The organism is Paenibacillus sp. PAMC 26794, from assembly GCF_000316035.1.
Taxonomy (GTDB): Bacteria; Bacillota; Bacilli; order Paenibacillales; family Paenibacillaceae; genus Paenibacillus.
In genome coordinates this window covers 1-55,037 of sequence record NZ_ANHX01000027.1, presented here as the reverse complement: position 1 = coordinate 55,037, position 55,037 = coordinate 1, and the positions used below count along the sequence as shown (strand labels likewise).

Below are 55,037 nucleotides of genomic sequence, written 5' to 3'. Positions count from 1 at the left end.
AAGACTTAGAGTAATATACACAGATTATAATTTAAAGTACGACCTTGATGAACTTATAGACGCTCAAAAATATTAATGATTATTATGAGAGCTGCCTCATTTCTGAGGTGGCTTTTTATATTCCCATGAAATCATAGTTCTACTATCTAAGTTTGCGAGGGGAATTACCAACATTGTTTTTGAACTGTAAGTACCTACATTTTCTCAAACACGGCAGGTGTCCACACGACAATACAGAATGAGGCATACAATTATCGTGACCTGTGGAAGAGGAGGTGGATCGGGAAATTATGGTGACGATGGAGCCTATTGTAGTTGGAGAGCATGTATTGGTTGGGGTAGAAGTCAAGCTGCCCAAAACAACGTTGTTGACCACTAACACATCAAAAGGATATATCATGTGCGGAGCAACTACCGTATCCCATTTTGGATTAGAGTACGAAACGTACTGGTATACGTCATGGACCCATATGGGACAAGCTTTCATTAGTTTTCATAAGTGTTTGAAAGGACTTGAAAAAAGCTCGAAAAGTTCATTTGTGATTCAATTTTGTGACGTTTGAGAAGTGGGGCAAGCTGTTGTCTGGTATGGATTTATAGTGTGGACTAATCTCTTTTTGTTGTTCTTTCCTCCTTTCCTATTCCTCCCATCTAATTCCCTAGACCCACTCCTTTAGGCATGGTATAATCGTTCCATAATTAGGAAGCGAGGTCTACATATGAGCAATATGAAAAAATGGTTATGGGCGATTATATTTATTTTAGGAGTTCTATCCTCATCTCAATTAGGAAATGATAACCCACTAACGAAACTCTTGTATCTTGTTGCATTTATACTTTTAATAATAAGCTTGTACAAGACATATAAAGTAGATAAAAATCAAGAAAAATTAGAACATGCAGCAGGTAATGTGAGAGTATTAACTATGGAATTAGACAAATTAGATAAAATGTTTGCAGCGAATATTATTAATGAAGAAGAGTATGAGTTAAAAAGAGATAGTCTTAAGAAGCAATATTCAAGTTCAGTCGATACATACATAAATGATAAAGACTGGCGTGCCTAGAGTATAGATCATAATAGTAGAAAATGACCGGATTATGATTATTAAAAAATTGTATCTGAGCTGCCTCATTTCTGAGGTGACTTTTTATATTCCAACTAAGCATATTTCTACTATCTAAGTCTGCGAAGAGAATTAGCAACAATACATTTAAGCTGTAAGTACCTACATTTTCTCAAACCCGGCAGGTGTCCACACGACAATACAGAATGAGGCATACAATTATCGTGACCTGTGGAAGAGGAGGTGGATCGGGAAATTATGGTGACGATGGAGCCTATTGTAGTTGGAGAGCATGTATTGGTTGGGGTAGAAGTCAAGCTACCGAAAACAACGTTGTTGACCATCAACACATCCAAAGGATATATCATGTGCGGAGCACTCGACGTGGGATTACTTAATGAGAAGCTTGGGGATCGCAAAATTATTGCGGCTCGGGCGGTTGGTGTGCGTACACTGGAGCAATTGTTGCATGCACCTATGGAGTCGGTGACAACAGAAGCCGAGGCCATGGGCATTACGGTTGGCATGACGGGTGTAGAGGCTTTGTTGAAAATGATCTAATTACTAACAAAAGGGCTCCCATATGGGAAGCCCTTATTTAGCGTCGTAATGCAGAGCCAGGCACATCGTAGCTCCCACCTCTATACACACGAACGCTTCTCATTAAATTAAGCTTCTTCCTTTGCGAACAAGGCAGCCAGATTTTCTTGGAAAGGTGCGCGAACAACGCCTTTCTCCGTGATAATAGCTGTTACATATTCGTTAGGCGTTACGTCAAATGCTGGATTGTATACTTTAACACCTTGCGGTGCTGTACGTTTACCAAATCCTTCGGTCACTTCCTCCGCAGCACGTTCCTCAATCGGAATAAGATCTCCGGATGGAGTAGATAAGTCGATAGTCGACAATGGGCTTGCTACATAGAACGGAATATTGTGTGCTTTGGCAAGCACGGCTACGCTGTAGGTTCCGATTTTGTTAGCTACGTCACCATTCGCTGCAACACGATCCGTTCCGACGATAACGGCTTGAATCCAGCCTTTGGACATCACCATGCCTGCCATGTTATCACAGAGCAGCGTAACGTCAATGCCGGCTTGCTGTAACTCAAATGCAGTCAGGCGTGCACCCTGAAGTACGGGACGAGTCTCGTCTGCAAATACCTTCAGGTGAATGCCACGTTCCTGTGCGAGATACATTGGAGCAGTTGCCGTACCATATTTCGCAGTAGCCAGTCCACCTGCATTACAGTGAGTGAGTACACCCATACCATCTTCGAACAAAGGCAGTGCATTCTCGCCGATCATGCGGCACACTTCTTCATCTTCCTTCTGGATCAACAGAGCTTCCACTTCAAGAGCATCATTGCCCTCATCTAGGCTCAGGCCGGATTCAACGACCACATTTGCTCTTTGCATCATGCGATCCAGTGCCCAGAACAGGTTCACCGCTGTTGGACGGGAAGTAGCCAGATGAGCACATATGGATTTTACGTGGTCCAACCAACCTTGAATGGTCGTTCCGTCATATGACTTCGCACCCAGTACGACACCAAATGCAGCAGCAATGCCAATCGCTGGAGCACCGCGTACTTTCATGGAGTGGATGGATTCCCATACTTCCTCGGGTGTGTACAACTTCAGCATGAGGATCGTTTCGGGCAGCAGACGCTGGTCAAGCATTTCAAGCTTGTCCTTTTTCCAGATGAGAGAGGACAGAGGCTGATATTTAGGGGTTGTCATGGGTGGTTCCTCCGTTCCTTATGTTAAACCTTAGTAGTAGTAACAGCTGTAGATACAATATCCAGTACTTCACCGATGGTATTCAAGCGACGATTGTTCTTGATCAATGCTTTACCAATGGCCAATGATTTACGCTGAGCATGTTCACGTTCAGTCGCATTTGGAATGGTATCTATATCCGCCACGTGAGCAAGTCCCACGATACGACGAACCATTTTGGCACCTGCAAAGCCAATGGAATCTCTGAACAATTGTTGCACATATAGATCCTGATACCCTGGCGTTTTTGCCATCGGATCAACGAGGTCATTAACCCAGAGGGCACGGAAACGAGATTCGAATTCAGTCCATACATCACGAACCATATTCAGCAAAAGCGTTTCACGCTCCTGCAAAGCAGTCTCATCCTGAATCCATCCTGGCAGGGATGCGTAATTCAAGAGCAGGTTCGCAAGGACTGCACCAACATCGAATCCCATGGGTCCGTAATATGCAAATTCGGGATCGATGACTTTGGTCGATTCAGGTGTAACAAAAATACTGCCTGTATGCAGATCTCCATGAAGCAGTGCCTGCCCAAGTGTCAGGAATTTTTCCCGTAGTAATGCCACTTCAAGGTGAAGCTCTCCATCTGTGCGAAGGGCTTCAGCCTCATCTTCAATGGAAGCATCATAATTATTTTTCTCAGCGATCCGGTAGGGTTCATCAAAGATCAGATCCTCCGTTATTTTGCATTGGTCCGGATTAATGAATCTGCCCTGTTGTTCCTTCTTCAATTGCTGATCCATGCCCAAGTCGGATGTGAAGAACAGCGTTCTTGCCATGAATTCCCCAATATGTTGTGCAAAAAGAGGATAAGAAACACCTTCGATCAGGCCTTTGCGCATGATCACATGATCACTCAGATCTTCCATAACCGTTAGCGCGAGGTCATCATCGTAATGATACACTTCGGGTACCATCCCTGGACACAAACGATACTCTTCCTGAAGAATTTCACGTTCAATTCGGGCACGTACCAGAGAGAGCGGCCATGATTCTCCAACCACTTTCGCATAAGGAAGCGCCTGTTTGATAATGATACTTTTATCGGAGTTCTGATCCGTGATGTGGAAAACCAAATTCAGATTGCCGTCGCCGATCTCGTGACAATCCAGATTTGCATCTGCCGCAAATGGACCCGGTAATGTTTTGGCCAGTTCAATTGCATCCTGGGGGGTAAACGGGCGATATTGGGACAAAGGTGCCACCTCCATATATATGAAGAAACAGGAAAACCCACTTCTTTGCTTGGTATATGTCAGTATATCGGAAATAGCCCGGTTTTTGAACTTTTTTTTGAGACAAGTCAAGTCGATCCTGATTCGAACTTCCGATTCAAGGGTAAAAACAAATAGGCCAGACGGTTGAGAGAACCGCCGTTAACAAGCCTCTCCACTACATGTGGTGACACATTATTAACTCTCTGTTATGCATTGTGGGACAACCTGCTTATCATGGCATGACAGACTAATTTTAAATAAAAGGATGGGATTAATATGGCTACAAAAAACAAAACAGATCAAGCAAAATCGGTGGAACAAGTACTTAATCGTCAGGTAGCTAACCTGAACGTATTGTATGTTAAAATCCATAACTATCACTGGTACGTTAAAGGACCTAACTTCTTCACGTTGCATGTGAAATTCGAAGAGTTCTACAACGAAGTTACAGTACAAATGGATGAAATCGCAGAGCGTATCCTTACGCTGAAAGGTAGCCCAGCGGCTACAATGAAAGAGTATCTGGAGCTTTCCTCTATCCAGGAAGCAGCAGGCGGAGAAGACGCAAAAACAATGGTGCAAAACCTGATCGAGGACTTCGCTACACTTTCGAATGAATATCAGGAAGGTATCGAAGTTGCAGATGCAGCTGAAGATCAACCAACATCCGATATGCTGACAGGCTTTAAGGCTGACCTGGAGAAACACATGTGGATGCTTCGCTCTTTCCTAGGTTAATATAGCCAAGATTTTGCCTAATACAAGTGGGTCTCTTGCGTAAGCTTTCTGATCCCCGATCATGTTGTCAGAAACGCCCTAAGCGTCTATACTGCTGACAAGAACGATTGGGGAGGGGACCGCTTATGTTAGAACCAACGATACCGGCTTTAAAAGAATGGGCTTCTGCAATCAAAGCACTGGAAACGGGTCGCCAGATTATGGTGATGCGCAAAGGTGGGATTGTAGAGGAAACCCGACATTTTGAGCTGAAAAGTCCGGCGTTTTATCTGTATCCGACTTATGAACATCAGCGTAAAGAACTGATTAAGTCCTCGGATCAATCCTATGTTGAAGAATCACTGGCCGAATGGGTGCCTGAAGCTTCGACAATCCGTATTACTGCATATGCCGAAGTAACGCAGGATCTGGAGATACGAGATCAGGAGATGCTGGATCGACTTCTTGACTTTCATATGTGGACAGCGGATTTTGCCGAAGACCGTTTGAAATGGAAACGGAAAGATCCGCTCCATGTATTGATTTTACGTGTGTACCTTTTGAAAGAACCGATGGAAATCCCCGTACTGCCTGAATATAACGGTTGTCGTTCATGGATTTCTATTCCGAATGGTCCGGTGCCGCGCGAAATGACGCCGGTGGTGGATGTTGCGGATTTTGACGAACAGGTACAGAAGATTAACGAGATGCTCAAATTGTAAATGGTAACGTTATTAACAGAGGGACTTGTCCATAATATGGATAAGTCCTTTTTTAAATTAGTGTATAGAAGATGACATAAAAGCTTGAATTGCTGTGATTTTTCTCACTGTGCATTTGTGCGTAAGATGTTTTCTGATTTGATTCAATTCGTCTTTTACTATAGAATCAGAAAGAATAAGGTTTCATGCAAGGGACAGGGTTCTTAGGAAATGACTTGATTATCATTGAGAATCAGTTTAGAATTATTCTAAAGTGTTCTTGCTTTAAGAATCGAGTCCAGGAGAAATTCAGGGGAAGCCCTGTTCAGATATAATAGGCGCTTTTTCGTTTTCGACAACTAACATCAATTTAATCAATGGAGGGAAACAATACACATGGCTACGAATTTCGTCATTGAAGGTCTGAAAGCGACGATCGAAGGTAAGGAAATCCTGAAAGGCATCAACCTGGAAATGAAAGGTGGAGAAATCCACGCAATCATGGGTCCGAACGGAACAGGTAAATCCACTCTGGCTTCTGCATTGATGGGTCACCCGAAATATGAAGTAACAGACGGTACAATTACACTTGATGGTGAAGATGTATTGGATATGGCTGTAGATGAGCGCGCACGTGCAGGTCTCTTCCTGGCTATGCAATACCCAAGTGAAATTGCAGGTGTTACAAACTCCGACTTCTTGCGTAGTGCAATTAACGCACGTCGTGGCGAAGGTAACGAGATTTCTCTGATCAAGTTCATTCGTCAAATGGAAGGTAAAATGAAAGAACTCGACATGAACCCTGAGTTCGCTCATCGTTACCTGAATGAAGGTTTCTCCGGTGGTGAGAAAAAACGTAACGAGATTCTGCAAATGATGCTGCTTGATCCGAAAATCGTAGTACTTGATGAAATTGACTCCGGTCTGGACATCGATGCTCTGAAAATCGTGGCTGACGGTGTGAACGCTATGAAGAGCGAAGATCGTGGCTTCCTGATCATCACTCACTACCAACGTCTGTTGAACTACATTACGCCTGACTATGTTCACGTAATGATGCAAGGTCGTATCGTGAAATCCGGCGGACCTGAATTGGCTCACCGTCTGGAAGCGGAAGGGTATGACTGGGTAAAGGCAGAGCTGGGAATTACAGACGAAACTGTAGGCCAAGAAGCGTAAAGACAAAACGGAGGAGGATTAATCAATGACTACACAAACAATTCTTCCGGTTGAATCTGAAGCGCTTCGCGCCTTGTCGGAAAGCAACAATGAACCCGGCTGGTTGACCGAACAGCGGCTCGAAGCTTTGAAGCTTGCGAGCGGGCTTGCGCTTCCTAAACTGGAAAAACAAAAAATCGAACGCTGGAATGTCAGCGAGTACGGAACATATAAAGCAAGTGAGGCTATTTCTTCTTTGACAGAAGTACCTGCTTCTATCAAAGATCTGGTTCAGGATCAAGCTGAAGGCAGTCTGGTTATCCAGCGCAATTCCGGTACGGTATACTCCAAGGTGTCTGCTGATCTGGTAGCAAAAGGAGTTATCTTCACGGATCTGGCTACAGCGGTTCGCGAACACGGTGATTTGGTAAAACCATATCTGAACACAGCAGTGAAAGCGGATGAGCATTCCCTCGCTGCATTGCATGCGGCACTTTGGAATGGCGGGGTCTTCCTGTATGTTCCGAAAAATGTCGAAATTGAAGTACCACTGCAAGCAGTGTTGCTTACGGATGACGCATCTGCAACGTTTGCACCTCACGTGCTTGTTGTTGTAGAAGCAAACAGTTCAGTAACTTATGTTGATAACTATGTATCTGGCGAATTGTCCGCACCTGTTTTCCATAATGGTGTTGTGGAAGTATTCGCAAAATCTGGTGCTAAAGTACGTTTCGCATCGGTTCATCAACTGAGTGTAAATGTAACTGATGTTTCATTCCGTCGTGCAGTGTTGGAGAATGATGCTTCCATCGAGTGGATTGTAGGCGAAATGAACAATGGCGACACAGCGAGCAACACGATGACCGTGCTGAAAGGCAATGGATCAAGTTCTGATTCCAAAGTCATCGCTGTAGGTTCCGGTTCGCAGAAAATCAACTACACCACAGAAGCTCGTCACTTCGGCAAGAATACACCAAGTCAGATGATTACACGTGCAGTTATGCGTGAAGAAGCTTCTGCAATCATCAACGGGATCACGAAGATTGAGAAAGGCGCTACCAAAGCCGATGGACAGCAGACAGAGAAAGTGTTGATGCTGAGCCCTAAAGCACGTGGAGACGCCAATCCAATCCTTCTTATTGACGAGGATGATGTAACAGCAGGTCACGCGGCTTCTGTTGGTCAAGTCAATGCCGAGCAGATTCATTACTTGATGTCGCGCGGAATTAACCGTACGGATGCCGAACGCCTTATCATCTATGGCTTCCTGGCTCCGGTGGTGGCGGATATTCCTCTGGAAGCACTGCGCACCCAATTGCAGTCCCTGATTGAGAAGAAGCTGGGACAATGAACCCGTCCATTCGCGAGCAGTTCCCGATCCTCCACCAGGAAATTAACGGACATCCGCTCGTATATTTAGATAGTGCTGCAACTTCACAGAAGCCTCATGCTGTGATCGAAGCAGTCAAGCATTATTATGAGTATGAGAACTCCAACGTACACCGCGGTGTTCATACCCTTGGAAGCCGTGCAACTGACGCTTACGAAGGCGCACGTGAGAAGGTAGCCAAGTTTATCAATGCCCGCCGTACACAGGAGATTATCTTTACTCGCGGGACAACGACAGCCCTCAATCTGGTGGCTTCATCGTACGCCCGCGCTAATTGCAAAGAAGGCGATGAAATTGTTATCACGCAAATGGAGCACCATAGTAATCTGATTCCTTGGCAGCAGGTTGCCAAGGAGACAGGTGCAACATTGAAATACATTCCACTTCAGCCTGACGGTCATATTGAATTGGCTGATGTAGAGAAGACGATTACGAACAATACTAAAATTGTAGCAATCGCTTATGTATCCAATGTTATGGGTCTGATCCATCCAGTGAAACAAATTGCTGAAATTGCACATCGTAATGGTGCTGTCATCGTTGTTGATGGCGCACAAAGCACACCTCACATGAAGGTGGACGTTCAGGATCTGGACTGTGATTTCTATGCATTATCTGGTCATAAAATGTGCGGACCAACCGGAATCGGTGCACTCTACGGCAAAAAGGCGCTGCTGGAGTCCATGGAACCCATTGAGTTCGGTGGTGAAATGATTGATGATGTGGGTCTGTACGAATCCAACTGGAAAGAGCTTCCTTGGAAGTTTGAAGGTGGAACCCCAATTATCGCCGGTGCGGTAGGGTTGGGAGCTGCCATTGATTTTCTGGAGCAGATTGGTATGGATGAGATTGCACATCATGAAAGTGTGCTGGCAGCTTATGCAACGGAACGACTGGCCGAAATCGATGGGTTAACCATCTATGGTCCAGCCAAGCGGCATGTGGGTGTCGTTACCTTTAATCTGGGGGATGTTCATCCGCATGATGTGGCAACCGTGCTGGATGCGAGTGGCGTAGCCATTCGTGCCGGACACCATTGCTGTCAACCGCTAATGCGCTGGCTTGAAGTTAGCTCAACAGCTCGCGCCAGCTTCTATCTATATAATAACGAACAAGATGTAGATCGGCTTGTCAGCGCCTTAATCCAGACAAAGGAGTATTTTGGCGATGCAACTTGATGATCTGTACAGACGTGTTATAATGGACCACTACAAAAACCCGCGTAACCGCGGAACATTTGATAATGACGCTGTCACGGTGAATTTGAACAATCCAACGTGCGGCGACCGGATTTCACTGCAAATTTTGCTGAAAGACGGAATCGTTCAGGAAGCCAAATATACGGGTGAAGGCTGCTCCATCAGCATGTCCTCTGCATCGATGATGACGGAGGCTGTCAAAGGCAAAACGATGGAACAGGCACTCGATATCGCTAACCGTTTTTCCTCACTGATGAAAGGTGAGGAAGTCGATTTCGACGATTATGAAGATCTCGAAGCCCTATCCGGTGTGAACAAGTTCCCTGCACGCATCAAATGTGCCACTCTGGCCTGGAATGCATTACGCAAAGGGATTGACGAAGAGAACAAAGTACAATAACGATAGGGAGGTAGAGCAAGATGGCTAAAAAAGCACCAGAAATGGAAGAGTACAAATATGGTTTTCGCGACGAGCACAAATCCATCTTTCAAACCGGTAAAGGTCTGACTGCAGAAGTGGTTACTGAGATTTCCAAGATTAAGAATGAACCGGACTGGATGTTGGAATTCCGTTTGAAATCCTTGAAACAATTCGAAAAGATGCCAATGCCGAAATGGGGCGGAGATCTCGACGGATTGGATTTCAATGAAATTCAGTATTATGTACGTGCTTCTGAAAAACAAGGTAAAACATGGGAGGAAGTTCCTTCCGAAATCAAGGAAACCTTTGATAAATTGGGTATCCCTGAAGCAGAGCAAAAGTTCCTTGCAGGTGTATCGGCTCAGTATGAGTCCGAGGTTGTATACCACAACATGCAAAAGGAATTGGAAGACCAAGGTGTAATCTTCATGGATACGGATACGGCTCTCAGAGAGCATCCGGAAATCCTGCGTGAATATTTTGCAACGATTATTCCGCCAGCAGATAACAAATTTGCTGCATTGAATAGTGCGGTATGGTCCGGAGGAAGCTTCATCTACGTGCCTAAGGGCGTTAAATGTGAAGTGCCTCTGCAAGCCTACTTCCGGATTAACTCCGAGAATATGGGACAATTCGAGCGTACACTCATCATTGCGGACGAAGACAGCTTCGTTCACTATGTAGAGGGCTGTACAGCTCCAATCTACAGCACGAACTCACTGCATAGTGCGGTCGTTGAGATCATCTGTAAGAAAAATGCCCGTGTTCGTTACACAACGATTCAAAACTGGGCACCAAACATCTACAACCTCGTTACGAAACGTGCGGTTGCAGAAGAAAATGCAACAATGGAATGGGTCGATGGTAACATCGGTTCCAAACTGACGATGAAATATCCAGCGGTTGTACTGAAAGGCCGTGGAGCTAAAGGTTCTGTACTCTCCATCGCTGTAGCTGGTAAAAACCAGCATCAGGATGCAGGTGCGAAAATGATTCACTTGGCTCCGGATACAACATCTACGATCGTATCCAAATCCATCAGTAAACATGGTGGTAAAGTAACGTACCGTGGTTTGGCTTCCTTTGGACGTCAAGCTGAGGGCGCGAAATCCAATATCAAGTGTGATACACTCATTCTCGATAATGAGTCCACATCGGATACAATTCCTTACAATGAAATCATGAATGATAACATCATGCTGGAGCATGAAGCTACAGTATCCAAAGTGTCCGAGGATCAGCTCTTCTACCTGATGAGCCGTGGTCTGACTGATGCAGAAGCAACACAGATGATTATCATGGGCTTCATTGAGCCATTCACGAAGGAATTGCCAATGGAATACGCTGTTGAGATGAATAGATTGATCAAGTTCGAAATGGAAGGCTCCATTGGTTAATCCAATGCAGCGCCTTTCGAAGCCGTAAAGCTAAACCTAGCTGCTGATGTTAAGCAGTAGATATAATTTCATGTGATCGAATACCCCCTAGAGCAGACTCTTTAAAAAGTCTCTCTAGGGGGTATTTTTATTCAAAAAATCTGGGGATAACAGCGTTCAGAAGGTTGTTCTGTTATCGGAGTGGCAAGCGAAAATTTAGTTCAATTTGTATATTTACAAATGAATAGACCAGAGTTATTCTTCCACTAACGAATATTACATATATTTGAATAGATTCTAATATGAGGAGGTATATGATGCGAAGAAGTATAGTCAAAAAAGGAGCAGTGTTGGTATTGTCTGCTGTTGTTGCTTTTATGAGCTCTCCGTTATTTTTATCAACGGCAAGTGCAGCAGAAGGTGGAACGGTATCCGGTTCATTCAACGTACTTAGTTACAATGTAGGTGGTCTTCCGGATCTGGTATCCAGTTCCAACCCCAAGGAGTACACCGTTCAGATTTCCCAAAAATTAAATGACTATGACATCATTAATGTACAAGAGGATTTTAATTATCATAATGAGCTGATATCCCAAGTCACTCTGCCGTATTTGACGACAACAAGCGGAATTGCGGGTTTTGGTAGTGGGTTGAACAGTCTGTCCAAATATCCATTCCGTGACTTGAAGCGTATTACCTGGGATAAGCGATCTGGTGTTTTCGACAATGGAAGTGATGAATTGACTCCAAAAGGATTTACAGCAGCTACATATGAGATCACACCTCAGGTGAAATTGGACGTATACAACTTGCATGCGGACGCAGGTAGCGATGATAAATCGCTTGAGGCCAGACGAGATAATATCAGACAACTCTCTAATTACATCAAGGAGCACTCGGACGGGAACGCAGTTATCGTATTTGGGGATACCAATACACGGTACACTCGTGCGGCTGACAATATAGAGCTACTCATGTCTGAGAATGGTTTAAGAGATCCGTGGATCGATTTGATTCGAGGTGGGAGTATTCCCGCTGATGGAGACGCCCTTATGGATGCAAGCAATATAAATGGCCCGAACTATGAAATTGTCGACAAAATTTTGTATCGCGGAAGTAAAGCGTTGTCCCTTAATGCACAGAGCTACCGTTTGGAAAATCAAACGTTTGTTGATCTGAGTGGAAAGCAACTCTCCGATCATTATCCGATTACAGCGGAATTCGTGTACAGCACATCTCCTCAATACCAACTTAGTTCAACGATTGGAGGGTCTGGAGGGACTGGCTTTAATGATCTGAATCAGATTCCCGATGCCAGACCTAGCTCCGTTGTACTCAACTCGGGCAACCGTGTAGACGGCATTTCAACGCTGTACAGGGATGGAACGAACCTGGCACATGGTGGTCAATCGAACATTGCCACACTTACCTTGGCAGACGGAGAGTACTTAACCCAGGCAATAATTGGTCAGGGGACACGAAATGGAGATAAACGGATCTTTTATGTGGAGTTGTCGACCAATCTTGGAAATAAGATTGAAGGCGGACAAAAGACATCGGATCAAATTAAACTTGAGGCACCAGTAGGGTGGTATATAGCCGGATTTTATGGAAGAGCAGGACAGGAGTTGGATCAGCTAGGTGTCATATACAGACCTCTGAATTAGGAGTGAGTAGTGCTTAAAATGAAATAATAATATATACATCTCATAGAGTGTTCATAACGGCATAGCGCGCCGCTTGGAATATGCGTTGGAGAGACCATAAGGTTTTCCCAATGATATTCTGAGCGGTGCTTTTTTGTAATAAAATAATACCAATAGCACAAGCCATTTCATAGATTTAAGCATCTAATGATAGAAAAGGATGTGAGTGTATGAGCTCGAACCCTTTCGAGGGATATCGGATTACAAGTTCATTCGGCTATCGAATTCATCCCATTCATGGTGGACAGACGTTTCATCGCGGAATTGATATCGTGACAGAGCCATGGAATGGCCCCGTCTATGCCTTTATGGAGGGCAGGGTGCGTTTTGCTTCTGAGGGAGTTACGGGCTCTGGATTCGGCGGTTACGGGCTTACAGTAGCACTTCAGGATCATCGAGGCTATTTGCATTGTTATGCGCACCTTTCGCGGATTGCTGTAACCGTTGGACAACGAGTGAAGCGAGGCCAGCTTATCGGAAATCAGGGAAGCACGGGTCAGAGCACGGGTCCGCATGTACATTATGAGATTCGTAAAACAAGTGCACCATCTTACGGGTATACAGCCAGCGAAGATGGTGTGACGGAACCGGGTGCGTATCTACAGGCTGAATACGGAACGGCATCTCAGGAACAGGAGGCTGCGCCGATGACCACTGAGCAGAAGAAAGTGTTTGAAGCCATGCAGAAAACGCTGGAGATTCAAGGGGGATGGATTCAGCAACAGGAGCAATTTTCCAATATGGATTGTCCCGCATGGGCGCAGCAAGCGTTTGATTATTATCGACCGTTTATTATGAACGACAAAGGCAGTTATGAATTTTGGAGATTACTTGTTATCATGTACCGCAAGGAAAAAGGCATCCAGGTTCATTCGGATTCCGACATATAGATCCCTGCAAAGAACAGGGAGTAGCAAAAGGCTGATCCACTCAGGTAGATGCAGGCAGACAACCATTTATCGAATGTTGCCTGTTCGCCCGGTTCATTCCACCGGAAACGTCATATGTTAGGGTATACCTGATGAAGAGGAGGCAATCACATGAGCGAAGTAGGATATGGCTGTGGGGGCAACGTAGGCGGAGTAGGCGGCGTTGGCGGATACAATATGTTCACAAACACTGGTGCAATCTTGGTACTGTTCATTCTGTTGGTTATCATCACAAAAGCATTCTGCGTGTAATCCAGCATGATTGAATCGGAATAGACAAAAGGGAAGCCGATTACGGCTTCCCTTTTGTCATATGCCAACCTATGAGTTGGTTATTCAAGCTACTTCCTGTTTATTGCTTCGTATCCATACTGTGTGCTGTGTACAATGAACAGATATGCTTGTTACACAGTTACTGTACATAGATCTCAACGATAGCAATATCTCTTTCTTTCGCTAAATCAATAAAGGCCGTAGAGGTCTGAACGAGTGGTCGGAAATAATCCGCAGGATTATTCAAGACAATGAGTCCCGTCTGACCCGTGGTGAGCAGAACCCTTTTACCGATAAAATTAGGCAGCATGTGCTTGATCAGTTCCTGCGTTGCTTCAGCATTTAACTGACCAAAGCTGAGGCTGTACAGTTCACACAGAACAGAGATCAGTTCCTGTTTGGTCTGGTACACCCGATTGGTCGTCATGGCGCTATAAACGTCTGCTACAGCCGTTATACGGGCATATGGGTGGATCTCGTCTCCTCGCAGTCCATGAGGATATCCACTTCCATCCTCGCGCTCATGATGCTGAAGTGCGACCGTTGCCAGAATTTCATCCTGCGTGGATTCTTTAATGATATCGTATCCATAGAATGAGTGTTTCTTCATTTCGTCAAATTCTTCCGTGGTCAATTTACCAGGTTTATGTAAGATTTCAGAAGGAATCTTGGACTTGCCGATATCATGAAGATATCCTGCTTTGGCTACCGTTAGACATTCCTCGGGGTTGTAACCCATCCAGCCGGCGATATAAAAAGCGAGCATTCCGACTTGCAAAGAATGGTTGTACGTATAATCGCTATCCCCGTCCAGCATAAGCAACAAGGAGACAACATCTTTTTGTTTTTCCAACTGTTCTGTTAGGGTAAACAAAATCTCATCGACCTGTGTCTCATCAATAAAACCCTTCTCCATCGCTTGTTGAAATAGAGATTCAGTACCTTTGATCGTATCGTTAAACAAGTTAGTTAACAGACGGGTTTGATCGGAAGGTAAGGTTTGTGCATCAGAGTGTAGGTCGGATGTTGTGTGTTCTACATCTGCGTACTCGATTCCATGTTGCAACAGTTTGGATAGATCATCTTCACTGAGGGTGGAACCTTTCATCAGCATGTGGAGACCCGAACTGTTGTATACATCATTTTGTAACAGGTCACCCGGTTTAAGATCAGTAACATGCACTCTCACGTATAAACCACCTTTTCTCGACTAATATCGACACATATGATTATAATAACAAGAAAAAAATGGGTTGACAACGACTTATTTACTATTAACCCACTCTGTCTAAAAAGGTGTAAAGGCTCATTGTTTAGATCTCCATGGGGTTCCATGGTCCTGATTGATGTCCCTTCCATTCAGATCCATCTTCCCAGATTTCCTTTTTCCAGATCGGAACGGTCTGTTTGAGTCTCTCTATGGCGTAACGGCTTGCATCATAACAGTCGTTGCGATGAGGTGAGGAAACGGCAATGACTACACTAATCTCTGCCACATCCACTTTGCCAATTCGGTGACTGATTGCACATAACACACCAGGCCAGCGGTCGGAGATTTCCGTACCAATCGCAGCCATCTGAGAAAGAGCCATCGGCACATAGGCCTCGTATTCAAGATGAACGGTGCGCTGTTCACCGGTCATTTCACGAGTCGTACCTACAAAAGTAAGAGCTGCCCCGTGATTTGGGGTAATCACTAGCGCCGTTGTTGCTTCCACGGACAAGGTGGACTCTGTAATCAGAAATAAGCCATCTTCAGTCCGATGCTCTGGAACGGTAGAGCGAAGCCTTTCATCGGATATATCCGTACCATCACCTCCAGAGACGGGAGGGATCAACGCAAGTTCATCTTCTGAGCTAAGTATAGTATCGGCAGGAGCGTACTGCTGGTTAACTGCCAAAAAGGATGTCCTTATCTGAGAAGATGCCTCTGGGTAGGCCAGACTCAGTTTTTCTTTTAAATCGGCAGCGGTTGGAATGTCTCCGATGTACTCAAACTCCAGAAGGGATGTATTTAAACGTTCTGCAATGCCTGCAAATAGTTGAATTGTCAATTTCATAGATATGACTCACCTCTTTTTGATCTCTAAACCCTTTAAATATATCATAACGACGCGGAAAATGTTATGCTTATCCATTAGAAGAATGAACGTTTATTGAAGAGCAGGGGAGGCGGTGTGATGAGCACCAGGGAGAAGCAAACATTAACGATTCTGCACACCAATGACATTCATAGCCACTTCGGCTCCATGAGCACCATCGCCGCTATGATCAATGAGGAACGTGACCAAGGTGGCAACTTCCTTGTATTGGATATCGGCGATCATATGGACCGGATGGCCGTTGAAACAGAGGGAACACTGGGTACGGCTAATGTTGATGTTATTAACCTGACGGGCTACGATGCCATTACAATCGGTAACAACGAAGGTCTAACCTTTACGCCAGATCAGCTCTCGCAGTCCTACGCTGGACTTCTGTGCCCTGTGGTATGCGGCAATGTTGTGGAGCAAGATACTGGACTTGCTCCAGTGTGGATGAAACCTTCTCTGATTGTGGAGAAAGGTCCATTTCGCGTTGGTCTGCTGGGGGCAACGGCCCCTTTTACCACGTTTTACGAACTGCTCGGATGGGATGTTCTGGACCCTGTGGATTCACTGAGAGCTCAAGTGGAAGCATTACGTGATGAAGTGGATGTGGTGGTTATTCTTTCACATCTGGGGCTTTCGACAGATCGGAGACTGGCAGAGCAGATTACTGGAATTGATGTTATTCTCGGTGGACATACCCATCATGTTCTCGAAGAACCTTTAGTCATTGGTCAGACCGTGCTGGGTGCAGCTGGGAAATTTGGCCAATGGCTTGGGAAAGTGGTTCTGGAACGAACAAGTGTGGGAGAACCTCTCCAACTGGTAAGTAGCGGTTGTATGGCTGCCAAGAGGATATTACTGGATGATCAGGTCGCGCTGGCAATCGCTACGAATCGTACGGAGGCCGAAAGGACACTCAATCAGACGGCAGTGATAACGGATCGGTTGCTGCCTATCACGTATGACCGGGAATCCCCGTTTGCAACCTTGCTTGCACAAGCTGTTCGTCATTTCACGGGGGCACAGCTGTCTCTGGTGAATGCAGGTCAGCTTCTCGGAGAGCTTCCACAAGGTAATATTACAAAAGGAATGTTGCATTCCCTATGTCCATCTCCTATAAATGCTTGTACAATATGCTTGAGTGGAAGTCATATTCGTGAAGCACTTGAGCAGTCCTTGTTGGACGAGTTTTCAGGTAAGCCCATTGTAGGATTTGGTTTTCGTGGTCATATTCTAGGCACGTTATGTATGGACGGAATGCAAGTTCAATACAATCCACATGCGCCAGCCTATGAGAAGATCCAGGCCATATCCATCAATGGGGAGCCTATGGACGAACAATGTGAGTATATCGTTGGAACACTGGACATGTTTACGTTCAATGTGGGGTATCCTCCTCTTGCTCATGGAACCCGTACGCTCTATCATCTTCCGGAATTCATACGCGATTTGCTGGAAACGGAAATAAAACGACCAGGGGCTCTGGACGACAGCCTGCGAGCCCGCTGGCATCAAAGCTAAATTTAAAGTACTTGCCTTCTGCTGAAGCGGCGGCTAGTGGTAATCACATCTACGGAGCGGGAGAGGATAGGCTGTGCGTTTAGTACATATAAACTTATTGCAGCCTGGCATGAAGCTGGGGAAACGTATTTATAGTGAAGAAGGCCTTGTATTACTTAGTGAGGATGTAGAGCTAACCAGTCGATTGATTGGACGCCTTAAGGATCTCGGAGTCGGTTATGTGTATATTAAAGATGCTGCGACAGAGGACATCATCGTTCCTGAAATGTTGCAGGAAGAGACCCGAAGGAAAGCACTGGTCGAGATAAAACAGCAATTTCAGAGCATGTCAGGACTGAAAACCAAAAATCAGATTCCTCATTTCGGTAAAGCGCTTAGTGGTGTGATGAATGCGATTCTGGAAGACATCGGCAGTCAGAAGGAAGCCATGATTATGCTGATGGACATGAACTCCAGTGATTTTGACCTGTATAACCATTCTCTGAATGTATGTGTGTACACGCTGGTTCTTGGTGTCGCTTCGGGTTACACACGCCAGCAATTAATGGAGATTGGTCTGGGCGCTTTGTTGCATGATATCGGCAAAACACAGATTGCACCAGAAATCCTGCATAAACCCTCCAGATTGAGTGACGAGGAATTCAAAATCATTCAGCAGCACACTACATATGGACACCGTATTCTCAAAGACGAACCAGGTATACCGCTTCTATCCGCGCATTGTGCATTGCAGCACCATGAACGAATTGATGGCAGTGGATATCCCTTTGGTTTGAAAGATAAGGAAATTCATGAATATGCCAAATGGATTGCGCTTGCTGATTCGTATGATGCCATGACGACGAATCGGGTGTACAAGCAAGCTTTGCTGCCGCATCAGGCAGTAGAGGTATTGTATACGGGTTCAGGAACCCTCTATGAACAATGGATGCTGGAGAAGTTCAGGGATTGTGTCGCGATATACCCGGTAGGTATTTCAGTCAAGCTCAGTACAGGAGAGGTTGGAGTAGTTGCATCAATTCATTCACGTGTTCCTCAACGTCCGCTTATCCGTGTTCTAAAAGATGCGGACGGCCAGACTTTATCTTCGCCTTATGAGATTAACCTGCTGACAGCTCTGTCTGTGATGATCACAGGTGTAGAGGGTGTGGAGGATACACCTTCAGCGGCTCAAAGTGAACAGGTGGAAAGCTGAACTACTTGAAAGATGATTAGCGCTCATGTCGTAATATCCGGGCCGTTTCGTAATTCGGTCCGGATTGGCCTGAGCGTTTTTTGTCATGTAATGGACAGGGTCTACGTATGCCGGAGCATTCAAAATTGTGCTATGATAAAAGATAACTCCAAAAAGAGAAACACAAGGTATGATGTAAATAAAACTTTTTAGGTTAATAAAAGGAATAAGGTGAAGAACAATGACCATGCTAAACTCAGGATCGGTACAACCGATGCCTTTATCGCCAACGAATGATCCGTGGGATCCGATCGGCTCTCTGCGTACATATGGACGCCATGTGCTGACTAGTGTAGAAATGACGGTGACACATCTGTGCAATATGAGGTGTGAGCATTGTGCCGTGGGAGATATGCTTACGATGCGTGAGGCGCCGGCTCTTCCACTCCCTCTGATGCTGAAACGATTGGATGAAGTGGAGCATCTGCAGACGATTAGTCTGACGGGTGGCGAGCCAAGCTTTAGCCAGAAAACAGTGGATGAGATGATTATCCCGCTGCTCAAATATGCCAAGGAACGTGGAATTCGTACCCAGATCAATTCAAATTTAACGCTGGATATCAGTCGGTATGAGCAACTTTTACCTTATCTGGACGTCATGCATATCTCATTCAACTATTTGAATGCTGACGATTTCCATCAAGTTGGATTTGCAAATAGTGGCAGACCTGTGAAACGTGAAGTAGCGGTGAAGATGTATGAGAAAATGATTGAAAATTCACGCAAACTGAGTGAAGCAGGCATGTTTATCTCTGCGGAGTCGATGATTAACTTCCGTACGCACGACAAGCTGGATGGTATTCACCAATTGATTCGTGAGATGGGCTGTGTCCGTCATGAAGTGCATCCGATGTATAATTCGAACTTTGCTTCGTCACTGCCTGTTTTATCACTGGACCATATGAGAGCAGCGATTCATCGTTTGCTTGATGCGCGTGACAAAGATATGTGGATGCTGTTCGGGACCCTGCCATTCTTCGCGTGCAGTGCAGCAGAGCAGGATCGGGAACTGATCAACCGTTTATACAGCGAACCAAATGTGACGGTGCGTAACGATCCGGACGGACGTAATCGCGTTAACGTCAACATGTTCACGGGTAATGTGTATGTGACGGATTTTGCGGATATCCCGGCGTTTGGCAACATTCGTGATCGTAAACTGGATGAGGTGTTCCATGAATGGTCAGCGGAACATCCGTTGAATCAAACGGTCAATTGCCATTGCGATATTGCATCCTGTTGCGGACCAAATCTGCTAGTGGCAGATATGTATTACAAGGGTGTGGATTTCAAATCGAGAAAGGCAATCACACGTTGATATTCCAGGTGCATTCCTGAAATAGATAGAAAAGGGGAGTTTCAACTTGGATATTCATACCGAATTTCATCTTGGGCAGCTGGTATTTAATCTGGTCTGTGTCTTTTTGCTCGTATTTTTGAATGGTGTCTTTGTCGCAGCAGAGTTTTCCCTTGTGAAAGTAAGGCAGACACGCTTAACTCAATTGCAGAGTGAAGGAAATCGTATGGCTGGTTATGCACTGAAGGTGAATAGTAAACTGGATTCCTATCTATCGGCAACTCAGTTCGGGATTACGCTGACATCACTTGGACTCGGGTGGCTGGGAGAACCGGCCATCTCCGAATTGCTCGTTGAGCCTCTCATGTTTAAGCTCGGTGTAGGAGATACAGGGCTTATTTCGACCGTGTCGGTCATTATCGGTTTTTGTATCATTACGTTTCTGCATATTGTGCTGGGTGAGCTTGCACCTAAATCGTTGGCAATTCAAAAAACAGACGGAGTGGCATTGTTTTTATCTGCGCCCTTGCTGTTGTTCTACAAAATCTTCTTCCCGTTCATCTGGGTACTGAATGTATCGGCCAATGCATTGCTGCGTCTGGCGGGTATCGAACCTGCCAGTGAAGGCGAAGCTCACTCGGAAGATGAACTTCGTATTCTGATGAAGCAGAGTGCCAAAAGTGGTGTCATCGATAAAGATGAGATCAAACTGATGGACAACATCTTTGATTTCTCCGATATGTTGGCACGTGAAGTGATGCTGCCACGTACAGACATGGATTGTCTGTACACGCATATGTCTTTGGAAGAGAACCTGGAGATCATTAATGCAACCAAACATTCCCGGTATCCCGTGGCAGTAGAAGACAAGGATGAGATCATTGGATTTATACACATCACCGATCTGTTGCTGGCTAAACCGGAGCAACAGCATGATCTGGCTTCACTCGTCCGTCCAATCTTAAACGTTCCTGAATCCATGGAAATCAGCCATGTGCTGCGTCTCATGCAGAAGAAACATTCACAGATGACGCTGGTTGTGGATGAATATGGTGGCACAGCTGGATTGTTGACTGCGGAAGAAATTCTGGAAGAGATCGTTGGAGACTTGTATGACGAGTTTGAGGATGAGCGCCCGCATATGGAGCGCAGTGGGGATTCCTTTTCCGTTGATGGTCGTTCGCTTATTGAAGAAGTTCATAAGTGGACCGGAGCCATCATTGAGGATGAAGAAGTGGATACGATCGGCGGATGGTTATTTAAAGAGCTTGGGGGTAATCCAACCAAGGGGAAAACGCAGGAGCTGAATGGGTACGTTTTTGAAGTGGAAGAATCGACTCGCTTGCGAATTACCCGGGTTCGAGTGTACAAGCAATCTGTCCCTCAAGACATGAATTCGGAAGAAAAGCCGGCAGAATAGTTCTCTTTGCAGGAGCAAGATAAGACGAGCAAAAGTATGAAATGACGCAGATTACGAAAATCTGCCAGGATATTAGACCTTTGGAAGTTACCTGAAAGGGGAACGAACCGAAGGTCTTTTTTTATTTTGAAGAAGAATTTGGAGAAATTCTGCATATAGTTGAAACGAATTTCGGATTAACTTGGGGGACAGCGTCATATAGTTATAGAGACGGGAAACTGGAAGGACCTCAGTAATATTCAGTTGCACCAACGATGTATTATAGGAGGCGTTGTTCTGTGAAAGATCCGCAACTTCGTGCTTACGCCCCTTTTGTGGGGCCGTTTGATCCTTGTCCGCCAGTAGAGATTCGGACGTATCTGGTACCTCCGCAATTATTTATTCCATTTCAGCCTATGGGCTGGCCACAGTACAGTCCGGCAGAAGCATTAAGAGTGGGGACGTTATGGCCTGCATTATACAGCCCTTATACACCAGCAAGATCGAAGGGAAGGAAGGTGGATGTGGATGGAACCTGAAGTACCGAAACCCTGTGACCCTAAATACTACGAATTGCTTGAAGAACTTCAGGCGCTGGATTTCGTGTTAGTGGAACTGAATCTGTACCTGGACACCCATCCGGGAGACTTCCAAAGCATTGAGCAGTACAACAAGTTCAGTCAGGAGCGAATGCGGGTAGCCCATGAATTTCAGCAGTTGTATGGACCGTTGATGAACTTTGGTCATGCGTTCTCCAAGTATCCGTGGGAATGGTCTCAGACACCTTGGCCATGGCAAGTGTGACAACAGCAGCTGCCTCGGGTTTCCTTGCAAGACTATAAAGTTCGGGAAGCTCTGGGGGGCTGAAGAAGGGGCATATTTTGATAACGTAGAGGGAGGCGTCTGGCATGTGGGTGTATGAGAAAAAACTGCAATACCCCGTAAGGGTTAGTAAATGTGATCCTCATATGGCGAAATTGCTGGCGGAGCAATACGGGGGAGCGGATGGGGAACTGGCGGCGGCACTGCGGTATTTAAATCAGCGATATACGATTCCGGACAAAATTATCGGGCTATTGACGGACATAGGCACAGAGGAATTCGCGCACCTCGAAATGATCGCTACCATGATCTACAAGCTGACGAAGGACGCTTCGGTGGAACAGTTGCAAGAAGCGGGACTTGGGCCGAACTATGCGCAGCGTGACTCTGCCTTGTTTTATACGAATTCCTCCGGTGTACCCTTTACAGCAGCTTATATCGCTTCAAAGGGTGATCCGATTGCGGATCTGTACGAGGATATTGCAGCAGAGGAGAAAGCCCGGGCTACATATCAATGGTTGATCGACCTGACCGATGACGTGGATCTGCAGGACAGTCTGAAGTTTCTAAGAGAACGCGAGATTGTGCATTCCTTGCGTTTTCGGGAGGCTGTAGAGATCCTGAAAGACGATCGGGAGACAAAGAAGATTTTCTGAACGTTTGGTATAAAAGCAGAAGTCTGGCAGTCCGAAAGGGCTGCTTTTTGCTTTGAGTTAATTGCTATGAGTTAATAAAGGCCGAAGCAGTGTACGTGGTGTATTGAGGATTGCTTTCAAATAAAAAGACGATCCTTTTTGAATTTAAAATAAAAGGGATCGTCCTGGTTATTATTTTGGTGAATAAAGATAATTTTGACGAAGTAAGATCTAATATTCAACCACCATGGCAACATTTTGCCACCCGGCTCCAACGGTCCAGAACAGAACTTTGTCACCACGCTGAATCTGACCGGTTGTAACCGCTCGATGTAATGCGATGAACGGACTGCTGGTTGAAGTATATCCGAACTCATCTCCGATATAGACGGCAATATCATCACCAATGCCGACGTTCTCGGATACAGCCCGAATGTTACTAATGGATAGCTGGGAGAAGCAGGCGGCTCTGATCTCGTCTGGTCCAATCTCGTTACGTGTCAGCAAAGTACGAATGGACTCGGAAGCGGCATCCACACAGATGGAATCATCAAATGGGATGAATTTCACATGAAAGGCACCTGCATCTACACCTGTTTTGCCCAATTTCGCCAAGCCTTCTGCAGGAAAAAGAGAATTACCATACACGCAGGTATCCGTCTGATAGATGGAATCAATGAAACCGACAGCTTGTTCATCCCGCTCTATAATAACCGCCGCTGCTGCATCACCGAAATTGGCGAAGTATACGGGATCATCGGGACTGGCGTGAGGAGCCACGTAATCCGAGCCGATGATTAATGCCCGGCGAATTCGAGGATTGCCCAGCATCTGCCGGCTAACCTGTTCGAAAGCAGCAGTCATGCCTGCACAGTTGGCGTTACTGTCAATACAGATCGTGTGAGAAGCTCCGTTAATCAGGCGATGAATCATCAAGGAATTCGTAGGAAAGATGTATTCTGGCGTTTGGCTTGCATAAGCAATCAGATCAATATCTGCACCGGTGAGTCCGGTTTTTTCCAGTAGATTACTGGCTGCCTCAAAGGCCATGCTTAGTGAATTTTCGTCATCGTTGTCAATTTTATAACGTGTATCACGACCAAGTGCCTGTAACAATCCACGAATATCTACACCTCTTGCATCAAAATGTTCAATATAAAAATCATTGTGCACCTTGGTTGCTGGATGATAGATATCGATATCTACAATACGAATTCCGGCCATCTTCATTCTCCTCTTGAGCGGAAGGGTGAATTTACAGCTTGTCCGCCTGGTTTATTAAGTGGTAACGGTAGATATGATTTCGAGATTGTCCAGCCCAACAGACCGACCAAGTCGGGACAATTGCATTTTTAGAATCGCGTTGTTCTCGAGGGTCAACACGATTTTTTTATATTCATCTTTTTTGAACAATTGAAGGCAGCCTTCCAGAAGAGGAACAATCTCCGGCGCAGTAACATTCAACTTTTTGCAATCGATGTTCAGGTCATACTCCTTGGTGTTAAGAGGAGCGATCGTATCCTGATAGGCCGAGATGGAACGCAAACCGTCTTCTTGAGAGAAAGAACCCTCCAGTTCAATGTTTAACACCTTGTTTGGAACGTCAGTCTTAAGAATGAAATTTCCCATGCTTGATCTCTCTCCTTTAAATGAGTTAAGGCTATCCTGCTAATGGATACACAGCCCCATAGGACCTCTGCTGAAAGCTTCTAAGATGAGAGCTGGTATGAAGGATAATTTAACCATATTATAAAGGTAGGAATGTAAAAAGATCAATAAAAAAGTCGAATCATGTATAAAAATGTAGAAAAGTGAATTACTGTATTTCATCCAAGGTCGCAAGCAAAATATTAAATGCGCTAATAATGCGTGGAGCCCCTACACATGGTGCCAGATGTAGCAATATTCCCTTGAGCTGATCCACCGTTACTCCTACGCTCAGAGCCATCGTGTAATGCACCCCCAATTGTTCATACTGTCCTTGGGTGATCAACGAAGAGATGATAGCAACTTCCTTCCATTGATCCGTAATCGTGGTGCGCTGAAAAATATCCCCGTATGCCGTCCCCATAATAAATTCCGACAATTCGGGAAAATGTTCTTTGATGGGTGCGAGGGCTCTTGCGCCGTACTCACCAGAAAGTTTCGCAAAACGGTCTAGTCCCTGAGCTACATGTTCACTCATGATCTGCTCCTCCTAATTCAAAGTTACGGTGCGGTGAGCCGTGGGTGGAATTTCATCTCGATCGGTCAGAAGCTCAATAACAGTTACCTGATTCAACGTCTGGGCTGTGTTCAGCGCAGATGAGAATTCAGCAAGGGTTTCTGCTCGAAATGCAACCGCACCGAGAGATTCGGCGAATTTGGCTGCATCCATAGGAACTTCATATAATGTGCCATCAATTCTGCCTGTTGTTTTTTCCATTCCTTTGAGTGCCATGTCCAGTTGTTTGTTGTTAACGACAATGAAGATGACATTCAGATTGTTGCATACCGCAGTATTGATCTCCGTCCCCAGCATCATGAAACATCCGTCACCGGTGATGCATACAACGGTCTCTCCGGGTGAAGCGGCCTTTGCACCTATCGCCATACCAATGGCATTACCCATGCAGGCAAAGTAAGCGTCAAACACAAAGCTGCCTGGTTTCTTGACTTTATATCGCTGGACTGCATGAAATCCATGGCTGCCATCATCAACAAACAGCTTATGATCGTACGGAAGCAGATCGCTCATTCCGTCTAGCACAGAAGCCAGAGACAGTTGGGGGAGATCTGGTAAAGGGACAGTGTAATCCATGGGTGCCGTGGTTCTCACAGGAGTAGGGAGGTCTTCTAATGAGCCCAGCAAATATTGCAGGTTGTCCTTCAAATCACCGGTGATATGTAAGGTTTGAGCGCTTAGAATCTTGCCTACAAATGTAGGATCAGCGTCAAATTGAATGAGGTGTGCCGGATGATGATCAGGCTTCAGATTGCAGAGGGTCATGTCACTCAGACGTGAACCGAGAACGATATAAAGGTCACTTTGGTTCAGCATGTCGTCTGCATGCGGGAAACCTCCAACACCACAAGGTCCATGGTACAGGGGATGGTCCCACGCAATCGCTCCTTTTCCACCAGGTGTAGTAATGACGGGAATGTTAAACGATTCGGCCAAATGAAGCAATTCATCATGGGCTCTGGCGCGACTTACACCTTTACCAGCAATAATTAAAGGGCGGTTGGATTGTTGAATGAGAGGAAGAATTCGATTCAGGTTAGATACGCTAAGCAGAGGTTCCGGTTCGGGAATGACAATACGGCATTGAGATAACAATTCAGTCTGTACGTCAAAAGGTAGACAAAGGTGAACAGGGCCTTTATTGGGGCCGAGTGCAAGGGAGAGGGCATGATTCAGTAGTGTGCCGAAGTGATCTCCACGCTCAACCAGTTTGCTGAATAGCGTAGCAGGCCTGAACATTTCGGCCAGATCAGCCAGATAGGAAGAAGAATCCTGACACTGGGGGAGCCCCAGTTCCTGAATGGATTGATGACCTGTAATAAACAGTACGGGCAGATTGTTGGCCTTTGCATGGGCTGCTGCAGTAAGCAGATTGGTTCCGCCTGGACCGGATGTGGCAAAGGCAACGCCGAGTTTACCCGTCTGTAATGCATAACCGGATGCGGCAAAACCTGAGCTGGATTCATGACGGCCCGGAATGAACTCTAATCCGTAATCCACCATTTTCAGTACAGCAGGACAGATGGATTTACCAATAATACCAAAGACATGAGTAACGCCTAGATTACGCAGAGTTTCTGCCAAATAGTCCGCAACTGTTCTCATGCGGGACACCTCGCTTCATGAAATAGGTTATTAGAACCATACGCATATTCCATTTGTAGAATGCAAGTTACTGTCTAAGGTTGTAAGAGGAAATATTCATTGTTATTAGGAAGAGTATCTTTTTTTGTGGTTTTTTGTCAACCTGTTTTTGTGAGTCTAAATTCCTGATTCTTAAGTTGGTAACGCTTTAAGTGTTGCTGGATAAAGTAAAAATAAATGGTTATATATCCCTGCAACGAATTACCCAATCGGCACTTAGTTACAAATAATGTAAAAAGATGACTAACAATGATGAATTTCAGCCTCTAATAACGACTTGAAAGCTAGGGGATTATTATTTTTTCGTATCAACGCATCGCATTTGCAATTCTTTGCTTTCTGCTATACTGGAAAGGAATTGGGAGGGGATGGAATGGCAGTCATCAAGATGGCTCTGATTGGTCTGGGTAAAATGGGATTACATATGGTTCATCTAATCGAGAATACAAAGATGGACACGGAGATTGAGATTGTAGCGGTGTGTGATGCGAATGAGGAAGGTTTGGCGTCTTTTGCAGCTTCTCATTCGGGGGTTAGGACGTATACGGATTACAAGCAATTGATGAATGAACATCAGATAGATCTGCTGTATATTGCAGTTCCGCCGAAATTTCATTATCCGGTTGTCATGGAAGCGCTGGAGCGCAAGATTCATGTATTCTGCGAGAAACCGCTTGCCAATAGTGTAGAAGAAGCCGAAGAGATGCTGAATGCAGCAGAGCAGGCGGGCGTTGTTCATGCCATCCATTTCTCGATGCCGCATGAACCTTCCGTGCTGAAGTTGCAAGAGATGATTGAGCAGGGTACTGTGGGGGCAATTCGCAAAATAGATCTCATTTTGCAATTCCCGCAGTGGCCACGATCATGGCAACAGAATGCATGGATTACGAGCCGGGAACAAGGTGGATTTATTCTTGAAGTAGGGATTCACTGGATTCATATGATTCAAAAGGTGTTTGGTGCCATCCGGGTAGTAAGTACTCAGGTTCAATATCCTGAAAATGGAGACTGTGAACTTGAAGTACAGGCTGCTCTGGAACTGGAAGACGGGACCCGAATTCAGCTAAACGGTATTTCTCAATTTGCGGGGGACGAACGTGTATCCATGGTGGTGTACGGTACGAAGGGCACGATTGCCCTGGAAAATTGGGATGAATTGAAGACGGGTCTGGTGGGGCAGCCGCTTTCTCCAGTGGAAGTGCTTGAATCCGCCAGTGAACTGCCGGTTCTTAAACATGTTATTGCCCGTATACAAGGCAAACCAGCTAAGATATATGATTTTAACGATGGGTATCAGGCGCAATTGGTGCTTGAAGCACTACGGAACACGGAACAATCGGGATAAGAAAAGGAGTGTCAGGCTTTTTCATTTCGTAGGCCTGCTGTACCTCTAAATGTATCAGCTCTCCTTAAACACCAAGAAGCATCGCAGTGGCCCAGGTGTGCCTGTCTGCGATGCTTCTTTGCTTTAATATGTGCGCAGGATATAACTATATAGACATGCTATCGGTATGTTGATTCAGGTCACGCCAGCTTGAATCGCTTAACCAGCTGATCAAGTGCATCGGACATTTCATTCAACTGCTTGGATGTGTCAGACATTTCCTGCAGAGAAGCAAGTTGTTCCTCCGTCATCGCAGACACTTCTTCTGTAGCTGATGCAGTATCTTCCACAACAGCCGATACTTCATTGATGGACTTCATCACAGCCTCACTACCGGAAGTTAACTCCTCGACAACAGCAGATACCTCCAGAACTTCACCACTGAGGTTATGAATATGCTGAGTAATAGTTGAAAAAGCATTACCTGCATCCTCAATGGTCCGCAACCCTTCATTCACATGTAGCGTGCTCTCATCAACCACCTGCACCGTACTTTGAACACCTGCTACCACGGTTTCCAATATACTTGTAATCTCTTTGGCTGATGTTGCACTTTGGTCTGCAAGATTACGGATTTCCGCGGCAACGACGGCGAAGCCACGTCCATTTTCCCCAGCGCGGGCAGCTTCGATTCCGGCGTTAAGTGCAAGCAGATTCGTTTGTCTCGCAATACCCGACATTGAATCTGCAATGTTGATCACTTGATCAGACATCTTCGAAATTTCATTAATGGCTTCCTGTACAGAGAGGAAGGATTGCTCAATGGAACTCATTTTGCCTACAGCATTATCAATGCGCTGTTGCCCATCCACGGCAATGGATTCGGTACGCACTGCACGATCTGCTACGTCACTTGCCGAGGAGGCGACACGATTAAGGCCGTTGAGGGATTGCTGCATCGCAGCTACCATGGTTTGCGTAAGAGCAACCTGTTCATCAGCGCCTTCAGCCACGCGTTCCATGGCAGTAGCAACTTCTTTTCCTGCAAGATGGCTATCGACAACCCCTTTATCCAATCGATCCGAAGCTGTGCTCAGAATCATGGCATTGCTCTGAACGTCCAGCATCATTTGCTGCAAACCAGCGAGCATTGTATTGGCTGCCTCCGCGAGTTCACGAGTTTCGTCTTTCATTGGCGTAGCGATTCTCAGTGTCAGGTCACCATTGGAAGAACCGATGTCATGTAATGCCTGTTTTACGGTACGGATGTTTCTAACAATGGCACGTGACAGGACCAATGCAGTGATGAACGAGATAATGGCCACAACGATAAGTGCCCCATACAGTTCCAAGTTCAGTAGTGTGTTTTTTTGCTTCAGCGCTTCTGTACGGTTATCGGTTAACGTATGCTCGTTGGTTCGAAACGTATCGAGGGCAGAGCGAAGCTGGTCCATGTCTCGTTTACCCGGGTCATCGGCAAAGAAATCTAGAATGGCTTGCGTATTATTCGCTTGGCGAAGGGCGACCACAGGTTCACCAGCGATCTGGATCCAGTTCTCCATGTTACTATGTATGTCTTTCAAGAGTGCGGTTTGGGCCGGGTTGTCCGAAATTAATTCCGCAAGTTCATCTTTCAGAGTACCCAGTTCTTCTTTTCCTTTGGTGTAGGGATCGAGGTAATTGTCCTGACCAGTAATAACGTAACCACGTTGCCCCGTTTCCATATCTACCATGTTTCTTTCGAGTTCGTAGGTTAGGGCGTGTACTCTCATATCGTGATCGACCAGAAAATCCAGTTCCTCTTGAAGCTGACTTGTGCTGTTCTGAATCAGCAGGATGCAACCGGCAAGTACAGCAAGTACGAGTAAATATCCTAATCCGATTTTATAAAAAATCTTAAAGGTCTTTCGCTTTTTCATGTTTGTTATTCCTCTCTATGGGGTATATGTAATTGTCGAAAAAACTGGAAATGCAATAATTTTAGGTCTTTAGATTAGGTGTCTAAAGAACTATTTTTTAGTATTATACGTAAAGAAAGTTCTTTTGTATATAGTTTGTTTAACTACAATATAACGTTTGGTTGATTATGTATAAGGTTAGGGTTGATGATGTTTTACAATCGTTGGTTTACACGTTCAAACGTTATGTTTATCATGATAAGGGAACGATTCCAATTACATATACATATCCCAATCCGAAAGGAACATTGGACATGACTAAAGAGACGGTATTACTCAAACCGGAAGCGATGATTTTTGACATGGATGGTACGCTGTTCCAGACAGAGACCCTGTTGTTGCCAGCTTACCAGCAACTATTTGATACATTACGTGCCGAAGGGCATTTTGAAGGAGAAACTCCACCCGAGGAACGGATGCTGGGAAGTTTGGGCATGTTGCTCGAAGATATATGGAAAGTGGTTATGCCTGAGGCATCGGAAGCGGCACATCGCCGGGCAGACGAACTGCTGCTTCAACTGGAGATTGAGGGGCTTGATCAAGGAAGTTCTCAATTGTATCCTGGGGTGAAAGAAACGCTGCAAGCACTAAAACAACAAGGAGTGCGTCTTTTTGTCGCAAGTAACGGGCTGGAGGACTACGTGAAGGGTGTAGCGTTTGCACACGAGATTATGCCTTTCTTTGAAGGGGTATACAGTGCAGGCCAGTACAAGACTCCCTCCAAGATTAATCTGGTGCAGATCCTGCTTGAGAAACATCGTATTCAGGACGCATGGATGGTAGGGGATCGCTCTTCTGATGTGGAAGCTGGTAAAATGAACGGTCAGGCGGTCATCGGATGTGCTTATGCCGGGTTCGGTCGTGATGAGGAGCTTGCAGGCTCAGATGTGCTCATCTCTGATTTTACAGAACTGCTGCGTCTATATAATGAAGCAGAGTAGCCTCTACGCTGCATACGTATACTGAGATTTAAGATTCCGAACCGCAAGATATGAACCTGTAGACTCAACGGAAATTCGTTGAATACAGGTTTTTTTGTTTGGTCATGCAGTCACATTCTCCCCTGTAGAAAGTTGATTTCCCTATCCCGCTTTCCTCCATATTCCCTCTATACTTCATTCAAAAGCTATAGGGGGTCCGATTCTGGTGAAACCATCCAAAATACATGCCTATATGTTCATCTTTCCAAGTCTTTTTTTAACTGTTGTATTCGGGATCTATCCTCTGTTATGGGCGCTGCGTTACATGTTCTATGATTATCAAGGCATCGGGACGCCTGTCTTTATCGGGCTTGATAATTTTGGACGCATTTTGCGCGACGGGCAATTCTGGGATTCTGTAGGCAACACGGGTGTGTATGCCCTGGGTAAACTCGTCGTTACGATTCCACTGTCGTTAACTTTGGCGATTATTCTGAATCGCAAATGGAGAGGGCGATCCCTCTTTAGGGCGATCTATTATCTTCCCACTATTTTTAGCGCTTCGGTCATGGCGATTGTATTTTTTATTATTTTCAACTCCTATAACGGAATATTGAACCAATTACTGCTTAAGTATCATGTGATCTCCGAACCGATCGGCTGGCTGGGAGCTGAGCATGCCATGCTGACGACCATCATCATCGCCATCTGGGGGGCTGTGGGCAATTATATGTTGTTGTTCATTGCGGGTCTTCAGAGCATTCCTGAAGAGCTTTATGAGGCGGCATCACTGGATGGAGCGAGTGAGTTTCAGAAACTGCGGAATGTAACGATTCCTTTGCTGGGTCCTGTCTTGCAGATGATTATCATGCTGGCAATTACCACGGCGCTGAAAGGTTACGAGAGTATTATGGTGCTGACCGAAGGGGGGCCGTATGGCAAAACAGAGGTGATGTATCTGTATTTGTTCAAACTGTTGTTTCCCGTGTCGGCTGACACACAATCACTCCAGCAGCTCGGTTATGGCAGTGCAGTCGGTTTCACAACGGCTCTCATCGTAGGGGCTGTGACGCTCATTTATTTCCGCATATCCAAAAAGCTCAATGATGTCTATTAAAAGGTTGTTCAAAAAGTCCGCTTTTGATTACGAATCATGCCTAGCAGCATCATCAGCATCGAATATGAAATTCAGCCGAAATGTCCGTTGCTCACGTAGTTTTCCCTACGCTCCGCTACTCCATTTCTAGCTTCATTCCATCTTCTCGGTACTGAAAACCACCCTTTTTGAACACGTATAAAATTAATCAGGAGGAAACGATGATGACTCAAAACGTGCTTGCGCCCTCAGGGTCTCCCCAACTCATTCGCTGGACCAAACGAACGGTACTTTGGCTGTTTTTGATCGCAATCGCTCTGCTGTCGCTGTTCCCCATCATACTTGTATTGCTCGGTTCCTTCAAAACGAACCAGGAATTGACCGGAGGAGCTACCATCTGGCCGAAGATTTGGCAGTTCTCCAACTATGCTCAGGCTTGGAAAACCGCCAATTTTTCGGGTTTTACGATGAACAGCTTGTTTGTTAGCATCAGTACAACAGTTGGCACGCTGCTGGTAGCTTCGATGTCAGCCTACGCTGTGGATCGAGTGAATTTTAAGGGGAAAAAGGGGTACACCCTCCTCATGGCATCCACTCTTTTTATTTCCATAGGCGCGGTTGTGCTGCGTCCGCAATTTGACCTCATGGTCAAGCTGGGGCTGAATACCACGTTGTGGGGCGTTATTATTATACTGATCAGCGCACACGCTGCCACATACTTTATTCTGATTGGTTTCTTCAAGAGCATCCCGCGCGAACTGGATGAAGCGGCGATGATTGATGGCTGTAATTTTTTCACCACCTACTGGCGAATTATTCTTCCGCTCCTGCGCCCCGGACTCGCCGTTGCAGGTCTGGGTGTATTCCAGAGTTCATGGAATGAATATATTCTTCCTTTTGTGTTCACCATGAGCAATCCGGACTTGCAGACTTTGCCGGTTGGGCTGGCTAATCTGCGATATGGCATCGGAGCTGCGGCTGAGGTTCAACTGATGATGGCCGGAGCCTGTCTGTCCATTTTGCCGCTGCTCATCGTTTATATTTTTGCCAACAAATCATTCATGCAGGTGACCTTGGGAGCTGTGAAAGGATAGGCGTGAGCACAATCATGGAAACGGTTTTACGGGTAATTCCACTGTGCTATACTCATTTTAATTCACAGCGGACGGGCCAAGCCGTGTTCAAGGAGCGAGCGCCGATGATATTCAACTTTTATAAAATGTCCCTGAAAAAAAGAATACAGCTGCTGTACATTTTTCTCGTTGTCTTGTGCATCAGTGTGACCGGGATATGCTCTTATCTCTTTGCTGCACGAAGCATTGAGCAGAATGCACTTGAACTGAAACAAAGCATTCTGAACAAATCAGTGCAGGTTATGGATGAACATCTAAGACACATTGTTGTATCCTCTTTTTCTTTTATGCTCAATGAAACGTTTACCCAGGTCATGAAGGACGTGGGAAAAAATAACACATCTCATTATTATCAGAATCTCTCGCTGCTGCAAACATCATTTGCTCAATTGAAGCTCGTAGAGCCACTGATTGATACGGCATATCTGACAACACCCATCGGTGATTTTTTCTCGACCAAAGATTTTCCGAATCGCAATAACTCATTCGACAGGGAATACGGACGCTACGTGAAGCTGCAAGGCTGGAATACGATGTGGTTTGGTTCACATCAGAGTCAGTTATTCCAATCCCAAGGAAATGTGTTATCTCTGTTGCTTAAACCCATTGTGGTCGATAATCATACCTATTCGAATGTATATATGGTCGTCAATATGAAGGAAGAGGCGATGCGAGACATTCTGACGCAGGATCTCATGAATAACCAGATTCAACTGTTTTTGCTGCACAAAAACGGAAATGAAGTCATTCGGCCCAGGTCCCGAAATTACGATTTCATTATGGAGCCTGACTTTACCCAACAGTTTAGCCGTGGCGATGCTGGGGATTTTACCTACAGGAACGATCAGGGGGAGGACATGCTTGTTAACTATTCGGCATTGTCGATGAACGAGGATTGGGTCATGGTAAGTGTACAGTCCAAGGCTGACTTGTTGTCCCCCCTCCAAAAGATACGCTGGCTGATCATCCTGATCATGTTGTTTTGCATTTTGCTCGCACTCGGGTTGTCCAGGCTGCTGGCCTCCGCTCTGCTGAAGCCACTGAACAAACTGCGACGCCTGATGGTTGAGGTGGAGTCCAATGATCTGGATGTACGGTTTCGCAGCAAGTATGACGATGAAGTCAGCGCTGTAGGGCATCGTTTCAATCGGATGTTGGACCAGATTCAGATTCTGTTTGAAGAAGTACGGACAACGGAGCAAGACAAACGGCGGTTTGAGGTCAAGGCGCTTCAGGCGCAGGTTGATCCTCATTTCCTCTACAATACGCTCAATACGATGTTCTGGAAAAGCGAGAGCGGAGAGAAGAAGGATGTAAGTGAGATGATCGTCTCCTTATCCTTGTTATTCCGTCTGGGCCTGAATGATGGTAAAGACATCACCAGTGTGGAGCAGGAGATCAAACATGTCGAACAATACATGCAGCTTCAGCAAAAATGTTATGAGGATCTGTTCGTTTATCGGATTGAGGTAGGGGACCCCTCTTGTTACGCTGTTGATATTTTAAAAATATTGCTTCAGCCCTTGGTTGAGAATTCCATCCTGCATGGATTCAATGACAAAGAAGATTTGGGCGTTATTATCATCCGCATTGATCGTCAGGGTGACACACTACGGCTGGAGGTGGCTGACAATGGATGTGGGATGGATGTAGCCAGCATCTATGCTGAGGAGGCTCCTGACGGGGGACGCAAAGGTTATGCCCTATCCAATCTGCATGGCAGATTAAGCCTGCACTATGGGGATGTGGCCTCGATTGTATTTCATAGCAGTACAGATGTGGGAACAACGGTTGTTATCACGATTCCGATCACCTGAGGAGGGGCAGTATGGGCCAATTGACGATGTGTGTTATGGATGATATCCAGGCAGTTGTAAAGGGCATATCTTCAACTATTCCGTGGGAAGATCATCAGGTTCGGATTGTAGGCACGGCGAGCAATGGAGAGCGCGGTTGGTCCTTGTTGCTGGAGCAGCAACCCGACATCGTGATTAGTGATATCAGGATGCCCAAGTTGAGCGGGCTGGAGCTAATGAAGCGGGCATTGGATGCCGGACTGCGAGCCAAATTTATTTTCATCAGTGGTTATTCGGATTTTCAATATGCACAGGAGGCCATCAAGCTGGGTGCATCCGATTATTTGCTCAAACCGTTTACCCCTGAAGAAATACTCGGTGCAGTGTTGAAGGTAAGGCAGGTGATTAAGGAAGAACAGGCACAGTGCAAACAGCTGGAACAGCTGGAGCAGAAGGTGGAGAGTAGCAGCCAGTATGAGCGTCACAGTTATCTACTGGGCTTGTTGCGTCATGAAATCGGGGGATTCCTGAATGAAAGCCGCTGGAACGAGTTGCATATTGATCTCGATTCCTCCAATCTTCTCGTCATGGTCATTGAGGTGGATGGTTATACGCGGTATGGATACACGATGCATCTGGATGCCGAAATCGTTCCTTTTGCGGTCCAAAATATTGTGGGAGAAACCTTGAACCGCTATACCAAGGGCGTTGTTTTACGGGAAAACCGATACCGGCTTGCAGCCATATTTAACACAACAAGCCAGATCGACGTCTCCGAGCTACTGGAGCAATGCCGCCAAAATGTGGAGCGATTCAGCAAAAAAACAATCTCGATTGGTGTCGGTACGATTGCCCGCAGACCACAGGAAATCTGGACGTCCTACGCACATGCGGATCAGGCGATATCCTATCGTTTTTACAGTGAAGGAAATTGCATCCTCCAGTATGCTGAACTGGAGAATCAGGCATGTGTAGCTCCGGTGTATCCTTTGGAGAAGGAGAAAGAGCTTTTTTATGCCCTGAAATGTGGTAATGAGAGCACCTGTCATCGCATCATTGATGAAATTCTCGAAGAATGGCAGGTTTCCAAAGGTTATCCCGAGCCGCTCACGATGATTCGTTTGCTGTCAGGACTTGCTTTTGCCATCTACCGTGCCTTTTGTGATGAGATTACAGCAGAGGAACGCTTGCGTCTGGAGGCCGACCTGACAGTACTTGAGGCGATGCGCTCCTTGACGTTTGATGGCTGGAGGGGATATATCAAGCATTTTAGCAGTATGGGTTGCGAGATTATGGACAAAAAACGACTCACCGATGTCAAGCAGGCGATTAGCAAGGCGCAGGAATATATCAGTCTTAATCTTGCAGAAAATCTGACGCTGCATGCCTGTGCCCAATCCGTGCATTTAAGTCCGAGTTACTTTGCCAATGCCTTCAAAAAGGAAACGGGCATAACGCCGATTCAATACATTACTAAGATGAGGATGGAAAAGGCCAAAGAGTTGCTGGTTGCAGGCGTACAGGTGCAAGAGATCTGCCAGAGACTGGGTTATGAGGACAGACCTTATTTCAGCGGCTTGTTCAAGAAATATTGCGGCATGACGCCAACCTGCTTCCGGCAAATGTATGAGAATTGAAAATAGATACGGATCGTCATTTGTCCCACCATGCAAAGTCAGAATGTCCCTCACCTCCATGAAAGCGTAGCGATTATCATTACGTTAACGGATAACCAAACGGGTTGTCCAGACAAGCATAAGGGGGCATATCAATGGTTAAAAAGTGGATGGTGACTACGCTAAGTGCATTGCTGGCGCTAAGTTTGGCAGGTTGTTCTGCTGACAGTGGTACTTCGGCAAATAGCGAATCGGGAACCAGCGGGGAGAATGCTGGAGGGAAAACCAAAATCATATATTGGACACCGGACCGCCATGATGCTGATTTTATGAAATCCAAGATCGATGAGTTCAACCAGACGAACAAGGACAACATTGAAGTGGAGATGACCGTGATGGGGGACAACTATCCACAGGCGGTCGATATTGCTTTTGCCAGCAAGCAGGCACCCGATGTGCTGCAAGTTAATGATTTTCAGACGTATTATCAGAAGGGGTATCTCGCCCCGATCAATGGATACATGAGTGACGAGATGAAGGCCGTATTTAAAGACAGCTTGATTGAAAATAAAAACACGATTGATGGAAAAATATATTCCCTCCCCAATACAGGGCAGGTCTGGCGGCTTGTGTATAACAAAGATATTTTCAAAAAGGCAGGGATCGAGAGTCCGCCAAAAACGTTGGCTGAGATGGTTGCGGATGCCAAAAAAATTACCGAAGTTGGTAAAAGTGAAGGCATCTATGGCTTTGCCAGCCCATTCAAGAGCAGCAGCGGCTTCTGGAGAGCAGCCAATACGATTGCAGGTGCAAGCAATAATGTTGGTATTGATGGTTACAACTACAAGACTGGCCAATTTGATTTTGGGATGTACAAGGATATCGCAATGGCGCTTCGTCAGATGAATCAGGATGGCAGCATGCTGCCAGGGGTAGAAAGTCTGGACATCGATCCGCTCAGAGCTCAGTTTGCTCAAGGTAAAATCGGAATGTACATTAACCACTCCGGTGAACCAGGTGTATATAAAGATCAGTTTCCTACAAAAGAAAATTGGGCAGCGGCTCCTGTGCCAACAAATGATGGAACGATCAAGGGCGCTTCGCAAGTCATCGGGGGCTCCTACATCGGTATCAATGCAGATTCTGCCAACAAGGAAGCGGCATGGAAGTTTATGGAGTATGTGTACAGCACAGATCTTCAGAGTGAGTATTATGAAAAGGGATACGGAATCTCACTGATTCCTGCTGTACTAAGCTCTGACAAAAAACCAAGCATTCCGGGCATTGAAGGTTTCCTGCCCAAACGTTATGATGCCATTTTCCCGGCAAATCCAAGTGTGATGACCGAGAGTTCACTGGAAGGCACCAAATGGAGTGAGGCTTTTTCAATCTTTGTATTCACGGGTGGTGATCTGGATGCTGTGATCAAGGATCTGGATACAAGGTACAATGCAGCTCTGGAGAAAACCAAAGCGGCAGGGCTGACCAACATAACTGCTGATCCTTCGTTTGATTCTTCCAAGCTTCAGGGAAAATTGTCCACAGAAGACTAATAAACGTTCATAGCGGCCGTGGTTTAACTACTTCGGTCGCTTATTCACAAGGAAAGGGGAAAAGAAAAATGATTATTAATCATGCGTCTACCGATGCACATATCGTGAACGAAACGAGTTCCCGGAAGATCTTGGGTATGGGCGGTACATTAATGATGGTGGAGGTTACCTTTGCTAAAGGTGGTATTGGAGAAGTTCACTCCCATGATGCGCACGAGCAGGTCAGCTATATCGTCAAAGGCAGCTTTGAGGTACAGGTCGGTGAAGAAACTCGCATCTTAAAAGCAGGCGACAGCTTTTATGCCGGTTTTAACGTCCCGCATGGGGTCAAGGCACTGGAGGACTCCGTCATTCTGGATGTGTTTACCCCGTTCCGTCAGGATTTCCTTGAGGCGTCCCAATGAGCGATTTTTACCTTTCGGCAACGGATCTGCAACGGGCTGCCCAATATTATGAAAAACATTTTCCGGAAGAAGCCCGAAATTCGCTCACGATTGCCAATCGTGCCATCCTGAATGAATTTATCGTTCCTTATACCAACGATCTGAATCGCTGGATTCCGATGGGGACACCCGTGGACTGGCTTCACAACCCGACCAATGATCTGGAGTTCACATGGGGCATCAATCGACACTGGCATATGCTCGATCTGGGCAAGGCGTATCTGATGAAGGGCAATCCGCTATATGTAACAGCATTTACTGACCACTTCCGTAGCTGGAGACAGCAAAACCCGGTACCTGTAAATCTGGTTTACGACGAGGCCGTGTTCTTTCAAAAACCCGGTCCGTGGCGTTTGCTGGAGACGGGACTACGTGTGCAATCCTGGATATCGGCATATAAATATATGGAAGCGAGTCCACTGCTGGACGAAGGCTTTCAGGCGGAGTTTCGACAAGGTCTGGACGAGCACGCCGAGTTTTTGACACGTTACCTCGGCAGCACGGAAATCAATCATGCCATTATGCATATGCAAGGGTTGTTCATGATCGCTACGTTCTACCACCAGCACCCGCGAAGTCCACACTGGCGTCAAGTCGCGATGGAACGTCTTGAATTGTGTTTGCTGCATCAGTTGGGTGAAGAGGGAATACAGGTTGAACTGACAACACATTACCACAATGCCAGCATCGAAATGTTTGGCACGCCTTATCGGTTGGGTGAGATTTCAGGACATCCTTTCTCGGCATGGTATGCCCGCTGTCTGCGCCAAATGGCTGCATTTACTGAGGCGCTGATCCGACCAGATCATCAGTCTACTGGTATTGGTGATTCGGATTGGGTTGGCGACGGACGACAACGACTGACCCTGCTTGGAGCGATCCTGGACGATGATGATTTGATGGCTCGCGGAACGGATAGCTCGGAGTGTCTCTGGTTGCTGGGTGTGGAGAAATATGAGCGATGCCTCAGACTACAGGCTTCTTCTTCGCCGGTTTTGTCTAGTCGAGCTTTTCCGCAGACAGGATATTATGTCATGAGGGACAAGTATCAATATCTTTTTTTTGATGCGGCTGCCATGGGCGGAGCACACGGACATGCGGATGCGCTGAATGTGGAGTGGATGTGGAAGAACCAGCTTTTCTTCACGGACACCGGACGTTACACGTATGAAGAAGGGGAATGGCGGCGGTATTTCAAAAGTACGCGGGCGCACAATACCGTCACGGTGGATGGTCTGGATCAGACACCCTATCTCTCCACACAGCAATGGGGTGAACCGGAGGCTCAGGCCACAACGCTACGTTGGGAGAGCAATGACAGCTATCACTTCATTGATGCTTCACAGGATGGATATACGCATTTGCCAGATCCAGTTACACATCGTCGGTGGATGCTGGCAGGGGTGGAAATCCCTATACTACTCATTGTGGATTGGCTGGAGGCAGAAGCAGAGCATACTCTGGAGCAACGTTTTCACCTGCATCCGCAAGCGGATATTGCGTTGAGAATGAATGAAGCTGGAGAAATGACGGCGAATATGAGCTATGAGGCATCTTCTATAACGCTGACGATGCAATGGGTTACGGCAGGCATCGGGAAGAGAACCTTCGAGTTGACAGAGCAGCCCGGCTGGGTATCTGAGGTGTATGGTTCCAAGTCGGAAACATCGGTCATCCAGGGCAAGACTGATTTCTCGGGTAAAGTGGGTATTCTGACGTTGTGTCTGCCCGCGGATCACACAGACCAGGTTACACATGTTACCACATGCCAACTAGAACCTGACCTGATGAGATTGGCATTATCTTATGTGCATGGTGAGGAAAAAGGGAATATTGTGATTGACAATGACATGTTGCAATGGACGAAAGAGCAGAAATAAAAAAACAGTAAAGCAGGAGCAGATGCTCGCACTTGGCGAACATACACTCCTGCTTTTCTAATCCACTCACTTGGCTTTCCTTTTTCTTTTTACTCTGGGTGGTTTTTGCGTAACGGGCCTGGGAATGGCTGGCTTTCTGGACATTCCGGGAGGTCTGTTGCGATATACCCATAAGGCGTACTCCAGCGGCTGAGTGATGGCTTTATAATAGATATCGCGCTCCCCGATGCGAGCGAATACTTCACGTGCAGGTTTGGGGTTGACTTCAAGCAGGTAGATACGCCCGCTTCTGTCAATCGCCAAATCCAGAGCCAACTCACATAGGTCCCCATACGTATCTTCCAGAAACGAAGCAACATCAATGCCGAATTTCTCTGCAGTCGTGTTAATTTCTGCCCGGAGGTCGTCATCTTCGATCCATTGCTTCATGAGTCGGTCCATCGCTATTGCCTGACCGCCGCCATGCAGATTGGAGGTTACGCTTTTTTCTGCACCCATGCGTCCGGCACATCCAGTAAGCTCCCATTGTCCTTCACCGTTCTTCTGAACCAGCATGCGGTAATCATGCACACGTCCATTCGGAAGCTGAAGTTGAATGCCCTTTTGTACAAGATACTTGTCTTTCATGTTCCAGTGCTGGAGCAAAGCGCCAAGTCGTGATAAATGAACTTTACGTGGAGTGATGATACGACGCTTCTGATCCCGCCCCTGAACAAGCACCGTATTAGCCTCGCTACTGCTGCGTTCAATGCGCAGAATACCACGTCCGCCTGTTCCATTAATGGGTTTGAGATAGACCAGGGAAGAAACTTTGAGCATCCGGTTTACATCGGACATATCCTGAAATAGAGCGGTTTCCGGCAGGTGTTCACGAAAGTTGGCTTTTTGTAAAAGGGTCTGGTGGATGGTCCATTTATTGCGCAGTGGCCTGTTCAGAAAGAGCAGATGCCCATATTTCTCACGAAAAGCAAGCAATTGCTGGAACCTTCGGTTACGCTGAATCCGGCAGCGATCAAAGATCAGGTCCGGGAATGATCGCCACTCCCTGGACCAGCCTTTTCCCTCATGAAAAACCATGGCTTCAATTTGTTTGCCGCCGGGGTGCACGTCGGCTGGTGTGAATACATAGATATCGAGTCCCCGCTTGCGCCCCTCAAGAATCATTCTGCGATAGACGCTTCGTTCTTCAAGAGCGCGATGTTCATTTAAATACAACGTCATAATGCCCAGAACAGGTGAGGACACAAACAATCACCTTCTTTTTGCAGTATTCCTGTCTATCATCGTTTGGACTGACGGGCAAGATAAGCGCTGTAGTGAAAAATACGTTCCAATGATCGACGTCTGATCTGCGGTTCATCAAACTTCATGGGCTTTGCATTGGCTTCGAAGAACCAGAGTTCCCCCAGGTCATCAATGCCCAGATCCATGGACATTTCTCCGAGCGTGTAACCTGATCCCCGTTCTACCTGTCTTGCGATCATTAATGAAGTGGATTTCACACGTTTCATCAGGTTTGTTGACATTTCTTCGCCAAAAAGCTCGGTCAGCAGCTTCTCAGGGTCTTCTACGCTCCCGCCGCGCGGCACATGAGTTGTAATGCTGCGGGAGCCAGCAAGTCTCGCTCCTACTCCGGTTACGCTCCATTGGCCCTTGGTGTTCTTTTGTACAAGAACACGCAAATCGAAGGGGCGTTTACGAGAGGATGCCAGTTCAATGCCTTGTTGCATGATATAGGGCGTATGTCCGGTTTCTTTGCGAATTCGTGCCCATAACTTGGCAAGTGTAGCTGCTTTATAGGTCGTGCTTCTACGTGTGGTTTGTATTTTGAGTCGATAGGGAAGCCGTTCTTTTTCCTGGAATTTAAGCATCATGATTCCTTTGCCAGCTTTGCCGCTCTCGGGCTTAAGGTACAGATAGGGATACGCCCGTAGAACGGCACCCAGAGAAGAAGCACTTCGCATCCGCCGAGTATAAGGGATCAGTTGCTGAGTCGATTTGGACTTCTTAAGCCATTCGAACAGATCCCATTTGTTGAAAAAGAATGGGTTATACAGTTCGATTCCTGATTGCATGCATTCGTCAATTTTACGCTGAACGGAAGGTTTTCCTTCGTCTTCCCGGTTGGGAATACGATTGTACAGAACATGGGGAAGGGGGAAAGGTTGTGAAACCCACTTTCCACTCCCCTTGTTGTACGTATATCCTTTCACGGTGGGACCACTCACGTTCAGATCCCGTACAGTCACAATGTACACCACGTATCCCATGCTCTCGCCTGTCTGCAAGATATCCTGAAAATTTTGATAATTTCCCCTGAACATGCGCTGTTTATCATGCATGGTCAAAACAGCAATGACAGGTTTGAAATCATCATGAAGGCTCATCAAATTTCTTCCTTCTTCCGGAACTTGCTCAAATACAGGCAGTGTTCCAAGATGTGCTCCACCGACGATTTGCCCTCCACTCGGAGTGAAGGGTGACGGAAAATGGAGCGCCCGGGTTTGGCGTTCGCTTCGAACATCCATACATGTTCCTCCTGATCAATGCCCAGATCAAAGCCAATCTCACCAATCAGATGCTGGTGCTGGGTTTCAATCGCCTGGGCCAGTGTAATAGCTACGGATTTGGCATGCTGAAGAACTTCTCCCGCACGATCGCCGAAGTTGCGACTGAGCGCCTGCTCAGGAGTCATTAGGGAGCCGCCATTTTTGATGTGTGTTGTGACGCTGCCACGTCCTGCCTTTTTGGCTCCAATCCCGACAACAACCCATTGATTGTTACCATTTTTGTGCATGTGAAAACGGAAATCAATTGGACATTCATCAATCTCAATTAGACGTATTCCCTGCTGAACTACATATCCGCGTAGCTGTTTGCCATGTCTTCCCTGAAGCATACGCATCAGACTGTTGAAGGACCCAAAACGCAGGAGTGCATTACCGCCTTTTTTGCGATAACGTGCGAAATATCCACGTTTGGGCGAATAAGTCAGGCGATAGATCCCGTTCCCCAGACTTCCTGCAGTAGGCTTATAGTAGACGAACTGATGGCGTTCCAACATTTCCTTCATCTGTTCAACGGACGGATTGGTAATTGATTCAGGGATATACCTCCCGGCTGTCGGTTCATTCTCCAGCAAGGTATAGATATCCGATTTGTTGAAAAAACTCCAGTTGAAGAACGGAATTTTCCGACGAATAAATCGTTCCCGCAGTTGGTTGATGGCTGGTGAGAAATCTGAACGACGGCTCGGTAACCGGTTATAGACGACATCGGGCAGAGGTACTGTTTTGCGGGTAAAGCTTCCGTTTTCATTCAGAAAAAAACCGGATACTGTCTCATTCTGCCAATTGATATCCCGGGGAGTAAAAGCATAAATATAAGATTTTCGGCTGCCTTCACGGAGTAACTGTTTGATGAAACCAGTACGGGAACCGAATGGATTAGTGCTCGTCGCAGGCCCATCAGAGAGTACGCCGATCAGTGGACCTAACTGGACTTCATCATTTTGCAAGTTCCGGAGATAAATGCTGCCCCGTTTGGGAACGTTCATCAGATTGCGGATACCAGAGGCGAGATAGAGATGTTTACCTGCTTTTTTGATTGGTTTGATCGTTGCAGGTACCCGGTCACGCCCGAAGCGAAGGTGCACCGTTTTTTTGCCGGACAGGTTGAGGCTCTTCATTAAAGCGTTGGATACATAAACCACTTTATCCGGTTGCTTGGTAAAATGCAGATTGCAAAAGGTCAAACTCATGATTTATCCTCCTATCCTGAAAAGATCCTTGGGCTCCATGGCAAGCGGGCGCTGCGGGCCTCAGCCGCCGTGAATCGGGATGGGTTTCAGGCCAGCTTTGCTGGATGTATTCGGCAATTTCATTGGACGAATGACGTCCGTGAGAACATGTTGTTGCAACAGATAACGGGCATAGGCAAGCGGCCGGGTATAAGTCAGGGTATGCATGCGTCGGTCGCCCGCTTCTGCGAATGAGGTGCGGCCAGGTTTGGAGTTGACTTCAATTAGCCAGAGTTGGCCCTCTGCATCTGCTCCGAAATCAAGCCCCAATTCGGCTAACCTGCCGAAACGGCTCTCCAGCAGGGTGGGGATAAGAGTAGCAGTCTGCCGGATGCTCTTCAGCAGAGTTTCTGTGCGGATCGTTCCATATCGCTGGAGCAGATATGCGTGGGCAGGATATGCTCTACCCCCACCGTGAAGATTGGACGTGAGGGAACCTTCGGGTCCTTCCCGTACCATACATCCGGTAAGCGTCCAGCGACCTTGCCCATTCTTTTGCATGAGAGCCCGTATGTCGAATGCTCTTCCGTGATGGCTCAGCTCCAGATAGGGCTGCACGATCATCTTACGCTCAGCCTGATGTAATGCCAGCCAGGAAGATACGTTCTGTGTATGATTGAATGTAAGAAAAAAGGGTTCATTGTCCGCATTACGACCCTCCACGATCCATGTGGATGGAGTCGTTCCCCGAGTCAGGCGAAAGGTATTTTTGCCATGAGTTCCGGATACCGGTTTGAAGAACAGTCCTCTGGGCCAACGGTCCAGCCATGTTTCCCAAGGAATATGTGATCCTAGGCGGGTTGTGGGGGCAAGTTGTGACCGCAATTCAGGATTTCGGGACAACACACGATGTACCTCCCATTTTCCTGGAAGGGAAGCAGACCAATAACGGTGTTGATCTGTGCCGTTGGTTGGTATCCATTCCTTAAGCTGTTGTCTGACGTTCCTGGGGAGAGGGCGAAGACAACGATCCATGATGAGGTCGACTGCAGGAACAGGTACCGAATTCCACTTCCCTTGATGATAGACATATCCCCATTGGAGAGGGAGATGGGCTGCATCATTCGATATCGGGATCACAATAATCTGAAGGGCGTATGGCATGCTCCCCAAACTGAGACGACGGCAGAAAAGTTCATCTGTAAAGGGAGGTGAGCCTTCGGTTGCACGTACCAGAATGGCCAGTGTCTTGGTCTGAGATGATGGAAACATTACGCTGCACCTCTCCTCTATCAGATTTGTTTCCAATAGGGAATAACTTTTCAAAAACCCGCCAGGTACGTAGAATATTCAAGCATGGCTTTGACGGAAGGACGGATCTTGCTCTCACTCAGTGGTGTATTATCATTCTTGGATGGTTTGGAGTTGACTTCGAGCAGCCATACGCGCCCAGTGGTGTCCAGGGCCAGATCAATACCAAGTTCACCAAAATGAGCAGGGATGGCACTCTCGATCCCTTTTGCGATATCCAGTGCTGCGGTGTGCAATCCTGCATACGCGGAAGCTTTGGCTGATCCAGACAACTGTGTTTTGGCAACAGCATCCTTGACGGTGCTGAGACTTCCACCCCGTGCCAGATTGGATACGTAGTGACTCCCGCCCGCAATCCGGGCGACGATGGAGGTTACACTCCATTTACCTGTACGGTTTTTTTGCACGAGCGCACGGAAATCCACGGGTCTGCCACTGTTGTCAATGAGAGTCAGCCCTTGCTGGATCTGATAACGCGTTGTTTTCATTTTCCCCGACATACTGGCATACAGTTTATCCAGAGAAGTATACGTTTGTTTCCGGGTACCCCCGACGCCAGTCGCCAGAGTCAGGAAGCTTCCGTCAGTCTGACGTGAGACCCGGATGATCCCTTTGCCCAAAGAACCGCGTACGGGCTTCAGAAATACAACCGGATGTCGGTTGCACATCGTCTTGAGCATGGCGGACGTCTTGAGCAAATGAGACTCGGGAAGAACTCGTTTAAGCGTTGAAATGGACTTGAGTGCGTCAAATACTTCGTTTTTGTCCAGAAACTTTTCATTGAAGGTTTGCGTGCCGTAGAGCGATTTTACTTCTTTCATAAAATGCTGTACGCTAGGTTTGTTCTCAAGCTTGCGGGACGTTAGCCGGTTATTGACGACGTCTGCTACAGGCAGAACAGTCTTTTTCCAGCCGTCATCATACACCCAGCCTTTCATATAACCCGTTACCGCTCCAATATCCTCCGGTGTGAAAAAGGATACATAGGCGCCTCGCTTACGGCAGGCGTTCACCAGTTCTTGACAGAACATCGTGATGGAGCCAAAGGGCCGATCGGGCTGATCGGGATAATCCTGGCTAACCAGTACACTGATGTAGGGTCCAAGGCGAAGCGTACGGCTGGCTGAACGATAAGATACCCTCAGGACTGAACGTGGAACGAGACCGGTCTTGCTGGCAACTGTCTGATTGATGCGCAGCCCGTCATACCTTGGTACCGGAATAACAGTGACTTCGCGGCGGAAAGAGCCAAATTGCAGCTGAAGCGGCCTTCCTGAAGGGATTTTAAGCGCCTTGAGCACCCCTTCGCCCAGCATGATGACGTCGTCCTGCAGGATGCCCGAGCCGGTAACCTGAATCGTTACTTTTTTAGTGGACATCACGGATCTCCTTCCGGGCGGCAACTTGATGTCTGATCTCGAAGTTGAACGGCATCTGAACATGGCATGTGCTTCATCATATGAGGACATATAACCCTTGGTGATTGACCCATATGGATTAAATGCATTTGATTCGAGGCAGGTTATCGATGGCCTGTTTCAGATCGCCCTTGTTTGACAGGAGAGAAAAGCGTGTATTAACACGGATGAACAAACCAATCTGAGGAGGAATAATAGTGAACATTTATGACAAAGCCAATGATTTGGCCAAAGCACTGAGAGAAAGCAGCGAGGTGGAAGAGATTACTTCCGCGATGAAGCTGATTGAAGCTGATCCGGATGCAAAAGCAATGCTGGATAACTTCCGTGATCAACAAATGGAATTGCAACAACGCATGATGAGCGGGGATATGCCAGCTCCGGATGAGATGGAGAAAATGGAGAAAGTGTTCGAAGTACTGAGCTTGAATCTGAGTATCCGTCGTTTGTTTGATGCGGAGCGTCGCCTCAGTGTTATCATTGAAGACGTGAACAAAATTATTGCAGACAGCCTGGGTCATCTGTATGGTGGCGCTGAAGCCTAAAAAGGTAGTTCAAAAAGTCCACTTTTGATTACGAAGGATGCCTAGCGGCATCATCAGCATCGAATATGAAATTCAGCCGAAATAAGCGGGGGCTTACGAAGTATGTTTCCTTCGGAAACATTGTGGTTGCTCACGTAGTTGTCCTACGCTCCGCTACTCCATTTCTAGCTTCATTCCATCTTCTCGGTACTGAAAACTGATCTTTTTGAACACGTACTAAAAGGTTGTCTTGTTTTTTTACCTGAACCTTTCATATTAGCTTCTTATCGTTCATAGACTAGACATATAGAGTCGATCAAGAACGAAGGAGCTGTGAATGGTGAAGAGGTTGAAAAAAGCAAAACATGTGATCTATCTGCTTATTGCGTTGTCGATGCTGGTCATTGCACTGCCGCGGATTTCCTTTGCTGGAGGAATGGACTGGGTTAATATTTTTGGCATCGTATGGGTGCTGTTCTCCTTATTAATCGTTGGTGCACATCTGCATTTTATTCTCGGTGTGGATGAAGAGAAGAAACGTGCACTGGAAGCCGTTCGCCGGGCGAAGCTGCGGCAGTGGGAGATGAAACTGCTGGACAAGCAGGAGCGGAGCGAGTCTGTATAAGGTACAGAATGAGATCCAACATGGAAGACCGGAATCCCTTGATAGAAAGGGGGCCGGTCTTTTTGGTACATATAGAATTAGAGGTTGATCGGAGGATTAAATTCAGATGGCGAACTTGCCTGTGAGAACGGGTAGGGGTGGGGTTATTTTCCTAAAGCCGTGTTATAATAGATACAGTATAGTACAGATGCATCTTCGGGGGTGGTACAGTTGGACGGACAGGAAGAGAACGTAACGAAGCATGAACAGTTACTTCAACATATTGAACAACTGAAGGTTGGCAGCAAAATATCAGTACGTGGACTTGCGCGGGAGCTGGGTGTAAGTGAAGGGACAGCGTATCGTGCGGTGAAAGAGGCGGAGAACTTCGGACTGGTCGTGACCAAGGAACGAATTGGAACGGTGCGGATCGAGAAGAGACCTCGGGGCATGTCGGAACAGTTGACCTTTGCTGATGTCGTGACCATTGTGGAGGGCCATGTGCTGGGCGGTAACGAAGGTCTCACCAAACCGCTGCACAAGTATGTGATTGGTGCGATGAAAGAACAGGCAATGGCCCGATATATTGACGCTGGAAGTTTGCTGATTGTGGGTAACCGGGAAGATGCTCACTCGCTTGCCCTCGAACAGGGAGCGGGCGTGTTGATTACGGGTGGTTTTGGGACAAGTCGTGAAGTAAGAATTATGGCTGACGAGCTTGGGCTACCGATTATTTCATCCAGACATGATACATTCACTGTGGCTTCAATGATTAACCGTGCGATCTTCGATCGGCTGATTAAGAAAAAAATTATGCTTGTTGAGGATATCATTGGTCAGAAACCTCGCTTGCAGGTATTGAAGGTGACCAGTTCAGCCTCAGATTTTCATATGTTGGTTTCGGAAACGGGTGAGCATCGCTTCCCGGTCGTGGATGAATGGAACCGGGTCATCGGGATTGTGAGTCTGAAGGATGTCAGCGAGCTGAAAGAAGATCAAAGTATTGAGAAATGCGTGATACGCCGCCCGATTACGGCCTCATTGCAGACTTCTCTCGCTTCTGCTGCCCAGATCATGACGTGGGAAGGCATCGATTTTCTGCCAATCGTGGATCGGAACCGCAAACTGATTGCGTCCGTCACACGCAAGGAAGTGCTACAGGCTATGCGGGATGCACAGAAGCAGCCACAATTGGGAGAGACGTTTGATCATCTGATCTGGAACGGGTTTGCCGAGGAGCGCGGTGATCAGAACGAACTGTTATTTCACGGATTCATCATTCCTCAGATGGCGACGGATCTGGGTACGATCTCCGAAGGTGTTCTGTTGAATGTGATGACCCAGGCTGGCCGGCGGGCAGCCTGGGATGTTACAGGGAACGACCATGTGGTGGATAATGTAACGACTTATTTTGTTCGACCGGTACAGATTGAGGATCAGATTCTGGTTCGACCAGTAATTCTGGAAACCAGCCGTCGAACGTGCAAAATGGACATTGTGGTTACCCGTGAAGGCAGTGTGGTATGCAAAGCGGTAATGACATTGCAGTCGATTGACCATGCCTAGCAGGGTGTGTTGCCTCGGGTATAGACAAAGAGAGTACTCCCTGATCGAGAAGCTCTGCCGGGTTGCGCTGTCGCGCGGTTCTGGCTTCGCTTAATGAAGGGGAAGTACTCTCTTTTTGCAGCCACAACAATAACACTTCAACGAATCATGCAGATTGTCCAGAGGTTTTACCTGATCCATTACTGGACCGTTGTTGAAGCCGTGCATAATAACTGCGGTTACGTATTCCGGCGAATACATTATACGCACCCATAATCAGAAATAGCGCTTCCACAATCACAGATAAAGTGGAACCAGTGAAGACAAACATCAGGATCAGTGCAAGAACGACAAGCATGCCACCCATCCAGATATTCGTCCACGAACGGTACAGACCGGCGCTGGCAGCATCTGAGCTTCTGTGTGAACGAATACTGTTCAACGCTGCAAAAACCATGGCAACAGCAAAGATGGCGATTAGAGCATATTTGAGTACATCAATGAACACAAAGACGCAGCTCCTTTTCTGGAAAGCATTTACTGCCCTTATTGTACCATGCAGAGATGCAGACAAGGGCAGTTTTTTGCTGTTACGCAGGAACGTGCATGCGAATCTGTACCCAAACTTGCAGTACCCCTTCCATAACCAGCATCGTTTTGACCTGAACGGTGTATTCCTTTTCTCTGACTGAGTACACTTTCTGATTCAGCATGATTCGCGTCATTTTGCTATACTCGTCGATGTTGAATACATCTCTGCCCCGAAGTACCTCAAGTTCGTCTCCGAGCTTCTGTAACATCACTTTCAGAGAAGCTTCGTCTGGCCCCTTATCCGATTCTTCTGCTCGGACCTTGATTTCCTTGATAACGGTTTGGCGTTTACTGTATTTTTTCAGCGTTTTGATATCCTCCTCATTCTGATGCAGCTGAAGCTGCAGCTCCTGATTGTTCAGCCACAACGCATTGTAACTCAGGTGAAATACGCCGTTGTAGACGACACATCCAGCGATCATTCCCAGAACAAACACAGCGGTCATTCGCATCAGCGGGCGGTAACGGGAAAATGGCGGAATTCTCATGAACGCTGTTCCTGTCTCATATTAGCTCCGGCCTCCGCCGCACACCCATTTCACCAGCTCGGTTCCCATATGCGCGCCCATAAAAGCAGAGATCAAATACAGGATTTGTTTGACCGCCGGAGACAGGTTACCATCCAGGAAATTGCTCTCGATGACACGCATGGGATCTATTGTGCCGCCGACAGCGGCTGCGAGTGCCCATATCTTTATTTTTCCAGAAATATCGAGCATCGTCTGTGTCGGAGGTTGAAGAGAGATCACTGCTCCAATACCTCCGATCATCGCGCCGCCCAGCACGATTCCAAACGCAATAAAGAAATCAAGAATGGCTTTGGACAAAAATGTGCTCACTGGCAACACCCCTTTCAGACCTAGCAGCACACCTCCTGTCTTCGGTCTGTCACAGGGGGAGCGGCTTGTACTTCTATATGTATGGGCGTGCCCCCGAACGTTATGATAAAATAGAATAATAAAGTCTCCTTTAAAGAGGTTAAGATCAATGCTGCGACTATCTGCGGCGAAAGGAAGAAAAAAACATGAGTTCTTTTGTGCATTTGCACGTTCACAGCGAATACAGTTTGCTGGACGGCGCTGCGCGTATTCCGGATCTCGTGAATAAGGCTGCAGATCTCGGAATGACGACACTTGCGCTGACCGACCATGGCGTGATGTATGGTGCAATTCCTTTTTATAAAGCATGTATGGAACGAGGCATCAAGCCGATTATAGGGTGCGAGGCATACATGACAGCAGGGTCCCGCAAAGAGCGGGGAAGCCGCAAGGATCAACCGATTCATCATTTGATTTTGCTGGCCAAAAATATGACGGGTTACCGTAATCTGATGAAATTGTGCTCGATTGGACATCTCGAAGGTTTTCATTACAAACCCCGTGTAGATATGGAAAGTCTGGCTGCCCATCACGAGGGCATTATCTGTCTAAGTGCGTGTCTTGGTGGTGAAGTACCACAACATCTGCTGCATGGACGAGAAGAAGAGGCGAGACATGCGGCGTTACGCTACAAAAATATCTTTGGTGAAGACTTCTATCTGGAACTTCAGGATCATGGGCTTTCGGAGCAAAAAAGGGTAAATCCACAGTTGATCAAACTGGCTGCCGAGCTGGAGATTCCGCTTGTAGCCACCAATGATGCGCATTACCTGTCCGAAGAGGACGCGGAGCTTCAAGATGTATTGATCTGTATCGGAACGGGCAAGACCGTGGATGATGAGAATCGGCTCCGAATTGGAACCAATCAGCTCTATCTGAAAAGTGAAGAAGAGATGGCTCGTTTGTTTCCTCATGTACCGGAAGCTCTGGCGAACACCGCCCGCATTGCGGAGTCCTGTGAGTTGAAGCTGGAATTCGGCAAATCGATTTTGCCGGAATACAGACCGCTTCCTGATGAACTCAGCCCTTCGGCGTATCTGCGTCAGCTGTGTGAAGAAGGAATGGAGGAGCGTTATGCGCAGTCCACACGTTGGACAGATGCAGAGCTTCGATCCGAACTCGAACAACGATTGGCGTATGAGCTGGGTATAATCGACAGCATGGGATTCTCGGATTATTTCCTGATTGTTTGGGATTTTATCGCCTATGCGCATAAGCAAGGCATTGTTACTGGACCGGGCCGGGGCTCCTCGGCAGGTAGTCTGGTAGCGTACACGTTGCATATCACCGATGTTGATCCGATGAAATACAACCTGCTCTTCGAACGATTCCTGAATCCCGAGCGGATCTCCATGCCGGATATTGATATTGACTTCAGCGATGAGCGGCGGGATGAGGTCATTGATTATGTCGCGCATAAATATGGCAAAGCCCATGTCGCCCAGATCATTACGTTTGGAACGATGGCTGCCCGTGCAGCCGTACGTGATGTTGGGCGGGCCCTGAATGTGCCTTATGGTGAAGTGGACAAGGCTGCAAAGCTGATTCCAGCGCAGCTTGGCATTAACATCGAGCGGGCCATGGAAGCTACACCTGAACTGAAGGCGCTGTATGAAACCAAGCCTAAGACACGTGAGCTGCTGGATATGGCGATGAAGGTCGAAGGTATGCCACGCCATGCTTCGACGCATGCAGCGGGAGTGGTTATCTCCCGTGACCCGCTGACCGATGCGGTGCCACTTCAGGAGGGCAGTGAAGGGACGGCGTTAACCCAGTATTCCATGGAAAACCTGGAGTCAATTGGGCTGCTTAAGATGGACTTTCTTGGTTTGCGTACCCTCTCAATCATTGAGCGGTGTGTACGCTGGATTGGGGAACATGGAGAAATTCCGGATTTCCGCCTTATCCCCGATGATGATCCGTTAACGTACGAGATGCTTGGGCGAGGGGACACGATGGGCATATTCCAACTGGAATCTGCCGGGGTACGCCGTGTGCTGAAAGAGATGAAGCCAAGTAGTTTTGAAGATGTAATCTCTGTACTTGCCTTGTACCGTCCGGGTCCGATGGAGTTCATATCCAAATACATTCAGGGCAAGCATGGACAGATTGAAGTGGATTACCCCCATGTGGATCTGGAGCCTATCCTGAAAGATACGTACGGGATCATCGTGTATCAGGAACAGATCATGCAGATAGCCTCCCGGATGGCGGGTTTCTCGCTGGGTGAGGCAGATCTGCTCCGCAGAGCGGTCTCCAAGAAGAAACGGGAAGTGCTGGATCTGGAGCGTGGACACTTTGTACAAGGCAGCCTGAAACAAGGGTATAGCGAAGAAGAGGCAGACCTGGTCTATGATATGATCGTCAAGTTTGCCAACTATGGCTTTCCGCGTGCTCATGCCGCGGCATATGGTGTGCTTGCGTTCCAGACGGCGTATCTGAAGGCGCATTATCCGGTTCATTTTATGGCATCCATGTTAACAGCTGTAATGGGCAGTCATCGGAAAGTGGCAGAGTACGTGGTGGAATGTCGGCGTATGGACATGGAGGTGCTTCCGCCGGATGTGAATGAGAGCGGTATTCTGTTTACACCTGTATTTGTGCTGTCCGGCAGTGCAGGAGCCGGGGATCAGAGCAATGTATCGCAGCAGACTGCGGGAGCAGATGCAGAGAGTAACGCCGGAAGCCCGGCCGAAGAACATGCCGCGAATGGTAACGGGAGTTCCTTCAGGGAAGATCGCGTTCATGAGCATGATGGGCATTCGGGACAAGCCGAATATGGTGAAGCACCTCTGCCGGATGATCCCGGCCCTGGAACGGAAGAGGACAGTGGCGGATATGAGTGGCAGGCAGCGACATCCATGCCTGAGGCATCCGACAACCGGAAGGAACCGGGATTGGTGACGGCTTCTTCAATGGAAAATGGTAATAACGAAAGACAAGAGGCGTCTTCTTCGCGCGCGGAGCAAGGGGAACTGTCCTCTGCGGAGAAGAACGTTGCAGTGTCTAATGATAGTCCGGATGAGGAAAAATTAAAGGGTGCAATACGATTTGGTCTGGCCGCTGTGAAAAATGTCGGTACCCAGGCAATGGAAAGCATTATGATCGTAAGGCAGGAGAGACCGTTCGACAGTTTGCTCGATTTTTGTCGTCGTGTGGATCTGCGTGTATGCAACAAACGTGTGATTGAATCGCTGATCCAGGCCGGAGCTTTTGACACATTACCTGGGCATCGGGCCCAATTGCTGGCGATGCTGGATGAGACTGTTGAAGCGGCGTTGAAATGGCGCAAGGAACGCGAGGATCTGCAGATTCAATTGTTTGACTTTGTTGAGACGCCAAACTGGGAGATTGAATACCCGGATATCCCTCCTTATTCCTCAGGACAGCAACTGGAGCTAGAGCGTGAGTTGTTAGGCTTGTATCTCTCCGGGCATCCGCTGGATGACTATGAAGATGTGCTGGAATCGAGTGGGGCTGACCGGATCATGGAGCTGACCGAGGCGGCAGACGACACGATGACCGTCGCCGCGGGTATGGTTGTGTCTGTGAAGTCGATTACGACGAAACAGGGCAAGGCTATGGCGTTCATGGAGCTGGAAGACCAGATCGAACGCTGTGAAGTGGTTCTCTTTCCCGAGGTCTGGCGGCGTAGCCAGCAACATGTCGGGAAAGGTGAACTGCTCGTCGTGCGTGCCAAAGTCCAGCAGCAGGACGAAGGGTTTAAGCTGCTGGCTGAGGAAGTGGCGCCGTTGTCACCGGCGGCACTGGAACAGCAGCTGCGCAGCCGTGACCGGCGCGTCAAGCCCGGCAGCGGCAGCTCTTCGCGCCCGGCGCAGGCGGCTTCGCCGCGGCGGCCAGCGGGCGCGGGAGCCGAAGCGCAGCGCAGCAGCGCAGGCGT

At 47.0% G+C, this 55,037-nt stretch carries 50 protein-coding genes; 33 read left to right on the top strand and 17 right to left on the bottom strand.

Annotated features, from left to right (window positions below):
- The first annotated feature begins 290 nt into the window (after positions 1-290).
- From D829_RS34045 to D829_RS0114080, 3 genes are all read left to right on the top strand, one after another.
- The gene (locus D829_RS34045; RefSeq protein ID WP_017689547.1) at positions 291-563 is read left to right on the top strand and encodes a hypothetical protein; all 273 of its coding nucleotides are present in this window, start codon (positions 291-293) and stop codon (positions 561-563) included.
- A 156-nt stretch (positions 564-719) separates the two neighbouring features.
- Complete coding sequence (locus D829_RS0114085; protein WP_017689546.1) at positions 720-1,067, top strand: SHOCT domain-containing protein; 348 nt, start codon at positions 720-722, stop codon at positions 1,065-1,067.
- A gap of 258 nt (positions 1,068-1,325) precedes the next feature.
- Positions 1,326-1,628 (top strand): DUF1805 domain-containing protein, encoded by a 303-nt coding sequence (locus tag D829_RS0114080; RefSeq protein WP_017689545.1) that lies wholly within the window; start codon positions 1,326-1,328, stop codon positions 1,626-1,628.
- A 107-nt stretch (positions 1,629-1,735) separates the two neighbouring features.
- Here D829_RS0114080 and mtnA read toward each other — a convergent pair whose 3' ends face one another.
- A complete protein-coding gene (gene mtnA, locus D829_RS0114075) occupies positions 1,736-2,809 on the bottom strand; it encodes an S-methyl-5-thioribose-1-phosphate isomerase (protein ID WP_017689544.1) in 1,074 nt (357 codons plus the stop codon).
- A gap of 23 nt (positions 2,810-2,832) precedes the next feature.
- Positions 2,833-4,050 carry an S-methyl-5-thioribose kinase gene (gene mtnK, locus D829_RS0114070; RefSeq protein ID WP_017689543.1) on the bottom strand — a complete coding sequence of 406 codons (1,218 nt, stop codon included), beginning with the start codon at positions 4,048-4,050 and terminating at the stop codon, positions 2,833-2,835.
- 297 nt (positions 4,051-4,347) lie between these two features.
- Here mtnK and D829_RS0114065 point away from each other — a divergent pair, with 297 nt between their 5' ends.
- From D829_RS0114065 to D829_RS33715, 10 genes are all read left to right on the top strand, one after another.
- Positions 4,348-4,809, top strand: a complete 462-nt coding sequence (locus D829_RS0114065) for a Dps family protein (protein ID WP_017689542.1) — start codon at positions 4,348-4,350, stop codon at positions 4,807-4,809.
- A gap of 125 nt (positions 4,810-4,934) precedes the next feature.
- Positions 4,935-5,510, top strand: coding sequence for a DUF1802 family protein (locus tag D829_RS0114060; RefSeq protein ID WP_017689541.1), 576 nt, complete (start codon positions 4,935-4,937; stop codon positions 5,508-5,510).
- Positions 5,511-5,885: 375 nt separating this feature from the next.
- The gene (gene sufC, locus D829_RS0114055; protein ID WP_017689540.1) at positions 5,886-6,668 is read left to right on the top strand and encodes a Fe-S cluster assembly ATPase SufC; all 783 of its coding nucleotides are present in this window, start codon (positions 5,886-5,888) and stop codon (positions 6,666-6,668) included.
- A gap of 25 nt (positions 6,669-6,693) precedes the next feature.
- Entirely contained in the window at positions 6,694-7,998 is a 1,305-nt protein-coding gene (gene sufD, locus D829_RS0114050) for a Fe-S cluster assembly protein SufD (protein WP_017689539.1), read from the top strand.
- Positions 7,995-9,215, top strand: coding sequence for a cysteine desulfurase (locus D829_RS0114045; RefSeq protein ID WP_017689538.1), 1,221 nt, complete (start codon positions 7,995-7,997; stop codon positions 9,213-9,215). The genes sufD and D829_RS0114045 overlap by 4 nt, the downstream gene beginning before the upstream one ends.
- Entirely contained in the window at positions 9,205-9,636 is a 432-nt protein-coding gene (gene sufU, locus D829_RS0114040) for a Fe-S cluster assembly sulfur transfer protein SufU (RefSeq protein ID WP_017689537.1), read from the top strand. Before D829_RS0114045 ends, sufU begins: the two co-directional genes overlap by 11 nt.
- A 20-nt stretch (positions 9,637-9,656) precedes the next feature.
- A complete protein-coding gene (sufB, locus tag D829_RS0114035) occupies positions 9,657-11,054 on the top strand; it encodes a Fe-S cluster assembly protein SufB (protein ID WP_017689536.1) in 1,398 nt (465 codons plus the stop codon).
- A 296-nt stretch (positions 11,055-11,350) separates the two neighbouring features.
- Positions 11,351-12,700, top strand: a complete 1,350-nt coding sequence (locus D829_RS0114030) for a jacalin-like lectin (RefSeq protein WP_017689535.1) — start codon at positions 11,351-11,353, stop codon at positions 12,698-12,700.
- A 209-nt stretch (positions 12,701-12,909) separates the two neighbouring features.
- Positions 12,910-13,629 carry a M23 family metallopeptidase gene (locus D829_RS32440; protein WP_017689534.1) on the top strand — a complete coding sequence of 240 codons (720 nt, stop codon included), beginning with the start codon at positions 12,910-12,912 and terminating at the stop codon, positions 13,627-13,629.
- A 150-nt stretch (positions 13,630-13,779) separates the two neighbouring features.
- Positions 13,780-13,920, top strand: a complete 141-nt coding sequence (locus tag D829_RS33715) for a hypothetical protein (RefSeq protein WP_017689533.1) — start codon at positions 13,780-13,782, stop codon at positions 13,918-13,920.
- A gap of 160 nt (positions 13,921-14,080) precedes the next feature.
- Here the strand turns inward: D829_RS33715 and D829_RS0114015 are convergent, their stop codons facing one another.
- Positions 14,081-15,130, bottom strand: a complete 1,050-nt coding sequence (locus D829_RS0114015; protein ID WP_017689532.1) for an HD-GYP domain-containing protein — start codon at positions 15,128-15,130, stop codon at positions 14,081-14,083.
- A gap of 124 nt (positions 15,131-15,254) precedes the next feature.
- On the bottom strand, positions 15,255-16,001 hold the full coding sequence (locus tag D829_RS0114010) for a molybdenum cofactor biosynthesis protein MoaE (RefSeq protein WP_017689531.1): 747 nt from the start codon (positions 15,999-16,001) through the stop codon (positions 15,255-15,257).
- 120 nt (positions 16,002-16,121) lie between these two features.
- On the opposite strand from D829_RS0114010, the gene D829_RS0114005 reads away from it, so the two are divergent.
- The 7 genes from D829_RS0114005 (at position 16,122) to D829_RS0113975 (ending at position 22,960) form a co-directional block, all read left to right on the top strand.
- Complete coding sequence (locus D829_RS0114005; protein WP_017689530.1) at positions 16,122-17,552, top strand: 5'-nucleotidase C-terminal domain-containing protein; 1,431 nt, start codon at positions 16,122-16,124, stop codon at positions 17,550-17,552.
- A gap of 73 nt (positions 17,553-17,625) precedes the next feature.
- A complete protein-coding gene (locus D829_RS0114000; RefSeq protein WP_017689529.1) occupies positions 17,626-18,747 on the top strand; it encodes an HD-GYP domain-containing protein in 1,122 nt (373 codons plus the stop codon).
- 220 nt (positions 18,748-18,967) lie between these two features.
- Positions 18,968-20,104 carry a radical SAM/CxCxxxxC motif protein YfkAB gene (gene yfkAB / locus D829_RS0113995; protein WP_017689528.1) on the top strand — a complete coding sequence of 379 codons (1,137 nt, stop codon included), beginning with the start codon at positions 18,968-18,970 and terminating at the stop codon, positions 20,102-20,104.
- A gap of 46 nt (positions 20,105-20,150) precedes the next feature.
- Positions 20,151-21,503, top strand: a complete 1,353-nt coding sequence (locus D829_RS0113990) for a hemolysin family protein (RefSeq protein WP_017689527.1) — start codon at positions 20,151-20,153, stop codon at positions 21,501-21,503.
- A 278-nt stretch (positions 21,504-21,781) separates the two neighbouring features.
- Positions 21,782-22,021, top strand: a complete 240-nt coding sequence (locus tag D829_RS0113985; protein WP_017689526.1) for a spore coat associated protein CotJA — start codon at positions 21,782-21,784, stop codon at positions 22,019-22,021.
- A complete protein-coding gene (locus D829_RS0113980) occupies positions 22,011-22,286 on the top strand; it encodes a spore coat protein CotJB (protein ID WP_017689525.1) in 276 nt (91 codons plus the stop codon). Before D829_RS0113985 ends, D829_RS0113980 begins: the two co-directional genes overlap by 11 nt.
- 104 nt (positions 22,287-22,390) lie before the next feature.
- On the top strand, positions 22,391-22,960 hold the full coding sequence (locus tag D829_RS0113975; protein ID WP_017689524.1) for a manganese catalase family protein: 570 nt from the start codon (positions 22,391-22,393) through the stop codon (positions 22,958-22,960).
- A gap of 210 nt (positions 22,961-23,170) precedes the next feature.
- Here the strand turns inward: D829_RS0113975 and D829_RS0113970 are convergent, their stop codons facing one another.
- From D829_RS0113970 to D829_RS0113955, 4 genes are all read right to left on the bottom strand, one after another.
- Positions 23,171-24,163, bottom strand: a complete 993-nt coding sequence (locus D829_RS0113970; RefSeq protein WP_017689523.1) for a 3-oxoacyl-[acyl-carrier-protein] synthase III C-terminal domain-containing protein — start codon at positions 24,161-24,163, stop codon at positions 23,171-23,173.
- Positions 24,164-24,217: 54 nt separating this feature from the next.
- The gene (locus tag D829_RS0113965) at positions 24,218-24,568 is read right to left on the bottom strand and encodes a hypothetical protein (protein WP_017689522.1); all 351 of its coding nucleotides are present in this window, start codon (positions 24,566-24,568) and stop codon (positions 24,218-24,220) included.
- Positions 24,569-24,755: 187 nt separating this feature from the next.
- A complete protein-coding gene (locus D829_RS0113960; RefSeq protein ID WP_017689521.1) occupies positions 24,756-25,124 on the bottom strand; it encodes a carboxymuconolactone decarboxylase family protein in 369 nt (122 codons plus the stop codon).
- Between the two features lie 12 nt (positions 25,125-25,136).
- Positions 25,137-26,768 carry a thiamine pyrophosphate-binding protein gene (locus tag D829_RS0113955; RefSeq protein ID WP_017689520.1) on the bottom strand — a complete coding sequence of 544 codons (1,632 nt, stop codon included), beginning with the start codon at positions 26,766-26,768 and terminating at the stop codon, positions 25,137-25,139.
- Between the two features lie 412 nt (positions 26,769-27,180).
- Between D829_RS0113955 and D829_RS0113950 the strand changes: the two genes are divergently transcribed.
- On the top strand, positions 27,181-28,152 hold the full coding sequence (locus D829_RS0113950; protein ID WP_017689519.1) for a Gfo/Idh/MocA family oxidoreductase: 972 nt from the start codon (positions 27,181-27,183) through the stop codon (positions 28,150-28,152).
- A gap of 179 nt (positions 28,153-28,331) precedes the next feature.
- Here the strand turns inward: D829_RS0113950 and D829_RS0113945 are convergent, their stop codons facing one another.
- Positions 28,332-30,050, bottom strand: coding sequence for a methyl-accepting chemotaxis protein (locus D829_RS0113945; RefSeq protein WP_017689518.1), 1,719 nt, complete (start codon positions 30,048-30,050; stop codon positions 28,332-28,334).
- 293 nt (positions 30,051-30,343) lie between these two features.
- On the opposite strand from D829_RS0113945, the gene D829_RS0113940 reads away from it, so the two are divergent.
- The 8 genes from D829_RS0113940 (at position 30,344) to D829_RS0113905 (ending at position 40,526) form a co-directional block, all read left to right on the top strand.
- Positions 30,344-31,030, top strand: a complete 687-nt coding sequence (locus tag D829_RS0113940) for an HAD hydrolase-like protein (protein WP_026081171.1) — start codon at positions 30,344-30,346, stop codon at positions 31,028-31,030.
- A 205-nt stretch (positions 31,031-31,235) separates the two neighbouring features.
- The gene (locus D829_RS0113935) at positions 31,236-32,126 is read left to right on the top strand and encodes a sugar ABC transporter permease (RefSeq protein ID WP_017689516.1); all 891 of its coding nucleotides are present in this window, start codon (positions 31,236-31,238) and stop codon (positions 32,124-32,126) included.
- 203 nt (positions 32,127-32,329) lie between these two features.
- Positions 32,330-33,199, top strand: a complete 870-nt coding sequence (locus D829_RS0113930) for a carbohydrate ABC transporter permease (RefSeq protein WP_017689515.1) — start codon at positions 32,330-32,332, stop codon at positions 33,197-33,199.
- A gap of 104 nt (positions 33,200-33,303) precedes the next feature.
- The gene (locus tag D829_RS0113925; protein ID WP_017689514.1) at positions 33,304-35,055 is read left to right on the top strand and encodes a sensor histidine kinase; all 1,752 of its coding nucleotides are present in this window, start codon (positions 33,304-33,306) and stop codon (positions 35,053-35,055) included.
- Positions 35,056-35,066: 11 nt separating this feature from the next.
- Complete coding sequence (locus D829_RS0113920) at positions 35,067-36,671, top strand: helix-turn-helix domain-containing protein (protein WP_017689513.1); 1,605 nt, start codon at positions 35,067-35,069, stop codon at positions 36,669-36,671.
- A 134-nt stretch (positions 36,672-36,805) separates the two neighbouring features.
- Positions 36,806-38,203 (top strand): sugar ABC transporter substrate-binding protein, encoded by a 1,398-nt coding sequence (locus D829_RS0113915; protein ID WP_017689512.1) that lies wholly within the window; start codon positions 36,806-36,808, stop codon positions 38,201-38,203.
- A 68-nt stretch (positions 38,204-38,271) separates the two neighbouring features.
- Positions 38,272-38,607, top strand: a complete 336-nt coding sequence (locus D829_RS0113910) for a cupin domain-containing protein (protein WP_017689511.1) — start codon at positions 38,272-38,274, stop codon at positions 38,605-38,607.
- The gene (locus D829_RS0113905) at positions 38,604-40,526 is read left to right on the top strand and encodes an alginate lyase family protein (RefSeq protein WP_017689510.1); all 1,923 of its coding nucleotides are present in this window, start codon (positions 38,604-38,606) and stop codon (positions 40,524-40,526) included. The genes D829_RS0113910 and D829_RS0113905 overlap by 4 nt, the downstream gene beginning before the upstream one ends.
- A 66-nt stretch (positions 40,527-40,592) precedes the next feature.
- Here D829_RS0113905 and D829_RS31050 read toward each other — a convergent pair whose 3' ends face one another.
- The 5 genes from D829_RS31050 to D829_RS0113880 are packed head-to-tail and all read right to left on the bottom strand — an operon-like array spanning position 40,593 to position 46,955.
- Positions 40,593-41,771, bottom strand: a complete 1,179-nt coding sequence (locus D829_RS31050; protein WP_017689509.1) for a YheC/YheD family protein — start codon at positions 41,769-41,771, stop codon at positions 40,593-40,595.
- Between the two features lie 35 nt (positions 41,772-41,806).
- On the bottom strand, positions 41,807-42,913 hold the full coding sequence (locus D829_RS0113895; RefSeq protein WP_017689508.1) for a YheC/YheD family protein: 1,107 nt from the start codon (positions 42,911-42,913) through the stop codon (positions 41,807-41,809).
- Positions 42,913-44,286 carry a YheC/YheD family protein gene (locus D829_RS0113890; protein WP_017689507.1) on the bottom strand — a complete coding sequence of 458 codons (1,374 nt, stop codon included), beginning with the start codon at positions 44,284-44,286 and terminating at the stop codon, positions 42,913-42,915. Before D829_RS0113890 ends, D829_RS0113895 begins: the two co-directional genes overlap by 1 nt.
- 60 nt (positions 44,287-44,346) lie before the next feature.
- Complete coding sequence (locus D829_RS31045) at positions 44,347-45,537, bottom strand: YheC/YheD family protein (RefSeq protein ID WP_017689506.1); 1,191 nt, start codon at positions 45,535-45,537, stop codon at positions 44,347-44,349.
- A 50-nt stretch (positions 45,538-45,587) separates the two neighbouring features.
- A complete protein-coding gene (locus D829_RS0113880; RefSeq protein WP_017689505.1) occupies positions 45,588-46,955 on the bottom strand; it encodes a YheC/YheD family protein in 1,368 nt (455 codons plus the stop codon).
- A gap of 236 nt (positions 46,956-47,191) precedes the next feature.
- Between D829_RS0113880 and D829_RS0113875 the strand changes: the two genes are divergently transcribed.
- The 3 genes from D829_RS0113875 to D829_RS0113865 all read left to right on the top strand — a co-directional run bounded on the left by D829_RS0113875 (position 47,192) and on the right by D829_RS0113865 (position 49,688).
- Entirely contained in the window at positions 47,192-47,539 is a 348-nt protein-coding gene (locus D829_RS0113875) for a YlbF family regulator (RefSeq protein WP_017689504.1), read from the top strand.
- Between the two features lie 319 nt (positions 47,540-47,858).
- Complete coding sequence (locus D829_RS0113870) at positions 47,859-48,143, top strand: hypothetical protein (protein ID WP_085981456.1); 285 nt, start codon at positions 47,859-47,861, stop codon at positions 48,141-48,143.
- Positions 48,144-48,353: 210 nt separating this feature from the next.
- Positions 48,354-49,688 (top strand): DRTGG domain-containing protein, encoded by a 1,335-nt coding sequence (locus tag D829_RS0113865; protein ID WP_017689502.1) that lies wholly within the window; start codon positions 48,354-48,356, stop codon positions 49,686-49,688.
- Positions 49,689-49,833: 145 nt separating this feature from the next.
- Here D829_RS0113865 and D829_RS0113860 read toward each other — a convergent pair whose 3' ends face one another.
- From D829_RS0113860 to D829_RS0113850, 3 genes are all read right to left on the bottom strand, one after another.
- Positions 49,834-50,175: a YtpI family protein gene (locus D829_RS0113860; RefSeq protein WP_017689501.1), complete on the bottom strand. Its 342-nt coding sequence runs from the start codon at positions 50,173-50,175 to the stop codon at positions 49,834-49,836.
- Positions 50,176-50,257: 82 nt separating this feature from the next.
- Positions 50,258-50,746, bottom strand: coding sequence for a hypothetical protein (locus D829_RS0113855; RefSeq protein WP_017689500.1), 489 nt, complete (start codon positions 50,744-50,746; stop codon positions 50,258-50,260).
- Positions 50,747-50,767: 21 nt separating this feature from the next.
- On the bottom strand, positions 50,768-51,097 hold the full coding sequence (locus D829_RS0113850; RefSeq protein ID WP_026081169.1) for a YtrH family sporulation protein: 330 nt from the start codon (positions 51,095-51,097) through the stop codon (positions 50,768-50,770).
- A gap of 185 nt (positions 51,098-51,282) precedes the next feature.
- Here D829_RS0113850 and D829_RS31040 point away from each other — a divergent pair.
- The coding region (locus D829_RS31040) for a DNA polymerase III subunit alpha (protein ID WP_017689498.1) at positions 51,283-55,037 on the top strand (3,755 nt) is incomplete at its 3' end.

What these genes read in the sequence shown, in the direction of transcription:
- D829_RS34045 (WP_017689547.1), top strand. Translation starts at nt 291, where the DNA reads ATGGTGACGATGGAGCCTATTGTAGTTGGAGAGCATGTATTGGTTGGG.
- D829_RS0114085 (WP_017689546.1), top strand. Translation starts at nt 720, where the DNA reads ATGAGCAATATGAAAAAATGGTTATGGGCGATTATATTTATTTTAGGA.
- D829_RS0114080 (WP_017689545.1), top strand. Translation starts at nt 1,326, where the DNA reads ATGGTGACGATGGAGCCTATTGTAGTTGGAGAGCATGTATTGGTTGGG.
- mtnA (WP_017689544.1), bottom strand. Translation starts at nt 2,809, where the DNA reads ATGACAACCCCTAAATATCAGCCTCTGTCCTCTCTCATCTGGAAAAAG.
- D829_RS0114065 (WP_017689542.1), top strand. Translation starts at nt 4,348, where the DNA reads ATGGCTACAAAAAACAAAACAGATCAAGCAAAATCGGTGGAACAAGTA.
- D829_RS0114060 (WP_017689541.1), top strand. Translation starts at nt 4,935, where the DNA reads ATGTTAGAACCAACGATACCGGCTTTAAAAGAATGGGCTTCTGCAATC.
- sufC (WP_017689540.1), top strand. Translation starts at nt 5,886, where the DNA reads ATGGCTACGAATTTCGTCATTGAAGGTCTGAAAGCGACGATCGAAGGT.
- sufD (WP_017689539.1), top strand. Translation starts at nt 6,694, where the DNA reads ATGACTACACAAACAATTCTTCCGGTTGAATCTGAAGCGCTTCGCGCC.
- D829_RS0114045 (WP_017689538.1), top strand. Translation starts at nt 7,995, where the DNA reads ATGAACCCGTCCATTCGCGAGCAGTTCCCGATCCTCCACCAGGAAATT.
- sufU (WP_017689537.1), top strand. Translation starts at nt 9,205, where the DNA reads ATGCAACTTGATGATCTGTACAGACGTGTTATAATGGACCACTACAAA.
- sufB (WP_017689536.1), top strand. Translation starts at nt 9,657, where the DNA reads ATGGCTAAAAAAGCACCAGAAATGGAAGAGTACAAATATGGTTTTCGC.
- D829_RS0114030 (WP_017689535.1), top strand. Translation starts at nt 11,351, where the DNA reads ATGCGAAGAAGTATAGTCAAAAAAGGAGCAGTGTTGGTATTGTCTGCT.
- D829_RS32440 (WP_017689534.1), top strand. Translation starts at nt 12,910, where the DNA reads ATGAGCTCGAACCCTTTCGAGGGATATCGGATTACAAGTTCATTCGGC.
- D829_RS33715 (WP_017689533.1), top strand. Translation starts at nt 13,780, where the DNA reads ATGAGCGAAGTAGGATATGGCTGTGGGGGCAACGTAGGCGGAGTAGGC.
- D829_RS0114010 (WP_017689531.1), bottom strand. Translation starts at nt 16,001, where the DNA reads ATGAAATTGACAATTCAACTATTTGCAGGCATTGCAGAACGTTTAAAT.
- D829_RS0114005 (WP_017689530.1), top strand. Translation starts at nt 16,122, where the DNA reads ATGAGCACCAGGGAGAAGCAAACATTAACGATTCTGCACACCAATGAC.
- yfkAB (WP_017689528.1), top strand. Translation starts at nt 18,968, where the DNA reads ATGACCATGCTAAACTCAGGATCGGTACAACCGATGCCTTTATCGCCA.
- D829_RS0113980 (WP_017689525.1), top strand. Translation starts at nt 22,011, where the DNA reads ATGGAACCTGAAGTACCGAAACCCTGTGACCCTAAATACTACGAATTG.
- D829_RS0113975 (WP_017689524.1), top strand. Translation starts at nt 22,391, where the DNA reads ATGTGGGTGTATGAGAAAAAACTGCAATACCCCGTAAGGGTTAGTAAA.
- D829_RS0113970 (WP_017689523.1), bottom strand. Translation starts at nt 24,163, where the DNA reads ATGGCCGGAATTCGTATTGTAGATATCGATATCTATCATCCAGCAACC.
- D829_RS0113965 (WP_017689522.1), bottom strand. Translation starts at nt 24,568, where the DNA reads ATGGGAAATTTCATTCTTAAGACTGACGTTCCAAACAAGGTGTTAAAC.
- D829_RS0113960 (WP_017689521.1), bottom strand. Translation starts at nt 25,124, where the DNA reads ATGAGTGAACATGTAGCTCAGGGACTAGACCGTTTTGCGAAACTTTCT.
- D829_RS0113955 (WP_017689520.1), bottom strand. Translation starts at nt 26,768, where the DNA reads ATGAGAACAGTTGCGGACTATTTGGCAGAAACTCTGCGTAATCTAGGC.
- D829_RS0113950 (WP_017689519.1), top strand. Translation starts at nt 27,181, where the DNA reads ATGGCAGTCATCAAGATGGCTCTGATTGGTCTGGGTAAAATGGGATTA.
- D829_RS0113945 (WP_017689518.1), bottom strand. Translation starts at nt 30,050, where the DNA reads ATGAAAAAGCGAAAGACCTTTAAGATTTTTTATAAAATCGGATTAGGA.
- D829_RS0113940 (WP_026081171.1), top strand. Translation starts at nt 30,344, where the DNA reads ATGACTAAAGAGACGGTATTACTCAAACCGGAAGCGATGATTTTTGAC.
- D829_RS0113930 (WP_017689515.1), top strand. Translation starts at nt 32,330, where the DNA reads ATGACTCAAAACGTGCTTGCGCCCTCAGGGTCTCCCCAACTCATTCGC.
- D829_RS0113925 (WP_017689514.1), top strand. Translation starts at nt 33,304, where the DNA reads ATGATATTCAACTTTTATAAAATGTCCCTGAAAAAAAGAATACAGCTG.
- D829_RS0113920 (WP_017689513.1), top strand. Translation starts at nt 35,067, where the DNA reads ATGGGCCAATTGACGATGTGTGTTATGGATGATATCCAGGCAGTTGTA.
- D829_RS0113915 (WP_017689512.1), top strand. Translation starts at nt 36,806, where the DNA reads ATGGTTAAAAAGTGGATGGTGACTACGCTAAGTGCATTGCTGGCGCTA.
- D829_RS0113910 (WP_017689511.1), top strand. Translation starts at nt 38,272, where the DNA reads ATGATTATTAATCATGCGTCTACCGATGCACATATCGTGAACGAAACG.
- D829_RS0113905 (WP_017689510.1), top strand. Translation starts at nt 38,604, where the DNA reads ATGAGCGATTTTTACCTTTCGGCAACGGATCTGCAACGGGCTGCCCAA.
- D829_RS0113895 (WP_017689508.1), bottom strand. Translation starts at nt 42,913, where the DNA reads ATGAGCCTTCATGATGATTTCAAACCTGTCATTGCTGTTTTGACCATG.
- D829_RS0113890 (WP_017689507.1), bottom strand. Translation starts at nt 44,286, where the DNA reads ATGAGTTTGACCTTTTGCAATCTGCATTTTACCAAGCAACCGGATAAA.
- D829_RS31045 (WP_017689506.1), bottom strand. Translation starts at nt 45,537, where the DNA reads ATGTTTCCATCATCTCAGACCAAGACACTGGCCATTCTGGTACGTGCA.
- D829_RS0113880 (WP_017689505.1), bottom strand. Translation starts at nt 46,955, where the DNA reads ATGTCCACTAAAAAAGTAACGATTCAGGTTACCGGCTCGGGCATCCTG.
- D829_RS0113855 (WP_017689500.1), bottom strand. Translation starts at nt 50,746, where the DNA reads ATGAGAATTCCGCCATTTTCCCGTTACCGCCCGCTGATGCGAATGACC.